General features: G+C 40.4%; 36 protein-coding genes (1 of these 36 running past the window's edge). 12 read left to right on the forward strand and 24 right to left on the reverse strand.

Translation table 11 applies throughout. From position 1 onward, the window contains the following. Nucleotides 1-8: the 3' portion of a nucleoside triphosphate pyrophosphohydrolase gene (gene mazG, locus KO529_RS06370; protein ID WP_215947052.1), read on the forward strand. It extends 766 nt beyond the left edge of the window; the window shows 8 of its 774 coding nt (coding positions 767-774); the start codon falls outside the window, past its left edge; the stop codon is at nucleotides 6-8. 93 nt (nucleotides 9-101) lie between these two features. Here mazG and KO529_RS06375 read toward each other — a convergent pair whose 3' ends face one another. After that, a complete protein-coding gene (locus KO529_RS06375; RefSeq protein WP_215947053.1) occupies nucleotides 102-2,708 on the reverse strand; it encodes a PAS domain S-box protein in 2,607 nt (868 codons plus the stop codon). Nucleotides 2,709-3,094: 386 nt separating this feature from the next. Here KO529_RS06375 and KO529_RS06380 point away from each other — a divergent pair, with 386 nt between their 5' ends. From KO529_RS06380 to KO529_RS06390, 3 genes are all read left to right on the forward strand, one after another. Continuing rightward, complete coding sequence (locus KO529_RS06380) at nucleotides 3,095-4,483, forward strand: MATE family efflux transporter (protein WP_215947054.1); 1,389 nt, start codon at nucleotides 3,095-3,097, stop codon at nucleotides 4,481-4,483. A 73-nt stretch (nucleotides 4,484-4,556) separates the two neighbouring features. Further along, entirely contained in the window at nucleotides 4,557-4,784 is a 228-nt protein-coding gene (locus tag KO529_RS06385; RefSeq protein ID WP_111624748.1) for a hypothetical protein, read from the forward strand. Between the two features lie 3 nt (nucleotides 4,785-4,787). Further along, on the forward strand, nucleotides 4,788-5,357 hold the full coding sequence (locus KO529_RS06390; protein WP_215947055.1) for a phosphatase PAP2 family protein: 570 nt from the start codon (nucleotides 4,788-4,790) through the stop codon (nucleotides 5,355-5,357). 45 nt (nucleotides 5,358-5,402) lie between these two features. Here KO529_RS06390 and KO529_RS06395 read toward each other — a convergent pair whose 3' ends face one another. The 10 genes from KO529_RS06395 to msrA form a co-directional block, all read right to left on the reverse strand. Next, complete coding sequence (locus tag KO529_RS06395; protein ID WP_252734316.1) at nucleotides 5,403-6,083, reverse strand: hypothetical protein; 681 nt, start codon at nucleotides 6,081-6,083, stop codon at nucleotides 5,403-5,405. Next, nucleotides 6,080-7,723, reverse strand: coding sequence for an ArnT family glycosyltransferase (locus tag KO529_RS06400; protein ID WP_215947056.1), 1,644 nt, complete (start codon nucleotides 7,721-7,723; stop codon nucleotides 6,080-6,082). Before KO529_RS06400 ends, KO529_RS06395 begins: the two co-directional genes overlap by 4 nt. Continuing rightward, the gene (locus KO529_RS06405) at nucleotides 7,704-8,342 is read right to left on the reverse strand and encodes a lipid-A-disaccharide synthase N-terminal domain-containing protein (protein ID WP_215947057.1); all 639 of its coding nucleotides are present in this window, start codon (nucleotides 8,340-8,342) and stop codon (nucleotides 7,704-7,706) included. The genes KO529_RS06400 and KO529_RS06405 overlap by 20 nt, the downstream gene beginning before the upstream one ends. Beyond that, the gene (locus KO529_RS06410; protein WP_215947058.1) at nucleotides 8,343-9,056 is read right to left on the reverse strand and encodes a glycosyltransferase family 2 protein; all 714 of its coding nucleotides are present in this window, start codon (nucleotides 9,054-9,056) and stop codon (nucleotides 8,343-8,345) included. Between the two features lie 194 nt (nucleotides 9,057-9,250). Then, nucleotides 9,251-10,291 (reverse strand): methylmalonyl Co-A mutase-associated GTPase MeaB, encoded by a 1,041-nt coding sequence (gene meaB, locus KO529_RS06415; protein WP_215947059.1) that lies wholly within the window; start codon nucleotides 10,289-10,291, stop codon nucleotides 9,251-9,253. A gap of 2 nt (nucleotides 10,292-10,293) precedes the next feature. Then, the gene (locus KO529_RS06420) at nucleotides 10,294-10,854 is read right to left on the reverse strand and encodes a DUF2911 domain-containing protein (protein WP_215947060.1); all 561 of its coding nucleotides are present in this window, start codon (nucleotides 10,852-10,854) and stop codon (nucleotides 10,294-10,296) included. Nucleotides 10,855-10,883: 29 nt separating this feature from the next. After that, nucleotides 10,884-11,792, reverse strand: a complete 909-nt coding sequence (locus KO529_RS06425) for an aldose epimerase family protein (RefSeq protein WP_215947061.1) — start codon at nucleotides 11,790-11,792, stop codon at nucleotides 10,884-10,886. Nucleotides 11,793-12,175: 383 nt separating this feature from the next. After that, entirely contained in the window at nucleotides 12,176-13,504 is a 1,329-nt protein-coding gene (locus KO529_RS06430) for a Gfo/Idh/MocA family oxidoreductase (protein ID WP_215947062.1), read from the reverse strand. Then, entirely contained in the window at nucleotides 13,505-14,896 is a 1,392-nt protein-coding gene (locus KO529_RS06435) for a 3-keto-disaccharide hydrolase (RefSeq protein WP_215947063.1), read from the reverse strand. Nucleotides 14,897-15,122: 226 nt separating this feature from the next. Continuing rightward, nucleotides 15,123-15,788, reverse strand: a complete 666-nt coding sequence (gene msrA / locus KO529_RS06440; protein ID WP_215947064.1) for a peptide-methionine (S)-S-oxide reductase MsrA — start codon at nucleotides 15,786-15,788, stop codon at nucleotides 15,123-15,125. 687 nt (nucleotides 15,789-16,475) lie between these two features. On the opposite strand from msrA, the gene KO529_RS06445 reads away from it, so the two are divergent. Beyond that, nucleotides 16,476-16,712 carry a hypothetical protein gene (locus KO529_RS06445; protein ID WP_215947065.1) on the forward strand — a complete coding sequence of 79 codons (237 nt, stop codon included), beginning with the start codon at nucleotides 16,476-16,478 and terminating at the stop codon, nucleotides 16,710-16,712. A 1,213-nt stretch (nucleotides 16,713-17,925) separates the two neighbouring features. Then, on the forward strand, nucleotides 17,926-18,162 hold the full coding sequence (locus tag KO529_RS06450) for a hypothetical protein (RefSeq protein ID WP_215947066.1): 237 nt from the start codon (nucleotides 17,926-17,928) through the stop codon (nucleotides 18,160-18,162). 58 nt (nucleotides 18,163-18,220) lie between these two features. On the opposite strand, the gene KO529_RS06455 is transcribed toward KO529_RS06450, so the two are convergent. After that, nucleotides 18,221-19,522, reverse strand: coding sequence for an APC family permease (locus tag KO529_RS06455; RefSeq protein ID WP_215947067.1), 1,302 nt, complete (start codon nucleotides 19,520-19,522; stop codon nucleotides 18,221-18,223). Between the two features lie 482 nt (nucleotides 19,523-20,004). Between KO529_RS06455 and KO529_RS06460 the strand changes: the two genes are divergently transcribed. After that, a complete protein-coding gene (locus tag KO529_RS06460; protein WP_215947068.1) occupies nucleotides 20,005-22,647 on the forward strand; it encodes a PAS domain-containing sensor histidine kinase in 2,643 nt (880 codons plus the stop codon). A 7-nt stretch (nucleotides 22,648-22,654) separates the two neighbouring features. Continuing rightward, nucleotides 22,655-23,071 carry a response regulator gene (locus KO529_RS06465; protein WP_215947069.1) on the forward strand — a complete coding sequence of 139 codons (417 nt, stop codon included), beginning with the start codon at nucleotides 22,655-22,657 and terminating at the stop codon, nucleotides 23,069-23,071. A 432-nt stretch (nucleotides 23,072-23,503) separates the two neighbouring features. Here KO529_RS06465 and acs read toward each other — a convergent pair whose 3' ends face one another. The 10 genes from acs to KO529_RS06515 all read right to left on the reverse strand — a co-directional run bounded on the left by acs (nucleotide 23,504) and on the right by KO529_RS06515 (nucleotide 38,324). Then, the gene (gene acs, locus KO529_RS06470) at nucleotides 23,504-25,411 is read right to left on the reverse strand and encodes an acetate--CoA ligase (protein ID WP_215947070.1); all 1,908 of its coding nucleotides are present in this window, start codon (nucleotides 25,409-25,411) and stop codon (nucleotides 23,504-23,506) included. Nucleotides 25,412-25,626: 215 nt separating this feature from the next. Continuing rightward, nucleotides 25,627-27,324, reverse strand: coding sequence for a sodium:solute symporter family protein (locus KO529_RS06475; protein ID WP_215947071.1), 1,698 nt, complete (start codon nucleotides 27,322-27,324; stop codon nucleotides 25,627-25,629). Between the two features lie 106 nt (nucleotides 27,325-27,430). After that, complete coding sequence (locus KO529_RS06480) at nucleotides 27,431-27,691, reverse strand: DUF4212 domain-containing protein (protein WP_215947072.1); 261 nt, start codon at nucleotides 27,689-27,691, stop codon at nucleotides 27,431-27,433. 78 nt (nucleotides 27,692-27,769) lie between these two features. Beyond that, a complete protein-coding gene (locus tag KO529_RS06485; RefSeq protein WP_215947073.1) occupies nucleotides 27,770-28,846 on the reverse strand; it encodes an anhydro-N-acetylmuramic acid kinase in 1,077 nt (358 codons plus the stop codon). A 44-nt stretch (nucleotides 28,847-28,890) separates the two neighbouring features. Further along, entirely contained in the window at nucleotides 28,891-29,553 is a 663-nt protein-coding gene (locus KO529_RS06490; RefSeq protein ID WP_215947074.1) for a class I SAM-dependent methyltransferase, read from the reverse strand. 6 nt (nucleotides 29,554-29,559) lie between these two features. After that, nucleotides 29,560-31,125 (reverse strand): glycoside hydrolase family 3 protein, encoded by a 1,566-nt coding sequence (locus KO529_RS06495; RefSeq protein WP_252734317.1) that lies wholly within the window; start codon nucleotides 31,123-31,125, stop codon nucleotides 29,560-29,562. Continuing rightward, on the reverse strand, nucleotides 31,115-32,389 hold the full coding sequence (locus KO529_RS06500; protein WP_215947075.1) for an MFS transporter: 1,275 nt from the start codon (nucleotides 32,387-32,389) through the stop codon (nucleotides 31,115-31,117). The genes KO529_RS06495 and KO529_RS06500 overlap by 11 nt, the downstream gene beginning before the upstream one ends. 71 nt (nucleotides 32,390-32,460) lie before the next feature. Further along, the gene (locus KO529_RS06505) at nucleotides 32,461-33,972 is read right to left on the reverse strand and encodes a glycoside hydrolase family 10 protein (protein ID WP_215947076.1); all 1,512 of its coding nucleotides are present in this window, start codon (nucleotides 33,970-33,972) and stop codon (nucleotides 32,461-32,463) included. A gap of 81 nt (nucleotides 33,973-34,053) precedes the next feature. After that, a complete protein-coding gene (locus tag KO529_RS06510; protein ID WP_215947077.1) occupies nucleotides 34,054-35,397 on the reverse strand; it encodes a hypothetical protein in 1,344 nt (447 codons plus the stop codon). 17 nt (nucleotides 35,398-35,414) lie between these two features. Beyond that, complete coding sequence (locus tag KO529_RS06515) at nucleotides 35,415-38,324, reverse strand: SusC/RagA family TonB-linked outer membrane protein (protein WP_247097763.1); 2,910 nt, start codon at nucleotides 38,322-38,324, stop codon at nucleotides 35,415-35,417. Nucleotides 38,325-38,582: 258 nt separating this feature from the next. Here KO529_RS06515 and KO529_RS06520 point away from each other — a divergent pair, with 258 nt between their 5' ends. Together KO529_RS06520 and KO529_RS06525 are read left to right on the forward strand one after the other, a co-directional pair. After that, complete coding sequence (locus KO529_RS06520) at nucleotides 38,583-39,332, forward strand: DeoR/GlpR family DNA-binding transcription regulator (RefSeq protein ID WP_215947079.1); 750 nt, start codon at nucleotides 38,583-38,585, stop codon at nucleotides 39,330-39,332. 292 nt (nucleotides 39,333-39,624) lie between these two features. Then, on the forward strand, nucleotides 39,625-40,440 hold the full coding sequence (locus tag KO529_RS06525; RefSeq protein WP_215947080.1) for an N-acetylmuramic acid 6-phosphate etherase: 816 nt from the start codon (nucleotides 39,625-39,627) through the stop codon (nucleotides 40,438-40,440). Nucleotide 40,441: 1 nt separating this feature from the next. Here KO529_RS06525 and KO529_RS06530 read toward each other — a convergent pair whose 3' ends face one another. Further along, a complete protein-coding gene (locus KO529_RS06530; RefSeq protein WP_215947081.1) occupies nucleotides 40,442-40,846 on the reverse strand; it encodes a c-type cytochrome in 405 nt (134 codons plus the stop codon). 40 nt (nucleotides 40,847-40,886) lie between these two features. Then, on the reverse strand, nucleotides 40,887-42,008 hold the full coding sequence (locus tag KO529_RS06535) for a PQQ-dependent sugar dehydrogenase (RefSeq protein WP_215947082.1): 1,122 nt from the start codon (nucleotides 42,006-42,008) through the stop codon (nucleotides 40,887-40,889). Between the two features lie 134 nt (nucleotides 42,009-42,142). Here KO529_RS06535 and KO529_RS06540 point away from each other — a divergent pair, with 134 nt between their 5' ends. Together KO529_RS06540 and KO529_RS23655 are read left to right on the forward strand one after the other, a co-directional pair. Next, entirely contained in the window at nucleotides 42,143-50,584 is an 8,442-nt protein-coding gene (locus tag KO529_RS06540) for a T9SS type B sorting domain-containing protein (RefSeq protein ID WP_215947083.1), read from the forward strand. Nucleotides 50,585-50,753: 169 nt separating this feature from the next. Next, nucleotides 50,754-50,906, forward strand: a 153-nt coding sequence (locus KO529_RS23655) for a GIY-YIG nuclease family protein (RefSeq protein ID WP_215947132.1), incomplete at its 3' end; no start/stop codon positions are given.

Consider the following 50,906-nt stretch of genomic DNA (forward strand, 5'->3'; position numbering starts at 1 on the left):
GTATTTAATTTTTAAGCAGGCAGGGTGTTATACCGAAAAAGCATCAATACACCATCTAAAAATATTGATTACAAGATTTTAAATTGCCCCCCCCCAATAAATTAAAAAACCACGGTAAAGGTAGATCCCACGTCAATTTTACTAGTGGCGGAAATGGAACCTCCCATAGCCTCGATCTGAACTTTGGTCATATAAAGTCCAACCCCCTTTGCTTCTGGATGGCTGTGAAATACCTTGTTAAGCCCAAACAATTTATGACCGTGTTTGTCCATATTTATTCCCAATCCATTATCATTTATGCTCAGTATTGTTTTGCTATTTTCAATTTTGGATTCCAAATAAATTTCAGGGATCCTATCCTCCGATTTATATTTAATGGCATTGGAAATTAAATTGAGAAAAATGCTGTCGAGGTATATGTCGTTGTAGACCACAGTGGGTACTTTTGAGAAATCACTTTTAATTATAGCGCCAGATTGTTCTATCTGACTAGAGATGATTTCTTGGGTCTTGATTAGTGTTTTTTCAAAGGATAATTCCTTGGTAGCCTTGGTACTGTCGTCTGTGGTCTGGATTACTTCAACCATGGTATTCAAGGTAGAGGAGAGGTGGTCTATTACAATTTCAAATTTCTCAAATAATTCGCTACGCTCCTCCTCGCTTTCAGAATCTTTATAGAAACTGGATAGAGTTTGTAGGTTGGCTACAGGTGATCGTAAATTATGCGAGGTTATATGTGCGAAATCTGCCAATTGGCGGTTTTGGTTTGTAAGTTTTTTAGTGAGGACTTCAAGGTTTTCTTTAGCTTCAATTAACTTTTTTCGGTTATTGACCGTTTCGGAAATGTCTGTGGCCACCCCTAAAAATCCATTTATATCTCCATTCGGCCCCTTAATAGCAGTTGTAATTAATTGTACAGGGAAATGTGTGCCATCTTTACGCACGTAGGTCCACTCCATGGATTCAAAACTATCTCGTCTTGCATGTTCCACAAAAACATCGAAACCGCTAATAGTTTTGCCAAATATTTTTGACAACTCCTTGCCATGCTTTTCCACCTCTTCGCGCACATGTATGATTTCTGGGGTCATTTTTCCAATCATCTCTGCAGCTGAATATTGCAATAAATTTTCGGCACCTTTATTAAAATGGGTAATTAATCCATTCATGTCCGTTCCGATAATGGAGATTGGGCCAACATTAAAAATGGCGCTTAGTTCCTCATTGGCCTTATTTAAGGCATTTTCCGTAACCTTAATATCGTTGATGTTGTGGAACACTCCATATAATCTTACACACTGCCCGTCTACCATTTCCGCCTGGCCTATGGCCCTTGCCCAACGGCTATTCCCTTTTGCGGTAATCAGCTCAACTTCTACATCATAGGAGATTCCTTTTTCGATAGCATTGTTTACCGCCAGTTGAATTTTGTCCCTACTTTCCCCTTCTTTAAAAAAATTAATGGCTGTTTCAAGTTCTGGCACATAATCATAGGGCACTTCATGTATTTCACAGGTTACTGTACTCCAATGGATTTTGCCATTAATGGTATCAACTTCCCAAGTACCAATTCTTGCCACTTCGTTGGTTTTGTCCAGGATTTCTTCGATACGGAGTTTTTCCTTTTCCTTTTCCTTTATAGCGGTAATATCCAAAGTGTATATTAACAATCCGCCAATTGTATCAGGAGAAATATACCAGGGCCTAATGTCATAGCTAAGCCATTGGACCCTACCATCTGGCCATTTATAGGCTATTTCATCCTCGTGATGTATAGCCCCTGCAAGACAATCTTGGTGAATTTTTTTCCATTCTTCTTCAATTTCCGGAAAAATCTCGTAGAGGGATTTACCCGTAATTTCTTTGTCGCTTAAATTATAATCGCTCCTCCAACGATCTGATGCAGCAAGGAACCTCATGTCATTGTCGAACATGGCCATGGCATTGGGTGCCTTATCAATAAAAATCTTATTGTGTTCCTCCTTTACCTTTAGATCGGCTTGCAGGTCATTTACCTGATCCATTTTTTCTTGTATCTCCTTATTGGAAGTTTCCAAGGCTATATTGGCAAGCTGTAATGAATTAGACTTTTCTTTAAGCTTTTTTATCAGCGGTAAAAAGACTAGGGCAAATTGACCAATGATTACCATTGCAACTATAAGAGCAACAAGATATGTAATACTGTAAAGATCGGAAAGATTCTTCTCTGCTGTGTTTTGATATTCCAACACAATATTGTTCATACTTGTCAAAACCGGTGATTCTTCCTGTCTTATGGTATTTATACTGGAACCCAGGATGTCAGGACTATTGGGATTATCTAGAATTTTAAGGGCAGCATTTAATAATTTAGTGGTACTAGGTCGCGAGGCATTGAATAAGTCGTCAATTTTATCCGAATTGGGTAGGTCTTTGTTGGCCGCAATAAGGTAATTCTGATTTTTTTGCCATTCAGAGGTTAAACCCTTTAGACTATCGAGATAAACTTTATTGGCTATTACGCCTTGGTCCAAGTTTATGGCAAACACATGTTTCGAAATACGCTGACTTAGCATGCGTTGTCTTCCTGCGATGTTAATTAGGTGTACATCGGAAGTTAGAATATCAATCCGATTTTGGAAAAATAGTACCGCTAAAATTATACTTAGAACAATGGTAGTAATAAAAAAGAGATACCTCTTTTTGGTGGATTTTTCAAGTTTATCCATTTTGGGGATTTTATTTACTTTTATATATGGATGTGCTAAATCTATAGGACGGGTAGTAATTTTCTTTCAAACCTCGTATTAATAGCATAGCAATATAGCTTCTAAGCCCCATATTGGTTGGTATTTTTTCAATATAGGGTATTTTTTTTGCATTCTAAAATACTTTTCTTGCACTTTAGAACTGTCGCAAAATTTATGGAGAGGTAATTTAAAAATATAAAATAGCAGATTCTATGATATTGGTCATTTATTATTTTTTTGGTTAAGTGATTAATTTTACGGAATGCATGGCAGGTTCGTTTTGAGATTAATGGCATTAAATGGAAAATTCCATTGTTCTAAAACCAAAGCTAACCCTTATATTTGCCCCTTCAAATTAAAGCGTCTTGTTGCAGAAATATACAAAGGAGTTTCGTTATAATTTATCCCTTTCATTTCCTGTTATTTTGGGAATGTTGGGGCATTCGTTTGTACAATTTGCCGACAATATTATGGTGGGGCAATTGGGGACGGCGGAATTGGCAGCGGTCTCCTTGGGCAATAGTTTTGTGTTTATAGCCATGTCCTTGGGTATAGGGTTTTCTACCGCCATTACGCCTTTGGTGGCGGAGGCCGATGGGGCGGGCAATGTTGGAGCAGGAAAAAGCGCTCTTAAGCACGGTCTTTTGTTGTGCACACTAATGGGCATTTCACTTTTTGGGATAATACTATTGGCCAAGCCACTCATGTATCTAATGAAGCAACCTCCAGAAGTGGTGGAATTGGCTATGCCCTATCTGGATTTAGTGGCATTTTCTTTAGTTCCGTTAATTATATTCCAAGCTTTTAAGCAGTTCTCTGAGGGATTGTCCCAGACAAAATATCCTATGTATGCCACTGTAATTGCCAATTTTGTAAATATTCTATTGAATTATCTGCTAATTTTCGGTTCCTGGGGCTTTCCTAAAATGGGAATCGTGGGGGCGGCCTGGGGTACGTTGATTTCCCGTATCATTATGGTTATTTTTCTTTGGGTACTACTCAAGAATAAAAAGAAATTTCACGATTATGTTACGGGATTCAATTTTGCGATTATAGAGAAAAAGGTCATGAAGAAAATCATTGACCTCGGATTTCCCTCTGCCTTACAGATGTTTTTTGAGGTAGCCATTTTTACAGCGGCAGTATGGTTAAGTGGTGTTTTGGGCAAGAATTCCCAAGCGGCCAACCAGATTGCGTTAAACCTAAGCAGTATGACCTTTATGGTAGGTATGGGGCTGGGAGTCGCTGCAATGATCCGTGTGGGAAATCAAAAAGGATTGATGGATTTTAAAGAATTAAGGCGTATATCCCAATCTATTTTTCTGCTCACTTTGATATTGGAAATTGTTTTTGCCGCGTCCTTTGTTGCTTTAAATGATTTTCTGCCAACAATTTATCTGGATCTGGGTGATACTACCAATTTGGTAGATAACATGGAAGTGATCAAGATTGCGGCCGAACTAATTTTGGTTGCGGCCGTATTCCAAATTTCGGATGGTTTACAGGTTGTGGTATTGGGGGCGCTAAGGGGACTTCAGGATGTTAGGATACCCACTATGATTACCTTTGTCGCCTATTGGATAATAGGCTTTCCCATTAGTTTTTATCTAGGACTTTATACCTCCTTGGAGAGTACCGGGATATGGATCGGCTTGTTGTCCGGACTAACGGCATCTGCCATAATGTTGTATATTCGATTTAATTATTTGACCAAGAAACTAATTGCCCAAAGGGCCTTGCAAGAGATTGATTGATATTAAAGCAAGTCGTTATCTACTAAGATGTAACAGTTTTGGGGATATCGATAATTAAATAAAAAGTTATTTTATGGAATTCCCAAAATTTTTATTAGGCGACAATACGGATTATCCTACGGCGATTTTTGTGGTACATACCGAATATCCTAGATTTATTATAAATCTGGAGAACGATGAGGTAGAGTGGTTGGAGGATTTTACCCAGGAGGATGAAAAGGAACTGGAGGCTGAAGCTGAGAATTTAATTGAACAAGCTACGGCATTCTATGACCGTGAAATTTCTCGGTACGAAGAATAGCCTATGTTGGACCAGTTGGTACATTACGACAAGGAATTATTTCTGTTCCTTAATAACTTGGGCAGTGACAGGTGGGACGGTTTTTGGCTTTTCATGACCAATAAATGGAGTTCTATTCCCCTTTATGCCCTTTTGGCATTTTTAACCTATAAGGCATTTGGTCTAAAGCGTCTTTTAATGACACTGGTGGCCATTGCATTGCTTATTTTGGTTACGGACCAGTTGGCCAATTTTTTTAAGTATGGCGTGCAGCGGTTGAGGCCCTGCCATGACAACGAGATAAACGGGTTAATGCGTTTGGTGAAAAGTTCCTGTGGTGGAAAATTTGGCTATTTCTCCGCCCATGCTGCCAATTCTTTTGCCGTGGCCGTTTTCTTTACCTCCTTATTACGGACAAAGTATAAATATATCGGACTGTTTCTAATAGGGTGGGCCTCGGTGGTAGCCTATAGCCGGATATATATAGGGGTACATTTTCCGTTGGATGTGCTAACGGGAACAATTATCGGAACTTTTTTGGGAGGATTATTTCTGCAGCTTTTTCTAAAGGCAATTGACAAATACGACCACTGACCTAAGATCCCATCTCAGGATTGTTTTTACACTGAAGCCTTAAATTTATTTGGTTTGTTCCTTTTCAAAGATTTCCTTGTTCAGGGGCCCTAAAAAAATCAAGAAAAAGATTGCACCAAAAGCCAATTCGTATACTTCCCATTTTCGGCTGGCCGGATTCAGGGCAACTAAAACGGTAGCCACTAAAAATGCGATAGTATGATGCCATTTTACAATGGGCACCGCAAAATTGTTGGCCAAATCCTTAAACCAATTAAATTTCCTGAAGAGGATAGGGGTAATCAATAGGTAAAGAAACATCACCAGGAACAATAACTGACTGAAGATAATTTTGTTTATTTTCTTTTCACCTACCACCAGATTATGCAAGTTGGTTTCGCCCTGGGCGTTGTTTTCTATAAAAAATTCGCTGGATTCCACTCCGAAGATTCGTTGTCCCCATGAGATTTCCTCACCTGCAGCAAAAAGGAATAAGACCACAAAAATGAAGGTCCCCAGTTTCCACAATATTTTTTTGTTGCTCCATAAAGTTAATAAGTGGTAGAGAGAAAGTGCAAATATGCCAAATAACATTATAGCAGTACCCCATTCCACCGGTCCATCTTCCTGTGCATAGTTAACATCAAAATAAATGTCGTCCTTTAGGCCTAAATAAAGACCAAACAAAACAATAGCCAGTAAAATACTGTATCCTATTTTTTCAATTTTGGAAAAGATATTCATCATCGTTTTTGAACTATATATAAATTACTTATTAAACGGTTCTTATGTCCTTTGGTTCCTGGGTTGGCATTATAGTTTAAATCGTACACGGTATTTAACGTATAGCTATATTCCGGGTCAAAGATACGTTTAAATTCATTTTCATCTGTCGGAATTACCAGCACTCCAAATTTTTCGCCTTCGGGAATTAGGATTTCCTCTTCCCCCTTAAGTACTGGAATTGCTGAGCCATAGTCCCAAATCATTTCCGGAGCAATTTCACCAAAGCAATAAGTTTTTAATCCTTCTTCCTGCATAGCTTTTCTTAATTGAGATATACTTCTATACTCCGTATTTTTTTCCATAGCTCCAGTGAGAGGCATCGCTAATAATTTTATGGCACCTACTAAGGCTATAGAGAGCAAAAAGCAGCTAAAAATCTGTTGCTTTTTAAGTTGTACAAAAAGTAATACACCAATAGCAAAAAGTGTAAGAGATGACAAAACATAGTAAACCCATAGGCCGTTCAAACCATCCTTAAGTAATAAATAGGCAATAAAGGGATAGGCTATACCAATTAGTCCCAATAAGGAAAAATGAAAATATACTGGTATTTTTTCTTTCTGTACAAAGGAGCTTTTAAAATTTCTGATGACATATTCCATATAAAACCCCGTATTTAGGGCGAGGGGAATTAATACGGGAACAAGATATCTGGCTTTTTTTTCGGGGATGATAGAAAGTAGAATTACCGAAAAAATAGTCCATAGAAAGCTAAGTCGGTATGCCTTTTTATCACTTACCTTATTTTTAAGATAGGGATATATTAGACTAATTAAGGCTGGAATGGTCCATATTCCGCTTTGTATGAAAAAGCTCCAATAATAATAGAAGGGGCGCACATTGTAGCTGGACCAATTGGCTGTTTCTTTTTTGGTTATTGCCAAAAAGGCATTGGGATCGGCAAGGCGAACATAAAGGAACCACCATACGCCAATAACCATGGCCAAGAGGATCATAACAACCAAGGGGATATATTTCCTGTAAACTCCGAAGCCCTTATATTTATATACGAAGCCATAGGCCAAGAGAAAAGGCAGGAAGAGTGCATATAGGGAAACAGGTCCCTTGCTCATAAAGGACAGACCTATAAAGAGTCCGGCAAGTAGACTGTTCTTCCATTTATTGTCAGGATGGTCAAAAAAACTATATAGAAAGTAAATGGCTGTCAACATAAATCCGTGGGTGTATATATCCCAAGGAGCTTCAACGGTAATTACGATAATGTAAAATGAACTTAATAAAATAAGGGCATTTATGAGTGCGTGTAATTTATTGTCAAGTATTTTTAAGGAAAACAGATACCCTATATATCCCAAAAATATGGCCATCAACATCGTCGGTAACCTTAGTCCGGCTATGTTTTCCAATCCAAATATCGATCCAAAGAGGGCGGTGATCCAGCTAGGTAATGGGGGTTTCTCATATCTAGGAAGGTCGTTCATTGTGGTCAGCAACCAATTACCGTCCGTAATCATCTCCCGAGCCGTGACGAAATTCCTGGCTTCCATGATTGTAACCGGGATAACGTTTAAATGAAATAGAAAAATGGAGATTCCCGCCAAGAAGATCAGGGCAATAGGATTATTTTTCAACCACGTCATGCTCTTCATTTTTAAGGATAAATAGATTTCTTAAATAAACAATCATGCCCAGTGAATGGCCGGCAAATAGGACCGGGTCTTTCCTAAAAATGGCGTAGGTAAGAATTAAGGAGGCCCCAATTAAACTTAGTAGCCAAAAACCAAAGGGAAGACTGGAGGTTTTCTTTTTTTCGGAATATATCCATTGGTATACAAACCGAAAGGTAAAAATAACCTGTGCTATACTGCCCAATAATAGCAACCAGATAGGAATGTTTTCGTTACTGAAGAATTGCCTTAGGTCATAGGCGTTGTTATTGTATCCATAAACAATAATGATCCCAGGGAAAATCCATAGAAAAACCCTAAAGGCCCACGGTAATTTAGTCCATTCACCTTGTAACTGGATATTGCGGATATAAATAAAATAGGTAATGGCCTGTCCCAACATTATGGCAAAATCGTCACGTAACCACCCATACACAAATAATAGAAAAGAAGCCAATAAACTTAATTGCCAGAACAGTCTAGGGGTAAGTACTTTTTTGTTCTTTTCAGATATAACCCATTGCACCACCATTCTACTGGAAAACAGAATTTGGGCAATAAAGCCAATTGCATAAACCATCCAATCTGCCATTTACCCTATTTTATCTACTTGGTAGTTAATATATTTTTTTTTCATCCATAAATAGGCAAAACAATCCATAAGCGGTCCCAATAACCTGTTCCAAAGACCAAACTTTGCAGTACCGGCCATACGTGGAAAGTGGCGAATAGGAATTTGTACAATGGTACCATTTTGTAGCAGGATCATAGCAGGTAAAAATCGATGTAAGCCTTTGAACATCGGTATTCTTTTGGCAAAATCGGTTTTTATCACCTTTAGGGGACAGCCCGTATCGTCCATTCCATCATGTGTAAATGCTCTACGTATACCATTGGCGATGGTAGATGAGGCATTCTTAACAAATGAATCTTTTCTATCTGCCCTTACTCCGGTTACAAGATCATATTGATCAATATGTTCCAACAGCAGGTTAAAATCTTCGGGCGAGGTCTGTAGGTCGGAATCTATATAACCTACCAAGGGGGTATCCGTATAGTCAAAGCCGGCTTTGATGGCCGCACTCAAGCCTTTGTTTTGGGCAAATTTCACAAAACTAAAAGCTTCGTTTCTTTGGCAAATGGTTTCTATTAATTGCTGGCTATTATCTTTTGAACCGTCATTTACGAATAATACCCTGGCCTTTTTTGTGCAAATGGTCAAGTAGTCCTTAAGCTCCTTTTCAACGCGTTCCAAATTATCTTCTTCATTGTAGACAGGTATAATTATGGTGAATTCGTAATTCATTTTATACAAGGATAAGTGCTTTTGTAGCTAAAATTTAGGGCCAAAGATAATCAACTTTGTCAACCTATGTGGCATTGGGCCCTACATCTTATTGTGGAGCTAAAATTGGAATAGGTTTATGATATTTATTACCAAGGCATAACCTTTTCCTTTTGTTGCTATTCTTAATAAACCTTATCTCAAAAAAGCAGCGTTTAGGTTTCTTTGGCCAGACTTAATAGTTTTTCGGCGGCGTTAAACGGGGAAATTTTACCATCTACAACTAATTGTATCATTTGATCCAGATGACTTTTTATGTTTTTGTTTTGATAAAATTGTTGTTTTAGCTGGTCTTCAATAGTCTGTAGTAGCCAATATTTGTTTTGTGTTCTCCTTTTTGCGGTTATTCCGTCCAGGCCTGGTTTATTGTCTATGTAGGTTTTAATGACTTCCCATATTTCCGATATCCCTGTTTTTTGAATAGCGGAACAACTGAGGATTTTAGGAGTCCAGCCATTTTCTTTTGGGGAAAAGAGGTGTAGCGCCTTAGTAAATTCAACTTTGGCCAAATTGGCCTGTTCAATATTGTTGCCATCGGCTTTATTGATAACAATGGCATCTGCCATTTCCATGATGCCCCTTTTAATGCCCTGAAGTTCATCTCCGGCACCGGCCAATTTCAATAATAGAAAGAAATCTACCATTCCGTGTACTGCAGTTTCACTTTGACCCACCCCGACTGTTTCCACTAAAATGGTATCGAAGCCGGCAGCTTCGCAAAGGATTATAGTTTCTCGGGTTTTTCTGGCAACTCCACCCAAAGAATGACCAGTGGGTGAGGGGCGGATATAGGCGTTCTTGTCCTTTACCAATTCTGGCATTCGGGTCTTGTCCCCTAAAATACTTCCCCTGCTAATGGTACTGGAAGGATCCACCGTCAGTACGGCCACTTTTTTTCCCAGGGATGTAAGGAAGGAGCCAAAAGTTTCGATAAAGGTACTTTTACCTACCCCTGGAACTCCGGTTATTCCAATACGTATGCTCTTACCACTATGCGGTAGGCATTGATCTATAATATCATTGGATTTTTGAAAATGTTGACTGTTGGTGCTTTCCACCAATGTAATAGCCCTAGCCAAGGTGGCTATGTCACCATTTAAAATACCTTGTATCAGTTCCGCTGCGGACGGATTCCTTTTTCTAAAAGCTTTGGTTTTAGAATTAATATTTCCGTCCGTGTTTTTATTGGTGGCCAAATTTACTTTTTAATGGGAAGGCTTACCTTGGTTTTGTCCCAAGCAAGACTAAGGTAAAGCTGTTCGTTTTCCTCAAAGTCTATGGATAGACTTTCAATGGTTTGCGACAATTGCTGTACAGGGACACCTATTTCTACCACATCCGTTTCAGGGTTTCTAGTGGTTTCCTTTCCACCACTTAAAATGGTAACTCCCCATTCGGGAATTTCACTATTGAATATAAAGCTCCAGGTCTCTTTGCCGGGTATGGTCCATAAAGCATAGCTGCCAGCGGGCAAGCTTTTGCCTCCAACACTAATGTTGGTAGCCGTGGTAAAAGTGGTAGGTTCATTGGCCCCTGTTCTCCAAACCACATCATAGGGTACCAATTCACCAAAAATAATACGGTCTTTTTTGAACGGACTACTGTATTTTACACTTAGGTCCAATCCATTTTTATTGTAAGTAGCTGTTTTCTCAGGACTGTTCTTTTTGGTCTGTTCCGTTAAATAGGATTTTCCAAACAAAAAGAAGGCCAGCGCCAACACTACGATAACTACTAATAACCATTTAAGAAATTTCATATTCCTGGATTTAGCTTAGGTTAATTGTTCTAATTTACGAAACTAAACCTAAACTCGGTTTCATTGTGATAGGTTTCTCCTGGTTGCAAAATGCTATTTGGAAAGTGGGGCTGGTTGGGAGCATCCGGGAAATTTTGGGTTTCAAAACAGATGGCGGCAAAAGCGGGTGGCGTATAGACTACCACTCCCGGTTGATTGGTTACTACTTCCATGGATAAACCTGAGTTGTCTGAAGTCAGTACGGTACTATTTTTAAGACTGGAGTCCATCACAAACGGGGTGTCCAAACGTACTTGGCCAATCTTTTTTAACTCCAGGAAATCGTATTTCGAATTTTTTACGGAAACCAATTTTCCCGTAGGAAGAAGTTTTGCATCCGTTTCCAAATATTCCGGGCAAGCCAACCTTAGGTTCCAATGGTCTATGGTTTCCGCACCATCCAGATTGAAATAGGAATGGTTGGTCAGGTTTACAGGAGTGGCCTTGTCAGTGGTAGCCTCATGAATTATAAATAGGGATGGGCCTACCAGTTTATAGGTTACCGTGGATTTTAGGTTTCCAGGATAGCCCTCTTCCATATCCTGACTTAGGTAATTTAGTTTTACAAAGGGATTTTCCCCATCATGTACCTGCTCTATGGACCAATATCTCTTCCCAAAGCCTTTTTGTCCACCGTGAAGATGTACCCCATCCTTGGAAAAAATAGGATAGTGTACGTTATTGATTTGAAAACCGCTATTGGATATTCTTCCTGCATAACGTCCTATACAGGCTCCAAGAGACTTGTTGTCCATTAAATATTTTTCAGGTTCCTCCAGACCCACCACCACATTGGTGTCTACCCCTTCCTTATTTTTTAATATCAACTTTTGGATGATGGCCCCATAGTCCAGTACGGTCAGTGTTATGAAATTATTTTTTATTGTAACTTGATTCAATGTAGTGCTTTTTAAGATTTAAGATAAAAATACTCTTTTTTGCAACATTACAAATATTCCATCGTCCTTTAGGTAATTGGGATTTATCGGGGATGATTTAAATGTAACAAAACTCTCCCGTCAACAAAAGAAACTGGCCGAAATGTTTCAGATTGATATTGTAGAACAATGTAAACGTAACGATCGCAAAGCGCAATTACAAAAAGGGAAAGCTATGGCGTTGAAACAACGGGAACTGGAAATATAAACAAGACTAGTAGCATATCCATCCGTGTTAATTCCAAGTTTACAGAAGTTGTTCTGCGGTAATGGGAATTATTAATAAAAAAAGAAGGGGGTTTTCAATAGAAAATCCCCTTCTTTATATGATTGAAATCCTAGAACTATAATTTGGGTTCCCAGCCTTCTTGGTATTCCCTTTTCCAGTAGGACATGGCCTCATCGTCATCTTTTACCTTTCCTGTGGTCGGGTTAATATGAATGGTTCTACCTACATCTTGGGCTATATTCCCTAAATGACATAGCATGGTAGAAATACTGGCGTCGTTGATATCCGAATTCAGGGAAGTGTCCTGACGGATGGCACTGAAGAAATTGTGTACGTGATTTACATCCAAACCGCCCATACCCATGGTATTGGTGGTAGCACTTTTAACCCCTTCTTCTACTTTCTTAATTAAACTGCCATCCAGATTATAAAGGTTGTATTCATTTCTGCTCATGGTTATCATTCCCTTGCTTCCATAAATGGTAGCCCCTCTACCAGGTTGCTCTGGTTTTATCAAGCCTCTACTATGTCCGGTCCAGGTAATGAATTTATCATCATCAAATTTATAGGTCACCTGTTGGTTGTCCACGAACTCCCAATCATCCTTAAAGGTGTACTTTCCACCAAAGGAAGTTACGCTATTTGGAAGATCCACACCCAATGCCCAACGGCAAATATCAATTTCATGGGTACCATTGTTGTGAATTTCCCCTGTACCCCAGGTACGGAACCAATGCCAGTTATAAGGGTGTACATTGTCCCTGTAAGATTCCCTAGGTGCCGGTCCCTGCCATAAATCCCAGTCCAATGTGTTGGGAACTTCTATTTTATTCCCAATACCGATAGAGCCCCTATTGCTGGAATAATAGGCCTCGCCTTTGTAGACTTCCCCAATAATTCCTTCACGGATTTCCTTCACGGCCAATGCGGAACTTTGGGAGGAACGCTGCTGATTTCCCATTTGTACCTTTTTACCATATTTTTTTTGTGCCGCTACCAATAGCTCATTTTCGTGTGGATTGTGGCTACAAGGCTTTTCTACATAAACATGTTTCCCTGCCTGTAGGGCCATGATGGCCATTGGAGCATGCCAATGTTCTGGTGTAGCTATGAAAACGGCATCCACATTTTTGTCCTCCAAAACCTTTCTAAAGTCCTTTTCTACTTTTGGGATATATCCAATATTCTTTTTGCACCAAACATTGTGTTCCTCCAATATTTTGTCGTCCACATCACAACTATAAAGTATTTTGGCATTGGGGTCTTTGTTTATGGCAACGAAATGGGCCTTGGCCCTGCTTCTCACCCCAATGACCGCAACATTTATTTTGTCGTTGGCCCCTATAATATTACTGTATCCCATGCTTGGCATTACCAATCCTCCCAAGCTAAGGGCAGCACTGCCCGCTGCCGTTTTTTTAATAAAGTCTCTTCTAGTTTTCATTTATTCGCTTTTGTTTATGCTTTTAATTTTGATGTTTTTGTAGGAGACTAAATCCCCGTGATCCTGCAATAGGATATGTCCTTGGTCCCCTTCACCAAAATTTGGCCATTTTGCATATTTGCTTTCGGAAACCAATTTGCGATAGTCATCGCTTTTTCTTTCATATTCCAGAACTTTGGTCCCATTCAACCAATGTTCAACATGGTTGTTGATCGATTTGATATGGGCCGTATTCCAATCCCCAATAGGATTGATCGGCTTGTTAGGGTCTGCCTGAATAAGATCATAAAGGGAAGCTACCGTTCTACTACCATCATGATTCCCCAACTTGGCATCTGGGTGGCGAGCATCATCCAAAATTTGATATTCCAGACCAATGGAAGAACCTGGTCCTTTGTTAAGGTCGGTATTCACATAATACTTTATTCCGCTGTTGGCACCCTCGGTAAGTTTAAAGTCGACCTTTAATTCAAAATCGCCATAGAGGTCGGTAGTTACTATATCTCCACCAGCGGCAGATTCTTCACCACCCGAAGGCAATACGGTAAGCACACCATCCTTTATTTCCCATCCGGTTTCCGGAAAACCGTCCAAACGGGCGCCTCTCCATCCGTTGGTAGTTTCCCCGTCCCACAACAATTTCCAATTGTCTTTTTCTTCACCAACTGTAAGCTTGTTCTTCGTGGTAATAGGGGTTAAGGGCGATTTTCTGGAATAGGTTTCCAAGTTGTCTGTAAGTATTTTAATATTCTTCCAAACAATTTGGGTTCCTTCGGTTTTGTCTTTTCCAATACCATGGACCTGAAGCGCAATAAAGCCACTTGCAGTTTTATCATCGATTAAATAGGAGGCAGGTACGTCGTTGATCCAAGTCTTTATGGTGTCCCCTATAGCTTCAATTCTGTAATGGTTCCAATCATTTTGTTTAAAGGCCTTTTGTGCCTGCGGATTATCTCCCAACGGATTTAACCAACCCCTTCGGGCCTCATCATAAACACCAGCGCTCCAAGCTCTTTCGGAAGGGTCAATTTCTATTTGGTATCCATGTACCCGTCCGTTCCTATAAGATGGAAGGCTATTGCTTCTAATCTGAATGCCGGAATTCATGGATGGATCTACCTTATAATCCAATTCCAAGATAAAATCCTCGTACATTTTGTCGGTGGTCATAAAGGAATTGGGAGTGTTGTGGACAGTGGTTCCAACAATAGTTCCATCAACTACTTCATATTTTGCATTTCCACCTTTTTGGTTCCAACCGTTCAAGGTTTTGCCATCAAAGAGATTAACCCACGGGGTGTTGTCCTTTTCTGTCCCTGCGCAACCTATTAATAAGGAGGCCAACAGTATGGCTGAGAATAAGGTGGATGGGAGTTTTGATCGTACTTTCATTTTTTTAATCTTATTTTTTTTAATGTGAGCTTGAAAGGTATAAAAAAGTGATTAAATATTGGCTTAATGCACTAAAATTAGCCCGTTTGTGATATTAAAAATCGACCAAAAGAAAAGGCCGACATGCTTGTTGCTGTCGGCCTAATTTATAAATTTCAATTATTCTCCTTGTTCCTGTAGGTCAGAATTTATGAAAATTGACTCATTACTTTGAGATGTATATACATTAATGGGACTGATCCTTTAATAGTTCCGGAAATTTAGCTTGAAAACGTTTTAGTCGTGGTACCGATACATTTAAGATATAGGAGTTGTTGGGATTGTTTTTTTCATAATCTTGGTGATAGTCCTCCGCATCATAAAAGACAGTAAAGGGTTTTACCTCTGTAGTTATGGGAGCTGAATAAACCTTTTCCTTCTCCAATTTGGAAATATAGTCGTTTATGATCTTCTTTTCGGAGTCGTTTTTATAGAAGGCGATGGATCTATATTGGGCACCTTTGTCGGGTCCCTGCCTATTTAAAGTAGTAGGGTCATGGGAGCCAAAAAATACTTTTACCAGGGTCTCAAAAGAAATCACTTTGGGATCGTAATAGACCTCTACCGCTTCTGCATGGGTAGTACGGCCATAGCCCACTTGTTCATAGGTGGGATTTTTTTCCTTCCCGCCAGAATAACCGGAGACAACTTCCTTTACTCCTTTTACACTTTCAAAAATAGCTTCCACGCACCAAAAACAACCGCTGGCAAAATAGGCAGTTTCATATTGTTGCAATTCCTTCGGAGTGACTTCGGCAATTATTTCATGCTTTTGTTCGGATTTGGTTTTGGATTGACAACTAATAGTGGTAAATCCTAGAACCCCTAGTAGTATGATCTGTAATAGTTTCATGTTGTTAATTACTTAATGTTATTATGTTCTATTTTTTTAGTCCAACCAATTTAGGTGGTACCAGAATTATACAACTACAATAATCCTGCCTTTATAAAGGTAAGACAGTTTTGATAAAAGTACGTTTGTCAAATACTTTCTCTTTTAGTGTTTGTAATTGGAAAATACTTACGGATATCCATCTTAAAATTTTATAATATCATTTTCATTTGTGTAACACCTATTTCAAAGGCCTCAGCCTTATTGAAACGCGATAGTTGAACGAATCCCGACTTTTGGTAGGGTTTCTGGCTGGATACCCTGACTTAGCCTTAAGGGGGTTCTTTAAAGGGGAGCAAGGCTTGCTCTGGGGTTTAGAGCCATTAATTATGCATTTGAAAAAGGGTACAGCCTTATTGGAGCAATATTATTTAATTCATTTTTCACTGGTTATTTACGGATAGTATCATAGGATTATTACTACAAATATTGAATGAATCTTGTTTTTATTTTTAAATACACGTAAGAATTACCGATTAAATACCATTAACATCGATTAGCGTTTCCTGGGTCGGTTTTCACTCACCGAGCATTTTCTACACTTTATCGGGAGATTTGTCAGATACCGAAAAATAAGGGGGTTTAAACGATTTGTGACCTATACAGGGGTGCATGTGGCGTTAAATTTACATAACAAAACAACGCATCATGAAAACGCTTTTAACTTTAATCTTTGTTCTTTTTATCGGAGTAGCTGCACAAGCCAACAATGTTGATCAGGAAGTAAAAGTTGAAACTGTTACCATGAGTATTGTTACTTCTACTCAAAATGAAGTTTCTGTTAAAAACGAAAACAAAGTAGCTCGTTTGTACATGTTCAAAAATTCTAGGGTTAAAAAAGAATTGTCTTTCTCTACTAAATTGAACAAAGCTAAATTGGCTTAATCACATCGTTTTCTTTTTAAGAACTATTATTTAGTCAAAAAGTTCTGATATTATATCTATTTACATTTGGGAAGAACATAGTATGTATATAAACCTATTGGTGTCTAACCAATGAAAATCTTATTATGATTTGAATTACTTCTTTTTGCTTAATGAGGTTTCTTCCGATTTTGCTATGGATATACAAATACTTAGGTAGCATGAAGGTTACCTTGAATCATGCTTAATTGTTGTGTTTCTTCAAAAATTCGAATTAACATGATTTATCTTGTTTTTTGATTTTAGCTTTAATTATTGGGGATAACCCTAAGAAACTTTTGTTGAAATTATTCTTTCATTTTCTTTGCTTGTCCAAAGAAAACGAAACAAAAGAAAAGACCCTTCTTCGCTAGGTGGTCCATAAAATCTTGGAATTTTATGGACCGATGCCATGGCCTAAATTATTTCCAAGGCTTCAATAATTCTTTACGGCCATGTCATCTCCTCTACGGAAGAAGATTTACCCAACAATGGACTTTAAGGACAATGTTCAACGATATTCAATAGCGGATAATGATTTTTATGAACTCTATAAATTGACGGAACAAAGAAACGGCCTATTTTTTAATTCGTCTTAAATCAAGTGGTTTTAACATTGGGCAAAGGAAGCCGTCCATAGAGTATTTCACCTTAGTGAAAGTGGCCTGGGCGGTGCGGCCGTGGAAAGTGGGTGGATTTAAAGAAATTTAAAATCAGCCCAGCGTTTTTTGGTTCGTTTTTTGGGCGATGCAAAAAATGAACAGAACGCGAACCCTGGTATAGTCTATTCTATCTTTTTCTAATACACACACACACATAACTTTTGGGATTGATCCTATTTAATTCCAAAACTCATTTACACTTAATATTTGTATTTGGTATTGAAGAGGGGAGTCCTGGGAATGATGACGAAGTAGATTAACGGGAGAACATATCTTTAATCAATTACTATTTACAAGTTTTTTACTACAAATTCTGACCGGTTAATGATTTTTAGATCTAAAATCCTGTAAGAATTACCGATTAAATACCATTAACATCGATTAGCGTTTCCTGGGTCGGTTTTCACTCACCGAGCATTTTCTACACTTTATCGGGAGATTTGTCAGATACCGAAAAATAAGGGGGTTTAAACGATTTGTGACCTAAGCCAAGGTGCATGTGGCGTTAAATTTACATAACAAAACAACGCATCATGAAAACGCTTTTAACTTTAATCTTTGTTCTTTTTATCGGAGTAGCTGCACAAGCCAACAATGTTGATCAGGAAGTAAAAGTTGAAACTGTTACCATGAGTATTGTTACTGCTACCCAAAATGAAGTTTCTGTTAAAAACGAAAACAAAGTAGCTCGTTTGTACATGTTCAAAAATTCTAGGGTTAAAAAAGAATTGTCTTTCTCTACTAAATTGAACAAAGCTAAATTGGCTTAATCCCATTGTTCTTTAAAACTAAATTTTTGATTATTAATTTTTAGGATTGTTGACACTTCTACTTTCTCTTCCAAAATTTGTCCTTAAGGAAATATATCAAAGTCAGTATGGCAATATAAACCCCAAACCCAATAACCTCTTTGCGTTCAAGGTTGGATAGTAACCAAACAATAATAATTACCGAGAGTATAGGCACCAGGTAACCTCCAGGTATCCTAAATTGGTGTTTGGTAGTTTTGCCCGATTTTCTTCTTGAACTTATCACAGAAAGGGATACCCCAAGATAAACCAGTAGTATTGATGCACTTGAAATAACGGCCAATTGTTCAAATCCCCCTAGGGAAGCCAATAGAAACCCAATTGTGGCATATGTAATTATTGCGATGTAGGGAGTGGAGAATCTGTCATGGATTTTTGAGAGTGGTCTAAGGGGAAGTACATTATCTTTAGAGGCCCTAAAAAGTACACGTGGCATACTCAATATTTCACTACTTAAATTTCCTAGCATGGAAATCGCGGCACCTATCGTGATTATAGTAAAACCAATGGGACCAAAAACCTGTTGGGCTACCATGCTTAAGGGGTTTTCGGTATAAGTGGACAAGGAAGCCCCTAGCACGCCCTGTGATACTGTTTGAATAAGGATATAAAGAATTAAAACACCAATGATACTTATAAATATTGCCCTTGGAATTGTCCTATTCGGTTTTTTAACCTCGCCACTTATAGATAATCCGGTCTCGGCACCCTGAAATGCGAAAAATAGAATAAGGGATATAGCGCCAACTTCTGAAATTGTTGGGGTGGAATCGATTATAAGGTTGTTAAATGAAACATGTCCCCAAGAAAAAAATATCAGTAATAGAAGTGGAATAAGTTTGGTGAGAGTAATTGTTTTTACCAAAACCATTCCTTCCTTAATTCCTTTAACGTTAATATAGCCCAGTCCGGCAAACAGGATAAAGAAAACCAACGTCCTAACATAATCGGTTTTAAAAAAAGGAAAAATAGAACCCAATACATCTACCAATGCATTGGCAACAGCCCCGTCTGCCGATAAGGCGGAAAGCACAAAAAGAATTACTGTTAGAAAACCAAAATAGGGTCCAAAAGAAGATTCAATATAAGTGTAGGCTCCTCCCGAAGTAGTTACTTTACTGCCTATTTCAGCAAAGCAGAGCATTACCAGGGTAATTAGCAGGCCACAGAATAAATATGCGTAAATACTGGAAGTGCCCAATCCGGCAGCAACAATGGCAGGAAGGGCAAAGATGCCGGCGCCGATCATAATATTGATTAAGTTGGCACTTAGGCCCCAAACACCGACCTCCCTTTTTAGATGTTCATTGGTTTCCTTCATTGGTGGATTGGTTTAAAGGGAGATATGTTTAAGGCTATAAAAAAAAAGAGGGGAAGGCTAATATAATGAATTTAGTGTTAGTACATTTTAGGGTTAAGAAGGTGTTTCAATTTAAGGATCCATATATAGTGCTCCATCAATTCGTAAATTGATTGTAAGTTACCTTTTAATGGTATTTGCAGCATGATTTTATACTATTTGCTGAATTGGACCTAGGGAACCTTTTGTTTTTCAGATACTCTTCTAAAAATCTACAATGGATAGGTAAGTTTTGTTGCCTTCCACTTATGTAGGAAAAATATACTAATTTTAACAAATGGATATGAATTTTGAACCAAGCGCTTGAAATTTATACTCATACCCAACTATTTTGGCCTTTAATTTTTAGGGGATGTCATCGTTGGTGCCCATATATAAGTTTAAATGCGAGGACCATTAAATATTAATTTTAGGAATTTTCCTTAAATCTCAGGGAGTTGAATATGTCTAAAAAGGGTACTGAAAGAAGAGAACAGTATAATAAAATATTTATAGAACAGGCACCTACTGCCATTGCGATGTTGGACAAGGATATGCGTTATATTGCAGTATCCCAACGTTGGATTTCGGATTATAAAATGGAAGGCAAGGAAATAATTGGCCGTTCACATTATGATATATTTCCTGAAATAGGGGAAGATTGGAAAATAAACCATCAAAAATGCCTTAATGGAGCCATTGATATTTGTGAGGAGGCACCATTTAAACGTGCAGATGGAACAATACAATGGATTTATTGGGATGTGCGGCCTTGGTATATTTCAGAGGGTGAGATAGGAGGTTTGCTTATGCATACCGGTGATATTACGCCTCAGAAGGAAAGGGAAAAGGAACGGGCACGTATGATTCAAATATTGGATAAGACCAATGAAGTGGCCCGAATTGGCACTTGGGAGGTTAATCTTTCAACCAATGAAGTTTATTGGAGCAAGATGGTTTGTGAAATACATGAGGTGCCTGTAAATTATCGACCTCAATTGGAAACCGCCATTAATTTCTATAAAGAAGGGGAAAGTCGTGAAACCATCCAGCGCGTGGTGAACGAGGCTATGCTAACAGGGCAACCTTATGATGTTGAGGTTGAGCTTGTAACTGCAAAGGGGACTTCCCTTTGGACCCGCGCCATTGGAAGTGGAGAGTTTGTAGATGGAAAATGCGTTGGTCTTTTTGGGATCTTCCAAGATATTAATGAAAGAAAGCTGTCCGAACAGGCGTTGAGTAATGCCAATGCCGAATTAAGGGCCATATTCAATTCCAAGTCGGTTGCCATAATCACGACGAACAATAAAGGGATAATAAATCATTTCAACCATGGAGCTGAGTATTTATTGGGTTATTCGGCTTCTGAAATTATTGGTACACAAATACCTAGTGTATTTGCGACAATGGAGGAGGTGGAAAGGTTTAGGCAGGATTTGTCCCAAAAATATGGAAAAGATCCGTTAAAGGGGTTGGCGGAAAATAACGAATTTGATGTTAGGGAATGGACCTATATAAAGAAAGATGGTACTAAAATTACGGTCCAGGTTACTATATCGGCCATTAAAGATGTGCATGGAGAAATAACCGGATCTTTAACGGTAGCCTCTGATATTACTGCCATCAAAAATGCGGAGATCGAGCTATTGCGAAAAAATCAGGTCCTTAATTTTGCCGAGCGTCTGTCCATGATCGGGAACTGGCAATGGAATACGATTACCAATGAGGTAATATGGTCTTCCAATTTATATAAGATTTTTAATGTTGATGAAGAGACTCGGTTGACTTACGATACCTATTTTTCCTTTGTACATCCAGAGGACAAGGAAATGGTGACAAATCATGTGCAATATTCTTTGGAGGAAAAAAAATTCCCGGATTTGTTGCATCGGATCAAGTTAAGGGATGGAACGGTAAAGAATATTCAGCTATTGGCAGAAATTATGTCCAATGACGCAGGAGAGGTAATTGAGTTGGTGGGTACCTGCCAGGATGTAACGGAACAGCGGCTGCAGGAAATAAAATTTCGGGGATTATTGGAATCGGCTCCTGATGCCATGGTGATCGTCAATGAAGCTGGGAAAATTCATATGATCAACAAACAGGCGGAAAAATTATTCGGGTACAGTGCCAAGGAATTGACAGGTAAATCGGTGGAAATTCTTATTCCTGAAGCTTATAGTGCCAAACATCTTGGCCATCGGTCAGGTTTCTTTGCCAACCCCAAAACACGGCATATGGGGGAAGGAAAAGAATTATTCGCAATTAATAAAAAAGGAAAATTAATCCCTATACAAATAAGTCTAAGCCCCCTTACAACGGAAGAAGGAGTATTGGTTTCGGCAGCCATAAGGGATATTACCTCCCAAAAAATAGCAGAGGGAAAAATATTGAAGGCCAAGGAAGAGTTAGAGGCATTTGCTAAAAAATTAGTTGCCCAAAACACCAAGCTGGCAGATTTTACCCAGATAACCTCACACAATTTAAGAGCTCCGGTGAGCAACCTGAATTCTCTTTTAGGGTTTTATAAACTTGCCCAAAGTGAGGAGGAGCGTGTGGATCTGTTCCAAAAATTGGAAAGTGTTGTCAATCATCTCACTTTAACGCTCAATACCTTGGTAGAGGCTTTAAATATTAGGAAAGATAATAATGAGGATAAACTGGAGAATATTGAATTTGATTCGATGATGGTTAAAACCCAGGAAATACTTTCTGGTGAAATTATGAGTACTGGAGCCGTAATTAAAAGCGATTTTTCAAAATTACCGGATATTGTTTACAATAAAATTTATTTAGAAAGTATTTTTCTTAACTTGGTTGGAAATGCCCTAAAATACAGGAGCGCGGATAGAGTACCTGAAATATATGTAACCTCCGGAATTGAAAATGGTAAAAAATTCTTGAAGGTTACTGACAATGGGCAGGGAATTAATTTAAAAAGGCATGGCCATAAATTGTTTGGTTTGAACAAGGTATTTCACAGGCATCCCGATGCCAGGGGAATTGGTTTGTTCATGACCAAAACGCAAATAGAAGCGCATGGTGGTTCTATTTCGGCTGAAAGTGAAGTAAATGTGGGCACCACATTTAGTATTAATTTTAATTAGATAGTAAATGAGTAGTTCTTTAAATGTTTGTATTGTTGATGATGATGATATATATCAATTTACCATGGTAAAGACCATGAAATCACTTAATTTGACCGATAAGATTATGGTCTTTTCGGATGGTGAAGAGGCTTTGGATTTTATGTTGGATAATCTACACAATGATAAGGAACTTCCGGATGTGATTTTTTTGGATATAGATATGCCTATCATGGACGGATTTCAATTCATGGAGGAATATGTAAAGATAAAGCCAAAGCTGGGAAAGAAAATAACGATATATATGGTCTCCTCATCGGTAGACCCTGTGGATATTGATAGGGCAAAGAAAATAAGCGAAATCACCGATTATATTGTGAAGCCAATAACCCACGATCAATTAACCAGTATTGTTCAGGAATTGGATAGTAAAGGAAGTTTATAGTACGATTAAACTATTTCGTGTTATGAGTAACCATAATACGATTAGGGGAAATAAATTGATCTTCAGCTGAAAATTATTAGGTTGTTGCACTATGGAAAGTAAACGCTTCCCAATTCCGATATTCGTGGAGCTTTTTGCGCGGTGGATTCTATGATCCATGAACTGTACTTTAATTCCCAATAGGTATTGGCCCATGGCCTTTTTACATTTTCTTGAAGAACCATTTTGGGATAAGAATATACAATAAGACGATCTAAATAGGGGCTAGGGGTCTTTAGGAATAGCCTGCATTAGTGATTGCAGCGGCATCCTTTTTTAGGCCGATGGGTAAGTATTAAAAACGGCTATAAAGTTTTGGGCATAAAAAAGATTTAGCGGAAAGCACGGCCACTTTATGTTTTTCCATAAAGTGGCAATGCCCCACCAAATTAATTATAGTACGTTGTCCTTAATTTCTTCTACTACTTCAGGATTTAGCAGTGTACTGGTATCTCCCAAATTGTTCATATCCCTGCAGGCAATCTTGCGCAGGATACGTCTCATGATCTTGCCGGAACGGGTCTTTGGCAGGCCAGAGGTAAACTGTATCTTATCCAGTTTGGCTATAGGGCCAATATGCTCTGTGATGATCTGGTTAATTTCGTTCCTTAAATTATCGTGGTTACGCGATTCCCCGGTCTCCTTAAGGATTACATAGCCGTAAAGTGCATTGCCCTTAATATCGTGCGGAAAGCCTACTATGGCCGATTCTGCCACTGCTGGGTGCTCGTTTATGGCATCCTCTATTGGGGCAGTACCCAAGTTGTGTCCAGACACGATGATTACGTCATCTACACGACCGGTAATTCTATAATATCCTACCTCGTCCCTTAGGGCACCGTCCCCAGAAAAGTATTTGTTGGGAAAGGCCGAGAAATAGGTGTCCTTATACCTGTCATGATTGCCCCAAATGGTCCTTGCCATTCCTGGCCATGGGAATTTTATACATAGTCTACCTTCTACTTGGTTGCCTTTGAGTTCCTTGCCCTGCTCGTCCATTAATGCAGGTTGTATTCCAATAAAAGGCAGGGTAGCATAGGTGGGTTTGGTGGGGGTTACATAAGGAATGGGCGTTATCATGATGCCTCCAGTTTCTGTTTGCCACCAAGTATCCACAATGGGACTATTCTTTTTTCCAATAACATCATTGTACCAATGCCAAGCTTCTTCGTTGATGGGTTCCCCAACGGAGCCCAAAACTTTTAAAGAAGTCAGGTCGTGGTTTTCGGCAAAGGCAATATTCTGTTTTGCAAGGGCACGGATAGCTGTAGGTGCGGTATAAAACTGGTTTACTTTGTGTTTTTCCACGATTTCCCAAAACCTTCCGAAATCCGGATAGCTGGGTACCCCTTCGAACATTAGAGTAGTGGCGCCATTGGCCAAGGGACCGTAGACAATATAACTATGTCCGGTAATCCACCCTATATCCGCGGTACACCAGTAAACATCGTTTTCGGTATATTGAAAAACATTCTTGAAGGTGTAGGCAGTATATACCAAATATCCGGCTGTAGTATGTACCATGCCTTTAGGTTTTCCAGTGGAGCCAGAGGTGTACAATATAAACAAAGGATCCTCGGCATTCATGATTTCTGGTACACAATCCATATATGCGTTCTCCAACAAAGGTTGCAGCCATTTATCGCGACCTTCCTTCATATTTACCTGCGCATTGGTGCGTTTTACCACCAGAACCGTTTTAACCCCTGGGCAATCCTCAAGTCCTTCGTCTACAATGCCCTTAAGATCAATGGATTTTGAACCTCTATAGGATCCATCCGATGTAATTACCAATTTACAGTCACTGTCATTGATTCGTGTGGACAAGGCCGTTGATGAAAAACCTGCGAACACCACAGAATGTATTGCTCCTATCCGGGCACATGCCAAGAGGGCAATGGACAATTCCGGAATCATGGGAAGGTAAATACAAACCCGATCTCCCTTTTTAACACCTTGGTCCTTTAATACATTGGCCAATTGGCAGACGCGTTCGTGTAATTGATGATACGTAATATGCTGGGCTTCTTCTTCCGGATTGTTGGGCTCAAAAATAATGGCCGTTTTTTCTCCCCTGGTCAGTAGATGCCTATCTATACAATTTTCTGTGATGTTAAGTTGTGCCCCTTCGAACCATTTTACCTCAGGCTTTTCAAAATCCCAACTTAAAACATTGTCCCATTTTTTTCTCCATAAAAAATGTTCTTCGGCCACTTCTCCCCAGAAATTTTCTGGTTCGCGAACCGATTTTCGATAAACTTGGTAGTACTCTTCTAAATGCTTAATGTGATAATTGCTCATCGTGTTTCTAAAATTTCTATAAATTTATATAAATCATCCATAAAAGGAAGGTTTCCTGATATGAATTTGATACTGAAATGTCAATTTTATGAGAATGTATTAAAACCTTAACAGGAAAATAAGAGGTTTGTTCCGTTCCTTGCACAAAGTGGGCAATTCTTTGTGTTTAATTTACGTTTTTTTAAACCCTTAACCTCTGGAGTCAACTGTCTGGTTTAGTGGTCTACAGCCTCTCCTGCACCACTGGGAATCCTAATGTTCTCCACTATTTCCTGGACGTTTTCCGGCGGTTCCGGAGTAAATCTATTGATGACCAGGGCAACTATAAAGTTTACGATCATGGCCACGGTCCCAAAGCCTTCCGGTGATATTCCGAACCACCATTCCGACTTATCTGGAATTTCGCCCAACCAGCCCAACTTAAATTTGGCCATATAGAACAGCATTAGACTAATCCCTACGACCATGCCTCCAATGGCGCCTTCCTTGTTCATTTTTTTGTAAAAAATGCCCAGGACAATGGCAGGAAAGAACGAGGCTGCCGCCAGTCCAAAGGCAAGGGCAACCACTGCTGCTACAAATCCAGGAGGGTTAATTCCAAAATACCCGGCAATAACCACAGCAACAGTTGCTGCACCTCTTGCTGCCCACAGCTCACCTTTTTCAGAGATATTGGGCTTAAAAACCTTCTTGATCAGGTCATGCGATACAGAGGCCGAGATGACCAATAACAATCCAGCTGCTGTACTAAGGGCAGCAGCCAAACCTCCAGCGGCTACTAGGGCAATTACCCATGCCGGAAGGTTGGCAATTTCAGGGTTTGCCAGTACCATGATATCGTTATCTACCGTTAACTCATTTTTATCCTTATCGGCTACATATTGAATTATGCCATCCTTGTTCTTGTCATCAAATGACAATAATCCGGTTTCCTCCCAATTCTTGAACCAAACTGGCATTAAGCTATATTCCTTATTACTTACGGTATCTATCAAATTAATTTTGGCAAAAACGGAAACGGCCGGTGCCGTAGTGTATAAGATGGCGATCAGCAACAAGGCCAGCCCAGCAGATTTACGGGCATCCTTAACTCTTTTAACGGTAAAGAACCTTACAATAACGTGGGGTAATCCTGCCGTACCTACCATAAGGGCCAAGGTAATGGCAAAGACATCGATAACCGATTTGGTGCCATCCGTATATTCGGCAAAGCCCAATTCGGTGGACAATCCGTTTAACCGATCCATTAAAAAGGTTCCGGAACCATCGTTAAGGGTAGATCCCATTCCCAGTTGGGGTACGGGGTTGCCTGTCATTTGAAAGGAAATAAAAATGGCAGGGACCATGAAGGCGAATATAAGCACACAGTATTGTGCTACCTGGGTATAGGTAATTCCTTTCATGCCTCCCAGGACAGCATAAAAAAGTACTATGACCATACCAATGATGACTCCTGTATTGATATCTACCTGTAAGAATCTGGAGAAGACTACCCCAACACCCCGCATTTGTCCCGCCACGTAGGTAAAGGAAACAATCAATGCGCAGAACACGGCCACCATACGGGCGGTATTGGAATAATATCGGTCCCCTATAAAATCGGGTACCGTAAATTTTCCAAATTTTCTTAAATAGGGGGCAAGTAGCAGGGCCAAGAGCACATAGCCGCCCGTCCAGCCCATTAGGTATACTGAACCGTCATAACCTGCAAAGGCAATAATTCCGGCCATGGAGATAAAGGAGGCAGCGGACATCCAGTCGGCCGCAGTGGCCATTCCGTTCGCCAGGGGGGAAACGCCACCGCCGGCAACATAAAATTCTTTTGTTGATCCTGCCCTGGACCAAATGGCTATTCCTATGTACAGGGTAAAGGTGATTCCTACAAGAAGGTACGTCCAGACTTGAACACTCATATTTTAAGTTTTTTGGTTGATATTTTGGATTGTGTTTTTGGTCAATTGGGTGGTAAGCCCAAAAGTATTTCGGTATTTATAACCGGTGTTGGAAATTTCAATGTGGCTATTCGTTGTAGCCATATTTTTTGTCCAACTTGTTCATAAGGCGTACGTAAACAAATATTAAAATCACAAAAACGTAGATAGATCCTTGCTGCGCAAACCAAAAGCCCAATTTAAAACCACCGATTTTTATAGTGTTCAAGGCATCCTTAAATAATATCCCGGCCCCGAATGAAACGGCAAACCAAATGGCTAAAAGAATAAATAGATAACGCACATTTTCCTTCCAATAGGCGGTTGCCTTTTTTTGTTTCTCGCTCATTATGTCTTTGGTTTTGTAAAGAGGTAATAATTAGGTAACCAAGATAAGGTTTTGATTTAATATACCAAACGATATGTTTTAAGCCGGTAAATAAATAACACCTCCAAATGAGTCTCTTTTGGCTCCCGTCACGGAACTTAGGCAATTAATTTTCTGTTCCTCCCTTAAGACTCCCATAAGCGCAAATACCAAGGCCTCTTTAAATTCGATCAAGGTTTTTGAGGGTGCAACCACTTTAGTATCCGCTCCAAGTTTTTCCTGTAAACAATCCATTAAGTAGGTGTTTAGGGCGCCACCCCCGGTAACAAATAAGCTCTTGTTTGTTTTGTTCTTTTGAGCTTTTACCTGAAGGGCTATCTGATCGCATATGTGATGAACCGCGGTATGCAGTAAATTTTCAATACTGTCCTTGGTACCGTCAACAATCGGGACCACTTTCTCTACAAACCATTCGAATCCAATAGACTTTGGAAAGGGTAATTTATAGAATTCCAGATCGTTGAGTTGATCCAACATTTCTTTGTTTATCTTTCCGGTCTTTGCCAAAGCACCTCCTTTGTCGTAATCCAGGTTGATTTTTTTGGTAATATGGTTGAGGATCATATTGGCCAATCCAATGTCATAGGCCAATCTTACGCCATTTTGTTCGAAAGATATGTTGCTAATTCCACCCAGATTTAAACAATAGTCGTACCGACTAAAAAAGAGTTGATCCCCTATAGGTACCAAGGGAGCACCTTGTCCGCCCAAGGCCACGTCGTTGGTCCGGAAATCGCATATTACTTTTGTGGCGCTCTCATTGGCCAAATGTTGGCCAGAACCTATTTGAAAGGTGAGTCCGTTTTGGGGTTGGTGATGGGTGGTGTGGCCATGACTGGCAATAATATCCACTTCCAATGCATGGGTTTTTATAAAATCCTTGGCCTGTAACCCTAGCCAGCTGCCATAGGAATTGTGGAATTGTAGCAATTGGTCTGCGGGAAGGTAAATGGAGTTTTTAAGTTTTGCTTGCATTTCTTCGCTATAGGAAATACTATGCGTCTGTTTAATCTCGAAATCCCAACCGGTGGGGGTTTCCCATATATGGCAATAAGCCAGGTCCAATCCGTCCAAGGAGGTTCCGGACATTAGCCCGATGACTTTATATGTTTTCATTTTTAATTATTGTTGTTATTGTGGTTTATATGGATGTCCTGGATCTACTCGGACAGTATAAAAATCACCGACAAAGGTTTGTTGTCATCATTGGTTACTTCCTGTAATTGGTGCAATTGAAGTCCGGCTTTCTTAATTACGGACAACCATGATTCAAAGGTACGGGCATACCAGGAATGACCGTCCGTGAAATTACCTGGCAGTCCTTTCCATGAATCGTTGATCCATTGGCTCTTATACTCCAGATTATTTTGCAATAAGAAAAAGGGGTGAAGGGTCTGTATAGCGATATATCCATTTTCGGATAGCGATTTTTTCACTTGTTTTAGGAGTTGGCTTAACCCTTCCCTCTGATAAAGGCAAAAGTTAAAAACAGCCGCATCATAGGGTGCTTCCGGGATGGGGTTTCCTAAAATGATGTCTTCGTAGGACATTTGATAATAAGTGCCTGGGCCTTTTTTTTCGGCGTTTTCCAATAATTCAGGAATGGCATCCAGGCCCACAACGGCTTTACCCATGGCGCCAAGGCTTCTAGCGAGCCAGCCCTCCCCGCAGCCCACATCCAAAATTTTGATGGCAGGAGAATTACCGATTAACTCCAATATGGCTTTATTGGTGAATTTCCTGGATTCAATATCGGCATTGTCAATTACCTTGATCCACTCAAGGGCATTTTTATTCCAGGATTTGATAATGTTGTTCTCCATGTTTTTTTAAATTTCTCTTAGATTAATGGTAACTGGCAATATCCCTTTTGCTATAATTTCGCCTGAGAAATGGGTCAAGGCATTATCTTGAAACTCTTTAAAATTTTGATATCCCACAACCACTGCTTTGGCATCCTTATAATTAATTAGGTTTAGTACATATGGGTTTCCAAACACATATAGAACAACCTTCTTTGTTCTTAGTAAGTGCTGCAGCTGTTTTAGCTCCTCAGTTTTGAGATCAAAATTATTTTGTGGTTTAACTTTTGGCGGATAAAGGGCTATTAAGATATTATCCTCATTTTTTGGTCCTTTAGCGGCAATCTTGGAGGCAGCTTCCGCAAAGGTTTTATTGGTGGCTTCCCCTAAGGAGAGACAAGTAAAGCCTTCTCCTTTAAAGTCGCTAAGAATATTATCGGTACCCATCAACAAGGTAAGACTTTCCTCTGTCAATTGTTTGTTTAAATTGGAGGTTTCCCCTTGCTCCGTGTTTGATAAGGTATAGGAAGCAAAGGCTTGTTCCTTTAATTTCCACACCCGTTTAAAACGTTCTTCTATTTCACTAGGATCTGCATTATCCATTATTTGTAGAATTCCTTCTTCTGTGTTCTCTGCAAAACAAAGGATATCGTTGCCGGCATCAAAGGCACGCCATTCCAGTTCCCCTTTTTTGGGAAACATTTTGCTTACGCTATGCATGTTCAAGGCATCGGATATAACCACGCCATTAAAATTAAGTTCTTGTCGCAGGAGACCTTTAATGATGGTGCTGGAAATCGTTGCTGGAGTACCCTCGCCATTGTCCAAAGAGGGTATGGATAAATGTCCCACCATAACGCTATCCACTCCATTTTTAATGGTTTCCCTAAAGGGATAAAGTTCGTTTGCCATAAGGGCCTCCTTGGATTTATTAATTATCGGTAATCCAAGATGGGAATCCGTAGCCGTATCGCCGTGGCCGGGAAAATGTTTGATGCAGCTTAAAATACCAACACTTTGGGTACCTTTGATAAAGGCCATGGCTTTTTGGGTGACATTCAATTTATCCTCCCCAAAGGATCTGTAGCCAATTACGGGATTGTTGGGGTTGTTGTTAATGTCCACTACAGGTGCCAAATTCCAATGAATTCCAGCCTTTCTGCAATCCATAGCTATTTGTTGTCCTACCTTAAAAATTAATTCGTCATTATCTTGAATGGCCCCTAGCGTTATGGCATAAGGATATTGGGGTGTATTTTCTATGCGCATGGCCAATCCCCATTCTGCATCAATACTTATTAGCAGTGGATATTTTGCTGCATTTTGGTATCGAAGGATAAGGTTCTTGAGAGTGGTTAAGCTTTGTTCATTATAAACAATTTTCTTTTTTCCTTCAAAATTGGTCGCAGCGCTGGCCCTACTGTGAAAGAAACAAAGGCCGCCTACATGTTGATTGGAAATAAGGCTTTCCAATTCCTGAATCTCTTCTTCACTATCATTGATGAAGGCGGCAGGCATAAACAATTGACCAACTTTCTCGCTCAGGGCAAGCTGGGTTGCAGCTGTGTTATAGGGTGTAATTTTAAACATCATCGGTATTGGTTTTTTTACCGTAATCGGCGGGATATTTAATAAATTTTAAAAGGAAGAGTGCAGGTAGGGCGGCAATGACCACCCAAACAAAAAAACCTCCATATCCAAGCCATTCCTGTATATAGCCACTTGCCATACCCGGTAGCATCATTCCCAAAGCCATAAATCCGGTGGCGATGGCATAGTGCGAGGTTTTTGAAATTCCCTCGGCAATATAGATCAGGAAGATTAGAAAGGCGGCAAATCCAAAGCCATAACCAAACTGTTCCAAAACCACTGTTGCCACAACAGCGACTATGCTAGTGGTTTTTGTCAAGGCCAAAAAGGCGTACATAGCATTGGGTAGATTTAGGGACAGTACCATGGGCAGCATCCATTTTTTTAATCCATCCTTGGAAATAAGGATACCACCAAGTATTCCTCCCAAGGATAACATAATTACTCCCACTGTTCCGTAAATGGTCCCTACGGCCTCGGTGGAATATTCCAATCCGCCCGCTGAGGTTTTGTCCAACAAAAAGGGTGCGGCCATTTTTACCAACTGGGATTCTCCGAGTCGATAACTTAAAATAAAGGCCAAGGCAATTCCAATATTGGGCTTCTTAAAAAAGGAAATAAATACATCCAAAAATCCCTCAGGTTTTACTTGAACAATGGCTTCGGATGTTTCATATTTTGGAGTGACAAAAAAGTTGGCAATGGTCAATGCCAACATTAAAATGGCAGCGGCGATCATGGTAACGGACCATGCCTTTGTGTTGTCTCCATAATAGTTTTCCAGAAATCCTGCGAGGATAACAATGAGTCCCTGACCGGTGATCATGGCCAGGCGATAAAAGGTACTGCGCATACCTACAAAGAAGGCCTGTTTTTTTTCCGTTAGGCCCAACATGTAATATCCGTCCGATGCAATATCGTTGGTTGCGGAAGCAAAAGCCGCCATCCAAAAACAGGCCAAAGTAGTAGTAAAAAATATGGATGTCGGAACGGTTAATCCCACTCCCAAGATGGCAAGGGAAATTATTAGCTGCATGCTCAAAAACCATTTTCGTTTGGTGCCATTGAGGTCCACAAACGGACTCCAAAGGGGTTTTAATACCCATGGAAGGTACAGCCAGCTGGTGTATAAACCGATATCTGAGTTACTGATACCCAGTTTTTTATACATTATTACCGAAACTGTAACTACAAGTACGTATGGAATGCCTTGTGTGAAGTATAAAACAGGAACCCATGCCCATGCCCACTTGTCTTTTTGAATCATTTTGTTGGATTTTTATTTTCTAAAATTGATTTTATTTTGTTGTTCATGAAGATATTAAATCTTCTTTGACTTTAATTTATTCTGATGATTTTGGGTTTACTTTCCTGTCCAAAATTATTTATAAAAGTTAAGGCCAAAAGTTTTTTTCCTTTGAATCCCGAACTGTCAAAACTAAAATTACCAGAGTCCGAAAGTGGTATTTTTGCCACTAATCTATCCGTGTTTTCCAGACTTAATTTTGATTCTTTTTTGGCGACATATATCAAAGCGTATCTTAAATTTTGTCTTTCCTTGGATGGTATATTGAAATGTAAAAGTCCATCTTTTTCTTCAAACTCTGTTTCAATAATTTCAGTGTGAAATGCATTTTTTTGAAGGGGCGAGGAAGGGGGCAAAGCAATATTGTTGTAGTATTTTTTCTTCAATATTTTGAGCACATCTTCCTTGTCGGACATCAGAGATTTGGCACTGAAAAACACATTGCCGATTACATTTTTATTTTCCCTGGCAAATCTTAATTGGTTGGGAAGTTCTTTTTTCTTGTCCCATGCTTTGTCACTATTGTTTCTAATTTTGTATGGTCCGTTGCCAATATATAGGTTGGTGTTATCACTGTTCTTGGACCACCAGTCCACTATTTTTTTATGGGATGCCACGGGTAGATCCATGCTCCAATATACCTGGGGTACCAAATAGTCTATCCAACCCATTTTCATCCATAGCAACGGATCGGCGTACAGGTCCTCATAGGTGGTCTGACCAGCTTTGGTGTCCGATCCACGTGGGTCGGTGGAGTTGTTTTTCCACACTCCGAACGGACTGATGCCGAACTGTACCCAAGGCTTTTTGTTTTTTATGGTTTTATGTACTTTTTTTACAAGACTGTCTATGTTGCTTCTTCTCCAATCTTCCAAGGATTGTTGTGGTTGGGCGTATTTGGAATAGGTTTCCGTATCCTCAAAAGTTTCATCCGTTATTTTATAGGGGTAAAAATAATCGTCAAAGTGAACGGCATCTACATCGTAATTGGCAACTACTTCTCCCATTATGTTTGTTAAATGCTGTTGTACTTCCGGTAATCCTGGATTGTAATAGTATTTTTTTCCGTATTTCAGCATCCAATCTGGATGTAGGTTGTAATCATGGTCCTTACTTAAGATTTCCAGTTTTTCGTCAAACGTGGCCCGGTAGGGGTTAAGCCATGCGTGAAACTCCATTCCTCTGGCGTGAGCTTCCTGTATCATCCACTGTAATGGGTGGTAATAGGGTTCTGGGGCAACGCCCTCATTACCGGTCAAAAATCTTGACCAGGGTGCGTACTGGGATGGATAAAAGGCATCCCCAGCGGCCCTAATCTGTACAATTACGGCATTAAAATTTAAATCATTATAAAAATCAAGGATTTTCAGATAGTCCTGTTTCTGTTTTTCAATATCATCGAGGCCGCTTTTAGGCCAGTCGATATTGACTACGGTGGCTATCCAGACTCCTCTAAATTCATGTTTCGGTGTTGGTATGGCGGGCTTGAATACCGAGCAGGAGGTAAGTGCCAATGCGAGTAAAACGGCAATTCTTTTGAACATATGCAAAATTGAGTGTTGAAATAAAAGGCCTAGCATTTAAACATAAATGTAGGCCTTTTGTAATCTAAAACAATATTTCCTTTAAATTGATGGGTCGGCGGGAGTATTGCTGTTGTTGTCCCTTTCAGTGTTTGGATAAGGATAAAAGTTTCTATTTCTTTCATCTGTAAATACCTTGGCACTTGTGCTGGGCTCAGGTCGTTCAAACCTTCTACTGTCCTCCAAACTGGTTCCTGTTAAGAACAGCTCCAATCTGCGGTTAAGGTATACCTCGTCCAACAAAGCGTCAACTGAGGTGTCACCGGAATAAGCCGAAATATTGGCATTTAGGCCAAAGGCATCATCATTATCCGTTCTAACGTTGTTTATGGCCGTTACTGCAGCTGTAATATCAACTGAAGTTTTTCTAAGATTGGCCTCGGCAATAATCAGGTTCATTTCGTCCGGTAGATAAACAGGAATGGATTCCGTGCCGCTTTCCTCATCAAAGAATCCGGCAAGGTCCTCTATTGGTAACTGATTTATGTTCAGTTCGTCCAAAGGAACCAAATAGAAATCAATACGACCATCTGCTGGGTCTATTGAAAATGAAGCGGGCAAGCCAAAATTGTCCCTAGGTTTGAAATTGGGAACCCCATTTTGAAAAACCCTGCTCCAGACTGGATTTAAATTCTGAGAATCATAGGTGAAGACGGAAGTAGAAGATTGGTCTACCGAGCCCGCCGCTGAAATTGCAGCATCATAATTCCCGGCAAATAAATTGTATCTGGCCGACATTGCTTGTAGGGTGTTTTCCAAATCTATGTTTCCTCTCAAAATCTCTGAACTGAACTCGTCCGATATTGGGTTTGCCGAAATTAAGTTTTGAGCCTCATTGAGCAGGGCAACTGCGGTATTGTATGCCTCTGTTCTGGATACGAAGGCTGCATCCCCATCTTGGCTGATTGCAACAATTACTTGTTCGTAGTTCTGTGCCATACTTCCTATGGCCATTGCCTTGAATAAATTGGCGTAGGCAACCAGTCCACTTTTGGTTCCGTCATTGATGTTCAGGTCAGGCGCATTTTTTGCAATATCTTCTGAAATCGACATTACCCGAAGCATAGTAGACCAGAGTCCGACTATATTGGAGGTAGAGTTTGGAATGTCCCCACCGTCCTCAAGATCTATCATATTCTGAAAGGTAGTGGTAATACCAGCCTCTCTCGTGGTAACCGCTGGTGTTTCTACGATCCACCTCAGACCGGTAGTGGAATACAATTGTTGCATACCTATGGTTGCTGCCAATATGCCTTCCCTGGAAGAAAAAACCTGGGCGTCCGTAGCGGCATTAGGATTGTCAAAATCGGTTTCGCAAGATGATACCGCCAAGACGGTCATCAATAGTGCAATAGCCTTTATATTAAAATTTAGATATTTTTTCATCGTTGTTATTTTTAAGTTTAGAAACTAACATTTATTCCAAATTGATAGGTTTTTGGGATTGGAACTGTAGCAAAATCAAATCCTCTTACCCCATTGCTTTGCCCAGCGGCACTTACTTCAGGATCCCATCCGGAATAATTGTCCCATGAAACCAGGTTTCTACCTACCAAACTCAATGCTACGTTGTCTATAAAATCCCATTTAGGTGCAAAGTTATAGCTAAGGCTTACTTCCCTTAATTTAACGAAAGATCCATCTTCCACAAACTCTTCAAATATATTTGCCTGTGCTCCTCCGTAACCCTTGGGAAGGTTCCCCAACAATTCTTGACCTACATTATATCCACCGCCAAATAAAACATTGTCCAATAGCCTACGGTTCCAGTTGAATACTTCGTAACCCTGAACGGCATCAAATTGTACTCTTAAAGAGAAATTCTTATAGGAAACTTCGTTGATCAAGGATCCGAACCAATCTGGATTTGGGTCTCCCAATACTTTGGATGATTCACCATCCTCTGTAGTTCCCCTGTATGGATATCCATCTGCGTCCAAGGCGATGCTGCCATCTTCGTTTCTAGCATAAAATTCTCTGTAAAAGACACCCAACGATTCACCTTCTATAACATAGTTGGTAGAGAAACTTCCATCTAGGGTTAGTCGGCCACCTCCGGCGACATTGGTAACCTCATTCTTGTTTTTGGAGAAAGAGGCGGTTACGTCCCATGAAAAATTTTCATTTTTTATAGGTGCGGCCCTAAGCAGTATTTCGATCCCTTTATTCTCCAGGTTTCCTACGTTTTCGAATCTAGAGCTGAAACCGGTTGATGGAGCCAATACCCTTGGTAGCAATAGATCTGTTACCTTTTGATGGTAGTATGAGAATTCCAAGCCTAACCTGTTGTTAATAAAACCGGCGTCAAAACCTAATTCAATTTCATCCTGTCTTTCTGGTTTTAGGTTTTCATTTCCTTGAGCGGTAGATGGTATAAGGCTTACCGCACCACCAATGGCAGAAGGAGAATATACAGAAAATCTATCAAAGGCACCCAATGCTGTAAGGTTACCGGCCTGTCCCCATGAGGTCCTTAATTTGAAGGAGTTAAAAGTGTCTGAAAAGGCATCTTTCCAAAAATCCTCATCGGATAGAACATAGGAGGCACTGGCCTTGAAATAAAGTTGATTGCGTTCATCCTTGCCAAAGGTTGAAGCTCCGTCCATTCTTACTGCTCCGTTTATATAAAATTTGTCCATAAAGGAAAAGGACTGTTGTAGAAAGGCTCCCCAATATGATATTTGGGATCTAGTCTCGCCTTGCTCCAATAAACTACCTCCTGTGGCAGTTTGCACTACGGGAGGAAGTCCGGTTGCACTTATTCCAACCCTATCCCTCTCTTCGTATTGCCAAGAACCTCCTGCTGTTGTAATGGAGTTTACACTATCTGAAATATCGGTCCTATAGGTTATATTAAGATCGCTATTGTATTGAAAACTGTTTAAATCAGATCTTCTGGCAAATCCGTCAGGAAGTGTAGAGGTGTTATTAATAGGGATAAAAGCAAATGCGGATTGGTTGTAATAATCCATTCCCAAGGTATATTTTGCCGAAAGGTGTTCGTTAAATTTTCCATCCAAGGCAATGCTGGTAATGAAACGATTGGTTTTTTGTCCAAAATCAAATCGGTCTACAGCCTCTAAAGGGTTGGTCCTAGCTACTAAAGGAGAGGTTACTGGGTAAACTCCTGAAGCATCAGGGGTGGGATCTATAGAATTATCGCTGAACAAGAACCCTGTAATGGATCCATAAGCAGAATTGATCCCTCCATTGGGAACGTCGTTACTTATACTTCTCACGTAGTTGAAGCCTCCTGTAATATCCAACCAATCAAATGCCTTTTGGGTAATATTGGCTTTAAATCCATAACGTTTAAAGTCGGTATTCTTTACAATACCTTCATTATCCAAATGTGAGGCCGAAAGGAAATAGGAAGTCTTCTCATTTCCTCCATTTACCGAAAAGTAATTCTCCAAGCCGAAACCGGTGTCGAATATAACATCCTGTAAATCATATCGCTCTGCTGCAACGGTAGCCAAATTGTTTCTGTCAGTGGCTACTTCCCAAGCTAGGGGAACTGTATTGTAATCGATTTTTTTTCTAAGCTCGTTAAGCTTGGTATTCGTCATAAAGGTAAACTTGGGTTCGCCACTCTTTCCCTTTTTTGTGAAAATTTGAACAACCCCGTTACTGGCCCTGGATCCGTAGATTGCCGCTGCCGCTGCACCTTTTATTATTTCTATTTTTTCAATATCGTTGGGGTTTAGGTCGGCCAGCCTGTTCTGGGAGTTACCACCCAAATCTATCAGTTCGTTACTAGAGTTGCTAATAATGATCCCATCTACAATATAAAGTGGGTCAGAACTACCGGCAATAGTGCTAGGACCTCTAAGTCTTATGCTGATACCACCTGCAGGATCTCCAGAATTTTGTGATACTAAGGCGCCAGAAACTTTCCCGGCAATGGCCTGGTCTACCTGGGTAGCACCGTTATTGGTCAAATCTTCCGATTTTACTGAGGATATGGCGTTTCCTAAGGATCTTTTATTGGCTCCTGTCCCTGTACCGGTGACCACCACTTCGTCCAGGCTTAGAAGGTCTTCCGCAAGAACAATATCCTGTGTGATATCTCCGCCCGAAGCAGTGAAGGATATTTTTTGAGTGCTAAATCCAAGATAGCTTGCGGTAAGGACGTATTCTCCGTTTTCCAGGGCAGCTTTAAAGCTGTAGTTTCCATCGAAATCCGAAACAGCACCAAAAGAGGTATTTGCAATAAATACAGAAGCCCCTGCTACGGGAATTCCGGAACCACTTTCAGTAATGTTTCCGCTGATTGTAATTGGGGACTGTTGCCCAAATACGTTTGTACTCATTACCAGCAGTAGCCATAAGAATAAATGGCTTGGTAACTTTCCCCTAATTGTTTGAAATTTTTTCATCGGCTTTTAGAGTTAATTTTTAGTAAATTAAATTAGAAATTGAATAATTGATGTTTTCAAAAATATGCAAAAAACTGCAACATTTGCAATAATTTGCAATATATTGCATTAATTATTATAATAATTAGCTGAATGCGGATTGTTTGCCGTTTTTTGCTAATATTGACCATATTCTGTTAATATGATGATTTTATGTTGAAAGCCGAGAGACAACAAGTAATCTTAAACGAGGTTAGAATCCATAATAGGGTCTTGTATACGGATGTTGCCGAACTTTTGAGTGTTTCGGTAGACACCATACGCCGTGATATCAAGGAGCTCAGTGCTGCCAAGAAATTAAAGAAGGTGCATGGCGGTGCCATTTCTTTAGGGTTCAACAATTACCATGTGGAAAATCAGGAGATCTACGCTCTTGAGAATAAGTCCCAGATTGCCAGAAAGGCAATAACCTTGATAAAGAATGGACAGGTTATACTATTAAGTGGAGGAACCACCAATATGGAAATTGCCCGGATGATTCCACCCAATTTAAAAATTACCTGTTTTACACCTAGTTTACCGGTTGCTGTTCAATTAATGGCCAAATCGGATGTAGAAGTGATATTGGTAGGTGGAAAATTATCCAAGGACTCCCAAATTGCCATTGGGGGTTGTGCCATAAACATGTTAAATGACATAAAGGTGGATATCTGCTTTTTAGGCATCAACTCCATCGATGTGAAAAATGGAGTAACCGACTTTGATTGGGATATTGTACAAATAAAAAAAGCTATGATAAATGCTTCCAAAAAAATTGTGGCCCCGTCAATTTCCGAGAAATTATATTCCACACAGCGGTTTAAAATATGTGATTTGGACACTATAGATGTTTTAATTACCGAACTGGAACCAGAGGATGATAAATTAAAGGATTTTAGGGAAGTTAAAATAAACTTGCTATAGCGCTATTTATATGTTACTACAGTGTAATTTTTTAAATTGACTCTACTTTTTTAATAACCGCTGCTGGATTAGGACAATGTGAAAAACTAAAATTTCCTAAGTTTGCCATTATTCCAGTAGTATACTTTGATTTGTAAAACAGATGTTAGTTCAATTAATAAAATAATTCCATAAGAATAATAGAAGTAAAAGCTTGATTTTTGAAATAGCTGACATAACGAATCCTATTTAGTGGAATCTCTTAACCTAATCGATATAAAATTCTATTTAAATTAAATACCAACCATAAAATATGCAAGATTATAAAAAGATAACCGAATTGCCATCAAGATATAATGACCTGGAATTGATGGATACCGCAACAATCCTTACTAATATGAATAAGGAGGACCAGTTGATTGCCGATGCAGTAGCCTTGGTTATCCCGGAAGTGACCAAATTGGTGGATGCCCTGAAAGAAAGATTCGACAAAGGTGGCAGGCTATTTTATATAGGCGCGGGAACCAGCGGCCGATTGGGTATTTTGGATGCCTCGGAAATTCCTCCCACTTTTGGGTTGTCCCACGATCATGTCATTGGATTGATCGCAGGTGGGGATACAGCGATTAGAAAGGCTGTTGAAAATGCCGAGGATGATACCGTTCAGGCTTGGAAGGATTTGGAAGCTTTTGAAATAACAAAGAACGATACTGTGGTTGGGATAGCGGCATCGGGCACTACACCATATGTTATTGGCGGGGTAAAGGAGGCGGCGGCGCATGGATTGTTGACGGCATGTATTACCAATAATCCGGGTTCTCCCTTGACCCAAGCCGTGGAGATTCCTATTGCAGTAAATGTGGGGCCGGAATTTCTTACGGGAAGTACACGAATGAAAAGTGGAACATCACAAAAACTGGTGCTCAATATGATTTCCACGGCCTTAATGATCAGGATTGGTAGGGTGAAGGGCAATAAAATGGTAAATATGCAGCTTACCAACGAAAAGTTGGTAGATCGCGGAACCCGATATTTAGTGGAGGAGTTAAAAATTGATTATACCGAGGCCGAAAAATTATTAAAGAAATACGGTTCTGTAAAGAATGCCATAGATGCCACTAAGGGCTAAACTATTTATTAACATTCATAGAAACCTCTTCCGGGGTTACTATGGAGTCGCTTTTATTGCCCCAGGAGTTTAGGATATAGTTCATTACATCTGCAATTTCCTCATCTTCCAATCCCATAGGGGGCATAATGTTGTTATAGGCCACCCCGTTGACCAAAATATAGCCCTGTTGGCCATATTTTACGCCCCTTATGCTTTCCTCTCTTTTGTTTAATAAAAAATCTGAATTGGCCAATGGAGGGAACGTTTTTTCAACGCCCTCCCCATTCGCCATGTGGCAGTTTATGCAGAAGTCCGAATAAATATCAGCACCTCTATTGATACTTTCTTCCAATTCCTTGTCCTGGAACAAAAATAAGGTCAATAATACAATGGATGATATATAGGTTAAAAGCAGGAGCTTCATATATTATTTTTTAAGATGGTGATACGTATTTTAAGGAGTTTTATTTCTTGGGTACCAGTTTATAGATTCCCTTGCCTTCCACTGCTACATAAATAAAACCGTCCGGGGCTTGTCTTACGTCTCGCACACGTCCCAAGTCTGGCATTAATTTCTCCCTATAAACAACCTTGTTGCCCTTTAGTTCCAGTCTTTCCAAATATTGAAATTTCAAAGAGCCTATTAATAAATTACCCTTCCATTCCGGGTATTTGTCCGAAGTTACAAATGCCATTCCACTTGGAGCAATGGAAGGAACCCAGTAATGTATTGGTTGTTCCATACCTTCCATTTCGGTCTTGTCCGTAATGGGGGTACCGCTGTAATTGATACCGTAGGTAATTACCGGCCAACCATAATTCTTTCCTTTTTCAATAATGTTTATTTCATCCCCGCCCTGTGGGCCATGTTCGTTATCCCAGATTTCACCGGTCATTGGGTTTTTAACCAAGCCTTGCGGATTTCTATGTCCATAACTATATATAGCAGTTTTTGCCCCTTCGGTGTTTACAAAAGGATTGTCTGAGGGAATACTTCCGTCCGCGTTTAAACGATATATTTTGCCGCCATCCCTGGTAATATCCTGGGGATTAACGTCCCGGTCTCCACGTTCTCCAATGGAAAAGAATAGATAACCGTTATCATCAAAGGCGATTCTTGAGCCAAAATGCTGACCTTTGGTGGTGTTGGGAGTGGCCTTGTATAATAATTGGGTGTCCGTAAGGCTGTTGTTATTCAACTTTGCTCTGATAATAGCTGTGTTTCCACCCTTATCATCACCTTCTTCGGATGCATAGGATATATAGATCCATCCATTATTGGCGTAATCCGGATGCAGGACAACATCTAAAAGACCGCCTTGACCTCTGTTGTAAACTGTTGGTGAATTACTTACTTCTATTTTTTTGCCATCCTTATAATGGATCAATTGACCTGTCTTTTCCGTGATGAGCATACTGCCATCGGGAAGAAAGGTAAATCCCCAAGGTATTTGTAGTTCATCGATTATTAGCTCTGCGGTGAATGGTGGGTTTTCTATGTTATTAACCTCATTTTCAGTTTGTTGTGCGCAGGATAAATTCAAAGACATTATGGCGATGAATATAATTGAGATACTATTTTTCATAATTCAACGTTAAATAATTATTAATGTAGCTTAGAACGCTAAAGATAAATATAAAATATAAGCAAAACTATTACACCAAAAATATACTTAGACCTCCCCAAGTCCAATTATATTTTGTAAAACCTACTTAACCTATGCTCCCGAAAAAACCACGGTATATTTATTATGCCCTACTTCTGCTAGCGCTAAGCATTGTGTTTAGTGCCTCGAAGGCAAACTCAATAGTTTATGAGCTTATAGCGGATGTTTCATCTGCGGTCGAAAATATAAATGCGGCAGAGATTGCTCTTGAACAAGCCCAGGAGAATGACTTTCTGGCGAGTTCCATAATTAATACCAACGAAGAGGTTGCAATTGATGTTACTTCCAGTCCAATGATGTTTGCAACCATCATCAACGGTGCCAATGAACAGGTGACCTGTACCAACGATGGTAGTACCCTGGCCAAATTTTTCCTATGTGGAACTGGAGATGATAGAACTATTTCAGTAAGCGGATCTGGCACCATTACTTGGCAGAAGCTTTCGTCTAGCTGTGTTTTTGTAGGAACCGACACCTGTCCCGTAAAGGATAATAGTTGTTATGGGCCAGCAGTAACAAGTGCAACTTATTTCCTTGATGCCAGTGATCCCTCCGTTGCGGGGGAATATCGCGTTAGGGTGGGGTCAGGGGCCTTTTATTACTTTAGGGTTTCTTCAAACCCATTGAACCCCCAACTTAGTACCCAGAATATTATTTGTGGTAATCCGGGCAGGGTAGAGGTTACCAATGTACCTGCTGGCTACGAATACAGTCTTAATTCTGCAGCAGGTCCTTATCAGGACAATCCATATTTCGATATATTTACTCCTGGTGATTATCAGGTGTATACGAGGTTAAAGAATGCTTCCCCAAGTGCCTGTGTTTTCCCATCCCAAACCGTAACCATTAGTGCAGTGGATATGAGTGTGGCGGTTTCCATGGTAGATATCATCTGTAGTGGTGATAAGGGTAGCATAAGTATCAACATTTCGGGAGTACCCGGATTTTACAGCTATAGGTTAATTAGAAACGGTGTTACTATGAACACCTTTGGTCCTAATGGGTCCAACACACATACCTTTAATAATCTTGGGGCCGGTACCTATTCGGTATCTGTTCAGGCAGGCAGCAGTTGTACCCAAACCATTAGTACTATTAATGGTAATCCAATTACCATAGGTGCAGGACTTGTTCCTGTAGATGCTACTGCATTTGCGACCGATAGTTTTGGTTGTGGTGCCACATCCGTAGATATCACCATTGATGCAAGCGGGGGTACTGGACCATATCAATATAACGTAAATGGAGGTGCCTTCGGGGGGAGTTTCGCAAATTCCACCACACATACGGTGAGTAGTCCCGGTACCTATAATATAGTGGTAAGGGATGCCAATGGATGTACCAAAAATGCCGCGGTAGATGTGGAGAATATTCCACCCCCAGTCTACAATATCAGTTCTGTGGATGCCAATTGCGGGGGGTCCAACAACGGAAGCATTACCGTAAATGTCACCAATAGTAATGGTTATAATCTAGAGTACAGTATTAATAATGGAGGTACCTTCCAGAACAGTAATGTTTTTTCCAATTTGGCACCTGGGAATTATAACGTAGTAATAAGGTATCAGCAAGATACTTTTTCATGTACCACTCCAGCGGTTAGTAGAACCATCGGTACTCCTTCTACGATTTTAGGAAATGCCAATGCTACCCAAACCCCAACTTGTTTAAATGAAAGTGGGGGGCAGATTACCTTTTCGGGAGTTAGTGGAGGTGTAGGACCATATGAATATAGTATTGGATCTGGCTTCATCCTCAACAATACGGTCTTTAATGGAATTTCCGCAGGTACTTATTCCCCTCAGATACGGGATGCCAATGGTTGTGTTTCTACCTTACCTGCCATTGTTTTTAGTCCGTTGAATAAACCTACAGATATCGATTTTACGATATCCAGTATAGATTGTGCCACTGGTACAGCATCCGTTTCCTTAGCGGTAACAGGAGGTGCGGCCATAAGTACCTATGAAATTATAGCCCCAACCAGTGTAAATAATGGTGGATCCAATACCTTCACCGGCTTAGGTCTTGGTAGTTATACCTTTAGGGTAACCGATTCTGCCGGTTGTAATTATACAGAAAGTTTTGCCATAACCGATATTAGTTCTATTGGGGTTGCTAGTCAGTTGTTGACCAATGTAACCTGTTTTGGGGATAGCGATGGGGCCGGCCGCTTTATAGTGGACGGATTTAACGGTACTTATAGGTATCAAATAGATGCAAATCCTGTTGTAACCGGGCAGACTTCCAGTATAGTTTCTGTAGGTGGACTAAGTGCTGGTTCCTATACCATAACGGTTACGGATGAAGATACCAATTGCGTTGATACGGCAACCCTGACTATTGCTGAACCAACAACCCCTTTGGCTATATCTCCTATATGGACAGATATGAGTTGCCAGAACAACAATAGGGGTGCGGTTAATGGAAATGCCTCCGGAGGATGGGGCGGATTTCAGTATACCCTTACAAGACCAAACGGTACTAGTGTTGGTCCAAGGAGCAATCATAATTTTACTGGTTTAACCGATGATTCCGGACCATACACAATAACTGTTGAAGATGGAGGTGGTTGTACTGCTTCCGCAAGTTATACTTTTACTCAGCTAACGGCACCTACTTTGGTGGAGGATACTGGAGCTTCGGATTTTTGTTTTGATAGTTCCAATGCCACAACCATGGTGGTCAATGCAAGTGGTGGAGATGGGAATTACGAGTACCGAATAGATAATGGGCCTTGGGTGGCCGGTGGTTCCAGTGCAAGTTTTAGTGGTCTTACCCCTGGCAACCATACCGTTCAGGTTAGGGATGGAAATAACTGTATGGATGATGTTGTTAGAAATATTAGGCCGCAGACCACCTCTACTGTAAGTATACAAAAGGAACTTACCTGTAGCCTTGTACCCGGTGCAGGTGATGCGGATATTAGGGTAAATATTGGTAATGGTAATCCACCCTATGCCAATTATGCGGTGAACATTAATGGAGGGGGATATGGCCTCACTACTCCTATTGCGGGAAGTAGTTTTGTATATACAACCCCAAGCCCAGGTACTTACCAGTTCCAGATTACTGACGGCAATGGATGTGTGGTGGAAACCAATGTGGTTACCATAAGCCCTACTGATGTAATAGCAGCATCGGCTGATGTTACGGAGCCACGTTGTGATGATCCCAATACAGGGGTAGTACGACTTTTACCGGATACTACTGTGGGGGTTGCACCATATGAATATAGTACAGATGGTTCCACCTATACCAATCAGGCCGTATATGGGAACCTTGCGCCAGGAAACTACACTTATTATGTTAGGGACAGTAGAGGGTGTTATATAGATGTCGATTTTACGGTAGGACCTCCAGATCCGGGAGTGGATGCCACAGTGGTACCCAATGATGCTACCTGTGCCGCGGGAGTGGTTACGGGAAGCATCGATGTTACGGGCAATATCAATGGTGTAGCTCCTTATACCTATACTTTATTGGATGTAAACGGAAACGTGGTCGGTCCAGTTGTAAATACGGCAAGTGACACCCATAGTTTTACCAATTTACCTGAAGGGGAATATACCGTAATTACAAGGGATGCATCCGGTTGTGAAGATAGGGATGCCGTTACCTTGGGGCATACAGGGCTAACAATAACCCCGGTTCCACCACCATTGCCAGCAAGTTGTGATCCTGCTGGGGATGGCTTTACCTATACCGTTAATATTGCTGGTGGTTCGGGAGAGTATGATATAAGAGTGTTGGGTGACCCGTCAGGCTTTTTTAGTATGGCATCTGGAGCTACTTCCCATACCTTTAGTTATGCAACAAATGGAATTATCTACGGAGTAGCTTATACAGTTGAAGTTTATGATAGGGTAACGCTTTGTACCTATCAGCAGGAAATTCCGCCTGTAAGTGGTCCATTGCTTACTTTTATCGCAACAGCTTCTGCGACTTCAGCCTCCTGTGACGTTTCGGGAAACGGAATATTCAATTATGAAGTTGAAGAATATACCGGTACTCAATTGGAAATTACAGTAATCAATGTTACAACTGGTGCTATTGTGGCTCCCGCCACAACTATTGTAGTGCCAGCTTATGTTGCGGGTACTCCTTACACAGGTCAGATAACAAACTTGCCTCCTGGCAACTATCGTGTGCTGGTAGAAGATGTAGCATCGGGCTGTACTACTAGTGCGCAGGCAATTATTGCCCAAGATATACCCTCAATTAACGTTGATAGTAATACCAATGCCAATTGTATTGATCCAAACGGATATTTGGTGATACGTGGGGTAGGAGGAACGGGACCATACCAATATTCTGTGGTGCCCACCACAACACCGGTTGGGGTTTATTCAGGGACTACTGACTATGAGTTGCCTGCGGGAGATTATGATGTATATGTACAGGATGCCAGTGGTTGTAGTTCTTTCACTACGGTGACCATTTTAGAGGATCCAGGAGTTGCGGCACCTACCATTGATGTTACCAATCAATGTTTTGTGGTGGCCTCATATAATGTGGAGGTTACGAGCCCGGTAAACAGTGGGCCGGCCCCGGAGACTACTTTTCAATACGATATGGGTAGTGGATTTCAGGACAGTCCTTTTTTCACGGTTCCCAATCCAGGTACTTATACCATGACGGTAAGGGATGGTAACGGATGTACTGCTACCAATACTTTTGAGGTGTTTGATTTCTTTTCCATAACCGCCAGTGCAACAGTGGAACCCTCTTGTAATAATGCCGATGGTACCATTACGGTAGTGACTTCGGGAGGTAGTGGGGATTTTGATTATGTCTTGGACGATGGTATAAATCCAACTACTTTTCAAGCTAATAATCCTGTTTTTACAGGACTTGTGCCAGGGAATTACACTATTACCGTAACGGATAGGAGTTCCAATACTACTCCATTATGTGAGGATACCGCGGTTGTGGAAATTATTACGGTGGATCAACCAATAATAGATTCCGTGCTAACCGAAGATATTTCGTGTTTCGGAAGTGCTGACGGCAGTATTTCGGTGGATTTGGTAGCGGCATCCGCTACGGACGGTCCTTTTGTTTATAATTTGTACGATAGTGGCGGTGTTTTGGTAACGAGTCAGGCCGATGCTATTTTCGATAATTTAACTCCTGATAACTATGAGGTTGAGGTAGTGTCCAGCAGAGGGTGTGAATCAGCACTAGTGCCTGCGAATATTATAGAACCTACAGCATTAATGGGGGCGGCAACAGCTCCTCCCTTTACCTGTAATCCGTCCAGCAATACCTTTAATACCACAATAATAACCGCATATGCGGATGACAATGGAGATGGTACGGGTACCCTAACGGGAACAGGACCATATACCTATAGCATCAATGATGGAACAGCTGTATTCGATGGGACCAATTTCCAGAGTAGCAATACCTTTGAGATTATTGATGATGGTGGGCCTCAAACCATAATTGTTACTATAAGGGATAATAATGGTTGCGAAATTACCGATACGGTAAATTTGGCTCCTCCCTCCGGACTAACCTTTAGCTTTAACGAACTTACCCCTATTACCTGCGATGCTTCTGGATCTGGTGTAATGGCTAGTACCGTTGAGATTATTATAGATCAAGGCCCTGGAAACTACGGAGTTGAAATATTGCCGTTAGGATCCCAGCCAGAACGTTTAACCGGTGGGTCGGATAGGCTTATTTGGGACTTGGATACTCCTGGAGACTATATTTTTGCTGTGAGGGATATTGCCAATGGCGGCTGTTTGTTTGTTACTCCTACGTATAATGTACCTGATTACAACCTAATAGAGGCTGTTGTTAATGAGGTGAAACCAGTGACTTGTTTTAACGGAACTGATGGGGAAATAAGTATTGCGCTTAATAATTATACAGGTGTTTATAATTATGAAGTATTTTCCCGTGATGCTTCAGGTGTGGAGACGAGCACAGGAGTTACCGGTAGTTTTGATACGGCCAATCCAATTAATACCCCTGAAATAATTGCAGGAGTGCCTGCTGGTAACTTATTGGTACGTGTAGAGGCAGTAGATAGTCCATTTTGTGATACCGTTAGTAATACAACCACGGTACACGGGCCGGATAGACCTTTGGATCCTACACCAGCTCAAACCGCAGATGTAACCTGTTTTATCCCTGGTAGGGGTGAAATAACGGTTTCAGGTGATGGTGGCTGGGGAGGCTACGAGTATCAATTGGAATTGGAGACAGCTCCGGGGGTATACCTTATCGTTACTTCCTTTTCTACCAATAATGTATTCAGTGATTTAATAAGTGGCACCTATCGTGTTGGTATCCGTGACTCTGGAGGCTGTGTGGTGATGGAAGATTTCATCATTAGTCCACCTGTGCCCATTGCTGCCGATATAAGAATTGTACAGCCATTGCTCTGTCCTGGATCAAATGATGGAATAATTGAAGCTTATAATGTAAGTGGTGGAGAGGATATAAATGGGGATGGTGAAGAGTATCTGTTCCAATTGAATAGGTTGGATACCTCTGGCAATATTTTAAACACAAGTGGTTTACAGGAATCCCCTGTTTTCCCTAACCTGCCTACAGGAAATTATACCATAGTTGTCTATGACGGCTGGGGATGTAGTTTTACGACATTACCAGTTTTTATCCAAGATCCACTTCCTGTGGATGCCGATCTAGTGGAGACTTTGGCACCTGGTTGTGGGGATGAGGGACGTATGGAATTGACTATTGCTAATCCAATTGCTGGAATGGAATATTTCTATCGCAGGTCTGGTACCACGGATCCATTCGTTTCATTTGGAGGAATTGGTGTAATTACGGTTGAGATTATTATACCCAATGTAAATCTTAATCCGGGACCTTACCAATTTGATGTGCAAAATGGCAATGGTTGTCCAGAACAGAAGTCGAATGAAATTAATCTTGACCCAGCTTTACCATTGGTTATAGCCCTTGATCTGGTAGATGCCAATATTAAATGTGCCGGACAACCAACTGGAATTGTGCGATCTGAAGCCTTTGGAGGGGTTGGAAATTATATTTATACATTGGTAAACAATATTCTGGATAGTGGAACTCCTGGTGTTCCCAGAATCCCTGTTGCTGCTGATATAGTGAGGGGGGCTCAAAGTTCTGGTATATTTAGGGATTTGCCACCGGGATCGTATTATGTTTATGCCACTAGTCTGGGCTGTACCGCTATTTCCGGGGAAATTTTGATAACTCCGAAAGACCCATTGATATTGGATCGTTTGGAAATGGTACCTGTTAGTTGTTATGGGGATGTAAATGGTCAGGTTATAATTGAAGCCAGCGGCGGTACAGGAAAAATTAGATTCTCTATTTCAGATACCTTAAGTGAATTTTTTGAAGGTGAAGATCCATTGAATCCAAATTCTTTCACTTTTACGGATTTACCACCTGGTACCTACGAGATAATAGTACAGGACGAGCTGGGATGTAATATTTTACAGGAAGTCACCATTACGGAGCCCGAAGAATTGGTAGTGGCCAACGTGGATACCACCCCGGAAACCTGTATTATGGCTTCCGACGGTTCTGCACAGCTGACCATGATGGGAGGAACACCCTTTGTAGATACCCTAAGCGGTGTGGAATATTATGAAACCAAGATTATTGGACCTAATTCCGTAGGGGACGAAGTTTTTGTTAGAAACGATGCCTTGTTTTTCGATAACTTAATGGGTGGTGAAACTTATGTAGTGTTCATACGTGATTCCATGGGTTGTGAGGCAAACGCGATTGTCCCGATCATGATAGGAGTTGATCTAAGTGCCGAGCCAATTGTTGAATATGGATGTGAGGGAATTTTCCCAAACAGTACGGTTAGGATTCAAATGACCGATTCGAGCTTAATGTCAAGACTTCTATTTTCACTTGATGTGGATGATATGACCTTGGCCAATACCCAAACTGTTTTTGGAGATTTGGCGGCAGGTGATCATACTGTATATATTTATCATGAAAATGGATGTGCCACCTCGGTGGACTTTACTGTGGATGCATATGAACCATTGACCTTGACTGCTATAAAAACTGGTCCAAACGAGGTTACAGCAACGGCTACGGGAGGCTTTGGTGATTACGAATATTTCTTCCAAGGGGATTCTTATGGCGCAGTGAATGTATTTTTATCCAACCAAGATGCCAATGTTACGGTCAGGGTAGTGGATCGCATGGGATGCGAGGCTACCATTACCATTCCGTTTAAATTTACGGGTATGTTGGTAATCCCCAATTTCTTTACTCCCAATGGGGATAACATGAATGATGAATGGTATCCTGGCAACAGGGATTACTTCCCTAATATAGAAGTTAAGATCTATGACCGATATGGTAGGGTAGTGGCGATTTTGGACCAAGTATCCGGCTGGGACGGTAATTATGATGGTAAGGCCGTACCTTCTGGGGATTATTGGTATGAGGTGAACGCCAATGACGAAGATAAACAACAGTTTATGGGACATTTCACCCTGTATAGATAACAAAATTATTACCTGTATTTTTCCATTAAAAGGGCACTAAAATTATTAGTGCCCTTTTTTATGTGCCATAACTTTTTATTTCGAAGGATTATGCTATATTTGCAGTCCGAAAAAACAGCTATATTTTTTTATTTAAAGTTATTTTTTAGGAAAGTACCAGTGCGTTTATATTTTATATAGCGAGAAACGTTCAAGATATTACGTAGGTCAGACTACGGATATTGACAAGAGATTGAAAAGACATAACCTCGGGATTGTTCCTTCTACCAAGAGTGGGACCCCTTTGAGATTAGTTTTGCAATTGGAAGTATTATCTCGCTCG

The sequence above is a fragment of the Arenibacter algicola genome (genome assembly GCF_018860365.1).
In the GTDB taxonomy this organism is placed as follows: Bacteria; Bacteroidota; Bacteroidia; order Flavobacteriales; family Flavobacteriaceae; genus Arenibacter; species Arenibacter algicola_B.

What these genes read in the sequence shown, in the direction of transcription:
- KO529_RS06375 (WP_215947053.1), bottom strand. Translation starts at nt 2,708, where the DNA reads ATGGATAAACTTGAAAAATCCACCAAAAAGAGGTATCTCTTTTTTATT.
- KO529_RS06385 (WP_111624748.1), top strand. Translation starts at nt 4,557, where the DNA reads ATGGAATTCCCAAAATTTTTATTAGGCGACAATACGGATTATCCTACG.
- KO529_RS06390 (WP_215947055.1), top strand. Translation starts at nt 4,788, where the DNA reads ATGTTGGACCAGTTGGTACATTACGACAAGGAATTATTTCTGTTCCTT.
- KO529_RS06395 (WP_252734316.1), bottom strand. Translation starts at nt 6,083, where the DNA reads ATGATGAATATCTTTTCCAAAATTGAAAAAATAGGATACAGTATTTTA.
- KO529_RS06400 (WP_215947056.1), bottom strand. Translation starts at nt 7,723, where the DNA reads ATGACGTGGTTGAAAAATAATCCTATTGCCCTGATCTTCTTGGCGGGA.
- KO529_RS06405 (WP_215947057.1), bottom strand. Translation starts at nt 8,342, where the DNA reads ATGGCAGATTGGATGGTTTATGCAATTGGCTTTATTGCCCAAATTCTG.
- KO529_RS06410 (WP_215947058.1), bottom strand. Translation starts at nt 9,056, where the DNA reads ATGAATTACGAATTCACCATAATTATACCTGTCTACAATGAAGAAGAT.
- KO529_RS06420 (WP_215947060.1), bottom strand. Translation starts at nt 10,854, where the DNA reads ATGAAATTTCTTAAATGGTTATTAGTAGTTATCGTAGTGTTGGCGCTG.
- KO529_RS06430 (WP_215947062.1), bottom strand. Translation starts at nt 13,504, where the DNA reads ATGAAAACTAGAAGAGACTTTATTAAAAAAACGGCAGCGGGCAGTGCT.
- KO529_RS06435 (WP_215947063.1), bottom strand. Translation starts at nt 14,896, where the DNA reads ATGAAAGTACGATCAAAACTCCCATCCACCTTATTCTCAGCCATACTG.
- msrA (WP_215947064.1), bottom strand. Translation starts at nt 15,788, where the DNA reads ATGAAACTATTACAGATCATACTACTAGGGGTTCTAGGATTTACCACT.
- KO529_RS06445 (WP_215947065.1), top strand. Translation starts at nt 16,476, where the DNA reads ATGAAAACGCTTTTAACTTTAATCTTTGTTCTTTTTATCGGAGTAGCT.
- KO529_RS06450 (WP_215947066.1), top strand. Translation starts at nt 17,926, where the DNA reads ATGAAAACGCTTTTAACTTTAATCTTTGTTCTTTTTATCGGAGTAGCT.
- KO529_RS06455 (WP_215947067.1), bottom strand. Translation starts at nt 19,522, where the DNA reads ATGAAGGAAACCAATGAACATCTAAAAAGGGAGGTCGGTGTTTGGGGC.
- KO529_RS06460 (WP_215947068.1), top strand. Translation starts at nt 20,005, where the DNA reads ATGTCTAAAAAGGGTACTGAAAGAAGAGAACAGTATAATAAAATATTT.
- KO529_RS06465 (WP_215947069.1), top strand. Translation starts at nt 22,655, where the DNA reads ATGAGTAGTTCTTTAAATGTTTGTATTGTTGATGATGATGATATATAT.
- acs (WP_215947070.1), bottom strand. Translation starts at nt 25,411, where the DNA reads ATGAGCAATTATCACATTAAGCATTTAGAAGAGTACTACCAAGTTTAT.
- KO529_RS06475 (WP_215947071.1), bottom strand. Translation starts at nt 27,324, where the DNA reads ATGAGTGTTCAAGTCTGGACGTACCTTCTTGTAGGAATCACCTTTACC.
- KO529_RS06480 (WP_215947072.1), bottom strand. Translation starts at nt 27,691, where the DNA reads ATGAGCGAGAAACAAAAAAAGGCAACCGCCTATTGGAAGGAAAATGTG.
- KO529_RS06485 (WP_215947073.1), bottom strand. Translation starts at nt 28,846, where the DNA reads ATGAAAACATATAAAGTCATCGGGCTAATGTCCGGAACCTCCTTGGAC.
- KO529_RS06490 (WP_215947074.1), bottom strand. Translation starts at nt 29,553, where the DNA reads ATGGAGAACAACATTATCAAATCCTGGAATAAAAATGCCCTTGAGTGG.
- KO529_RS06495 (WP_252734317.1), bottom strand. Translation starts at nt 31,125, where the DNA reads ATGATGTTTAAAATTACACCCTATAACACAGCTGCAACCCAGCTTGCC.
- KO529_RS06500 (WP_215947075.1), bottom strand. Translation starts at nt 32,389, where the DNA reads ATGATTCAAAAAGACAAGTGGGCATGGGCATGGGTTCCTGTTTTATAC.
- KO529_RS06505 (WP_215947076.1), bottom strand. Translation starts at nt 33,972, where the DNA reads ATGTTCAAAAGAATTGCCGTTTTACTCGCATTGGCACTTACCTCCTGC.
- KO529_RS06510 (WP_215947077.1), bottom strand. Translation starts at nt 35,397, where the DNA reads ATGAAAAAATATCTAAATTTTAATATAAAGGCTATTGCACTATTGATG.
- KO529_RS06515 (WP_247097763.1), bottom strand. Translation starts at nt 38,324, where the DNA reads ATGAGTACAAACGTATTTGGGCAACAGTCCCCAATTACAATCAGCGGA.
- KO529_RS06520 (WP_215947079.1), top strand. Translation starts at nt 38,583, where the DNA reads ATGTTGAAAGCCGAGAGACAACAAGTAATCTTAAACGAGGTTAGAATC.
- KO529_RS06525 (WP_215947080.1), top strand. Translation starts at nt 39,625, where the DNA reads ATGCAAGATTATAAAAAGATAACCGAATTGCCATCAAGATATAATGAC.
- KO529_RS06530 (WP_215947081.1), bottom strand. Translation starts at nt 40,846, where the DNA reads ATGAAGCTCCTGCTTTTAACCTATATATCATCCATTGTATTATTGACC.
- KO529_RS06535 (WP_215947082.1), bottom strand. Translation starts at nt 42,008, where the DNA reads ATGAAAAATAGTATCTCAATTATATTCATCGCCATAATGTCTTTGAAT.
- KO529_RS06540 (WP_215947083.1), top strand. Translation starts at nt 42,143, where the DNA reads ATGCTCCCGAAAAAACCACGGTATATTTATTATGCCCTACTTCTGCTA.